At 33.2% G+C, this 45,701-nt stretch carries 41 protein-coding genes and 1 other annotated feature (1 of these 42 only partly in view); of the genes, 8 read left to right on the top strand and 33 right to left on the bottom strand.

Annotated elements, in window-relative coordinates; genetic code table 11:
- From CN946_RS12590 to CN946_RS23825, 3 genes are all read left to right on the top strand, one after another.
- On the top strand, positions 1-300 hold the 3' portion of the coding sequence (locus CN946_RS12590; RefSeq protein WP_098861421.1) for a DUF2243 domain-containing protein. Its footprint begins 171 nt before the window's first position; only the last 300 of its 471 coding nucleotides appear in the window; its start codon lies beyond the left edge, outside the window; its stop codon occupies positions 298-300.
- Positions 290-1,054 carry a cytochrome c oxidase assembly protein gene (locus CN946_RS12595; RefSeq protein WP_098861422.1) on the top strand — a complete coding sequence of 255 codons (765 nt, stop codon included), beginning with the start codon at positions 290-292 and terminating at the stop codon, positions 1,052-1,054. The genes CN946_RS12590 and CN946_RS12595 overlap by 11 nt, the downstream gene beginning before the upstream one ends.
- Before the next feature lie 72 nt (positions 1,055-1,126).
- A complete protein-coding gene (locus tag CN946_RS23825) occupies positions 1,127-1,618 on the top strand; it encodes a WGxxGxxG family protein (protein WP_098861423.1) in 492 nt (163 codons plus the stop codon).
- A 62-nt stretch (positions 1,619-1,680) separates the two neighbouring features.
- Here CN946_RS23825 and CN946_RS12605 read toward each other — a convergent pair whose 3' ends face one another.
- On the bottom strand, positions 1,681-2,055 hold the full coding sequence (locus tag CN946_RS12605; protein ID WP_098861424.1) for a MerR family transcriptional regulator: 375 nt from the start codon (positions 2,053-2,055) through the stop codon (positions 1,681-1,683).
- Between the two features lie 141 nt (positions 2,056-2,196).
- Here CN946_RS12605 and CN946_RS12610 point away from each other — a divergent pair, with 141 nt between their 5' ends.
- Complete coding sequence (locus tag CN946_RS12610) at positions 2,197-2,970, top strand: SDR family NAD(P)-dependent oxidoreductase (RefSeq protein ID WP_098861425.1); 774 nt, start codon at positions 2,197-2,199, stop codon at positions 2,968-2,970.
- A gap of 53 nt (positions 2,971-3,023) precedes the next feature.
- Here the strand turns inward: CN946_RS12610 and CN946_RS12615 are convergent, their stop codons facing one another.
- The 19 genes from CN946_RS12615 to CN946_RS12705 form a co-directional block, all read right to left on the bottom strand.
- A complete protein-coding gene (locus CN946_RS12615) occupies positions 3,024-4,235 on the bottom strand; it encodes a helix-turn-helix domain-containing protein (RefSeq protein ID WP_098861426.1) in 1,212 nt (403 codons plus the stop codon).
- Positions 4,236-4,359: 124 nt separating this feature from the next.
- A complete protein-coding gene (gene hutH / locus CN946_RS12620) occupies positions 4,360-5,919 on the bottom strand; it encodes a histidine ammonia-lyase (RefSeq protein WP_098861427.1) in 1,560 nt (519 codons plus the stop codon).
- Between the two features lie 32 nt (positions 5,920-5,951).
- Positions 5,952-7,319 carry an MFS transporter gene (locus tag CN946_RS12625; RefSeq protein WP_286133919.1) on the bottom strand — a complete coding sequence of 456 codons (1,368 nt, stop codon included), beginning with the start codon at positions 7,317-7,319 and terminating at the stop codon, positions 5,952-5,954.
- A gap of 744 nt (positions 7,320-8,063) precedes the next feature.
- Positions 8,064-9,212, bottom strand: coding sequence for an N-methyl-L-tryptophan oxidase (solA, locus tag CN946_RS12630; protein ID WP_098861428.1), 1,149 nt, complete (start codon positions 9,210-9,212; stop codon positions 8,064-8,066).
- A gap of 150 nt (positions 9,213-9,362) precedes the next feature.
- Positions 9,363-10,655 carry a UDP-N-acetylmuramate--L-alanine ligase gene (murC, locus tag CN946_RS12635; RefSeq protein WP_097979199.1) on the bottom strand — a complete coding sequence of 431 codons (1,293 nt, stop codon included), beginning with the start codon at positions 10,653-10,655 and terminating at the stop codon, positions 9,363-9,365.
- A 301-nt stretch (positions 10,656-10,956) separates the two neighbouring features.
- The gene (locus tag CN946_RS12640) at positions 10,957-12,072 is read right to left on the bottom strand and encodes a nicotinate phosphoribosyltransferase (protein ID WP_098861429.1); all 1,116 of its coding nucleotides are present in this window, start codon (positions 12,070-12,072) and stop codon (positions 10,957-10,959) included.
- A 98-nt stretch (positions 12,073-12,170) separates the two neighbouring features.
- On the bottom strand, positions 12,171-15,680 hold the full coding sequence (locus tag CN946_RS12645; protein ID WP_098861430.1) for a DNA translocase FtsK: 3,510 nt from the start codon (positions 15,678-15,680) through the stop codon (positions 12,171-12,173).
- A gap of 226 nt (positions 15,681-15,906) precedes the next feature.
- Complete coding sequence (gene ytpR, locus CN946_RS12650; RefSeq protein ID WP_098861431.1) at positions 15,907-16,512, bottom strand: YtpR family tRNA-binding protein; 606 nt, start codon at positions 16,510-16,512, stop codon at positions 15,907-15,909.
- 14 nt (positions 16,513-16,526) lie between these two features.
- The gene (locus CN946_RS12655) at positions 16,527-17,324 is read right to left on the bottom strand and encodes a DUF1444 family protein (protein WP_098861432.1); all 798 of its coding nucleotides are present in this window, start codon (positions 17,322-17,324) and stop codon (positions 16,527-16,529) included.
- Between the two features lie 17 nt (positions 17,325-17,341).
- Positions 17,342-17,659 (bottom strand): thioredoxin family protein, encoded by a 318-nt coding sequence (locus tag CN946_RS12660; protein WP_098861433.1) that lies wholly within the window; start codon positions 17,657-17,659, stop codon positions 17,342-17,344.
- 71 nt (positions 17,660-17,730) lie between these two features.
- On the bottom strand, positions 17,731-18,246 hold the full coding sequence (locus CN946_RS12665) for a DUF84 family protein (protein WP_098861434.1): 516 nt from the start codon (positions 18,244-18,246) through the stop codon (positions 17,731-17,733).
- Positions 18,247-18,427: 181 nt separating this feature from the next.
- The gene (locus CN946_RS12670; RefSeq protein ID WP_098861435.1) at positions 18,428-19,300 is read right to left on the bottom strand and encodes a Cof-type HAD-IIB family hydrolase; all 873 of its coding nucleotides are present in this window, start codon (positions 19,298-19,300) and stop codon (positions 18,428-18,430) included.
- Positions 19,301-19,463: 163 nt separating this feature from the next.
- The gene (locus CN946_RS12675) at positions 19,464-20,249 is read right to left on the bottom strand and encodes a DeoR/GlpR family DNA-binding transcription regulator (RefSeq protein WP_098861436.1); all 786 of its coding nucleotides are present in this window, start codon (positions 20,247-20,249) and stop codon (positions 19,464-19,466) included.
- Between the two features lie 26 nt (positions 20,250-20,275).
- Positions 20,276-21,289 carry an ABC transporter ATP-binding protein gene (locus tag CN946_RS12680; RefSeq protein WP_098861437.1) on the bottom strand — a complete coding sequence of 338 codons (1,014 nt, stop codon included), beginning with the start codon at positions 21,287-21,289 and terminating at the stop codon, positions 20,276-20,278.
- Positions 21,286-22,155 carry an ABC transporter permease gene (locus tag CN946_RS12685; RefSeq protein ID WP_098861438.1) on the bottom strand — a complete coding sequence of 290 codons (870 nt, stop codon included), beginning with the start codon at positions 22,153-22,155 and terminating at the stop codon, positions 21,286-21,288. The genes CN946_RS12680 and CN946_RS12685 overlap by 4 nt, the downstream gene beginning before the upstream one ends.
- Entirely contained in the window at positions 22,152-22,916 is a 765-nt protein-coding gene (locus CN946_RS12690; protein ID WP_483295391.1) for an ABC transporter permease, read from the bottom strand. The genes CN946_RS12685 and CN946_RS12690 overlap by 4 nt, the downstream gene beginning before the upstream one ends.
- A gap of 169 nt (positions 22,917-23,085) precedes the next feature.
- Positions 23,086-23,922 (bottom strand): alkaline phosphatase family protein, encoded by an 837-nt coding sequence (locus CN946_RS12695; protein ID WP_098861440.1) that lies wholly within the window; start codon positions 23,920-23,922, stop codon positions 23,086-23,088.
- Complete coding sequence (locus CN946_RS12700) at positions 23,912-25,024, bottom strand: ABC transporter substrate-binding protein (RefSeq protein WP_098861441.1); 1,113 nt, start codon at positions 25,022-25,024, stop codon at positions 23,912-23,914. Before CN946_RS12700 ends, CN946_RS12695 begins: the two co-directional genes overlap by 11 nt.
- Positions 25,025-25,271: 247 nt before the next feature.
- Positions 25,272-26,342, bottom strand: a complete 1,071-nt coding sequence (locus tag CN946_RS12705) for a M42 family metallopeptidase (RefSeq protein WP_098861442.1) — start codon at positions 26,340-26,342, stop codon at positions 25,272-25,274.
- A gap of 161 nt (positions 26,343-26,503) precedes the next feature.
- Between CN946_RS12705 and CN946_RS12710 the strand changes: the two genes are divergently transcribed.
- Complete coding sequence (locus tag CN946_RS12710) at positions 26,504-26,815, top strand: PepSY domain-containing protein (protein WP_098861443.1); 312 nt, start codon at positions 26,504-26,506, stop codon at positions 26,813-26,815.
- A gap of 14 nt (positions 26,816-26,829) precedes the next feature.
- Here CN946_RS12710 and CN946_RS12715 read toward each other — a convergent pair whose 3' ends face one another.
- Both CN946_RS12715 and trmB read right to left on the bottom strand, forming a co-directional pair.
- Entirely contained in the window at positions 26,830-27,672 is an 843-nt protein-coding gene (locus tag CN946_RS12715; protein ID WP_098861444.1) for a YtnP family quorum-quenching lactonase, read from the bottom strand.
- Between the two features lie 225 nt (positions 27,673-27,897).
- Positions 27,898-28,539 (bottom strand): tRNA (guanosine(46)-N7)-methyltransferase TrmB, encoded by a 642-nt coding sequence (trmB, locus tag CN946_RS12720; protein ID WP_098861445.1) that lies wholly within the window; start codon positions 28,537-28,539, stop codon positions 27,898-27,900.
- A 150-nt stretch (positions 28,540-28,689) separates the two neighbouring features.
- On the opposite strand from trmB, the gene CN946_RS12725 reads away from it, so the two are divergent.
- Positions 28,690-28,968 carry a YtzH-like family protein gene (locus CN946_RS12725; RefSeq protein ID WP_098861446.1) on the top strand — a complete coding sequence of 93 codons (279 nt, stop codon included), beginning with the start codon at positions 28,690-28,692 and terminating at the stop codon, positions 28,966-28,968.
- Positions 28,969-28,999: 31 nt separating this feature from the next.
- Here CN946_RS12725 and CN946_RS12730 read toward each other — a convergent pair whose 3' ends face one another.
- From CN946_RS12730 to pepV, 5 genes are all read right to left on the bottom strand, one after another.
- A complete protein-coding gene (locus CN946_RS12730; RefSeq protein ID WP_176547313.1) occupies positions 29,000-29,788 on the bottom strand; it encodes a phosphotransferase family protein in 789 nt (262 codons plus the stop codon).
- A 140-nt stretch (positions 29,789-29,928) separates the two neighbouring features.
- Positions 29,929-32,094, bottom strand: coding sequence for a type I pullulanase (gene pulA, locus CN946_RS12735; protein WP_098861447.1), 2,166 nt, complete (start codon positions 32,092-32,094; stop codon positions 29,929-29,931).
- 227 nt (positions 32,095-32,321) lie between these two features.
- Positions 32,322-32,873, bottom strand: a complete 552-nt coding sequence (thpR, locus tag CN946_RS12740) for an RNA 2',3'-cyclic phosphodiesterase (protein ID WP_176547314.1) — start codon at positions 32,871-32,873, stop codon at positions 32,322-32,324.
- A 1-nt stretch (position 32,874) separates the two neighbouring features.
- Positions 32,875-34,059 (bottom strand): MFS transporter, encoded by a 1,185-nt coding sequence (locus CN946_RS12745; RefSeq protein WP_176547315.1) that lies wholly within the window; start codon positions 34,057-34,059, stop codon positions 32,875-32,877.
- A 127-nt stretch (positions 34,060-34,186) separates the two neighbouring features.
- Positions 34,187-35,590 (bottom strand): dipeptidase PepV, encoded by a 1,404-nt coding sequence (gene pepV / locus CN946_RS12750; RefSeq protein ID WP_098861450.1) that lies wholly within the window; start codon positions 35,588-35,590, stop codon positions 34,187-34,189.
- A 307-nt stretch (positions 35,591-35,897) separates the two neighbouring features.
- On the opposite strand from pepV, the gene CN946_RS12755 reads away from it, so the two are divergent.
- On the top strand, positions 35,898-36,098 hold the full coding sequence (locus CN946_RS12755) for a DeoR family transcriptional regulator (protein WP_056473526.1): 201 nt from the start codon (positions 35,898-35,900) through the stop codon (positions 36,096-36,098).
- A gap of 147 nt (positions 36,099-36,245) precedes the next feature.
- Here CN946_RS12755 and CN946_RS12760 read toward each other — a convergent pair whose 3' ends face one another.
- Together CN946_RS12760 and CN946_RS12765 are read right to left on the bottom strand one after the other, a co-directional pair.
- Positions 36,246-36,968, bottom strand: a complete 723-nt coding sequence (locus tag CN946_RS12760) for a pseudouridine synthase (RefSeq protein ID WP_098861451.1) — start codon at positions 36,966-36,968, stop codon at positions 36,246-36,248.
- Between the two features lie 207 nt (positions 36,969-37,175).
- Positions 37,176-38,795 carry a putative polysaccharide biosynthesis protein gene (locus tag CN946_RS12765; protein ID WP_098861452.1) on the bottom strand — a complete coding sequence of 540 codons (1,620 nt, stop codon included), beginning with the start codon at positions 38,793-38,795 and terminating at the stop codon, positions 37,176-37,178.
- Between the two features lie 151 nt (positions 38,796-38,946).
- Here CN946_RS12765 and CN946_RS12770 point away from each other — a divergent pair, with 151 nt between their 5' ends.
- On the top strand, positions 38,947-40,218 hold the full coding sequence (locus CN946_RS12770) for a BaiN/RdsA family NAD(P)/FAD-dependent oxidoreductase (RefSeq protein WP_098861465.1): 1,272 nt from the start codon (positions 38,947-38,949) through the stop codon (positions 40,216-40,218).
- A gap of 234 nt (positions 40,219-40,452) precedes the next feature.
- Here CN946_RS12770 and CN946_RS12775 read toward each other — a convergent pair whose 3' ends face one another.
- The 4 genes from CN946_RS12775 to CN946_RS12790 form a co-directional block, all read right to left on the bottom strand.
- On the bottom strand, positions 40,453-40,668 hold the full coding sequence (locus tag CN946_RS12775; protein ID WP_056473333.1) for a DUF2553 family protein: 216 nt from the start codon (positions 40,666-40,668) through the stop codon (positions 40,453-40,455).
- A gap of 198 nt (positions 40,669-40,866) precedes the next feature.
- Positions 40,867-41,163 carry a rhodanese-like domain-containing protein gene (locus CN946_RS12780; protein ID WP_286133920.1) on the bottom strand — a complete coding sequence of 99 codons (297 nt, stop codon included), beginning with the start codon at positions 41,161-41,163 and terminating at the stop codon, positions 40,867-40,869.
- A gap of 260 nt (positions 41,164-41,423) precedes the next feature.
- The gene (gene leuS, locus CN946_RS12785) at positions 41,424-43,841 is read right to left on the bottom strand and encodes a leucine--tRNA ligase (protein WP_098861454.1); all 2,418 of its coding nucleotides are present in this window, start codon (positions 43,839-43,841) and stop codon (positions 41,424-41,426) included.
- 79 nt (positions 43,842-43,920) lie between these two features.
- Positions 43,921-44,137, bottom strand: a binding site (T-box leader).
- A gap of 65 nt (positions 44,138-44,202) precedes the next feature.
- Positions 44,203-45,402: an MDR family MFS transporter gene (locus CN946_RS12790; protein WP_098861455.1), complete on the bottom strand. Its 1,200-nt coding sequence runs from the start codon at positions 45,400-45,402 to the stop codon at positions 44,203-44,205.
- Positions 45,403-45,701 lie beyond the last annotated feature (299 nt).

Genomic DNA, 45,701 nt, shown 5'->3' on the forward strand with positions numbered 1-45,701 from the left:
CTTTTTCATGCCTTTAGTTGGTTCGCAACGATTGGCTCGTTATTTATGTTTGCGAATTTAAGGAGAAAAAAATCACTCTATTTTAAAAGATGGGTCGGCGGAGTTTTACTCGGAGCAGGTTTTTTTCAACTTTATGATGGAACAGTTCAGCATAAATGGATGAAGCTTCATCAAATTAGATATAACGTCGATATTATGCCTTATGATTTAACTTGGAATATTACTGCTTCTATTATGACATTAATAGGTTGCATTCTAATTCTTAAAACTCGAAATAAAAGTGGTCAATTTGAAAGATAATTACTTCAATTCGATTGATTTACTCATTATCTTATTAATTTTACTTTTTATTGTTGGATATTTGATTGCTGCGATGAAACATAAAAAAAAGCCATGGCCAAAATTACGCTCTATATTATGGGTAACTGGTTTTGTTTGTATATTAGTTTCGGTTATTGGACCAATTGCAAAACTTAGTCACCATCTTTTTGTTTTCCATATGATTATGCATTTGTTACTAGGAATGCTCGCTCCATTTTTTATCGCTTTATCTAGACCGATTACATTATTATTAACATCATTAAAAACTCAACATGCAAGGCGAGTGACACGTCTTTTAAGAAGTGCTCCTGTTCGACTATTCACTCATCCTATTACGACAATGCTTTTAAATATCGGAGGACTTTGGGTATTGTATACCTCCACAGTGTTCAATTTAATTCATGAGAGTACCTTTTGGTTAAATTTAGTACATATCCATTTGTTTTTTTCGGGATATCTGTTTACAACTTCAATCATTGCTATTGAACCGTTCTCTCATAAATTCAGCTATTTGTTTCGCTCATCAATTATGATTCTTGCATTAGCAGGTCATGATATTTTATCGAAGTTGCTTTTTTCAAATCCATTAGACAATTTCGGTTATAATGATGTTCAATATGGTGCGGTCTTAATGTATTATGGAGGGGACTTTGTTGATTTGTTATTGATTACCGCGCTTTGTTATTTCTGGTATAATTCATCAAATTCAAATAAAACAAGAGCATTGATTTAATGGTCTTTTTTGCCACATATATTCCTTCTAAAGATGCACAAAATATTAATGCATAAAGAAGGAGGGTTAAAGATGAATAAAATTTGTCTTACATTATGCACTGTTTCATTATCATTTATCATTTCAGCCAATGTTCATGCCGCTTCACCCGGTCCTGACGCTACACAATTAGAGCCAAGCTATGATCATAATGGTAAACAAATCAAAAGAGATTTTAACAATAATTTTAATGATCCAAACCATGTTGTAAATGACACGAAAAACACGGTTAAAGAAGGGTATTATGATACAAAAAACACGGTTAAAGAAGGGTATTATAATACTAAAAATAATATAAAAAATACAACAAATGACATGTTAAATAACAATAATGGAGTAAATAATCCAGTTAGTAATGACGGAAATTATTATCGACGAAATGTAAATAATGTAACGCCTACACCTGTTACTAACACATTAAATACTACTGACAATACAAATAATAATCATTTCAATTATGGCTGGCTTGGACTTCTTGGACTATTAGGATTTGCGGGTCTAAGAAAAAAGGAAAGAGTTGAATAATAATATAAGTTTTTTGGACTTTGTTTACACAATAAAACCTTATTGGGGTATCCAATAAGGTTTTATTTATTGACGATGTTTTTATTATGAATTACCTCTTTATAAAAACTGATTTTTTGCTCTAACATTTTATTTGTTTCTTCTAATGTTTTTAGCTGATGTTCAATAGACTGCTTATGCTCGACTAATAGATCTAATCTAGCCAATGATGTATGCTCACCTTCTGTATATAAATGTGCATACTCCTTAATCTTATTAACTGGCATTTGTGTTTCTTTTAGCTTTAGGACAAATCTTAACCACTGAATGTGTGATTCAGAATAAAGCCTTTCACCATTTTCATTTCGATCAGGAAGAATGATCTGTTCTTTTTCATAATAACGTAATGTATGTGTGCTGATTCCTAACATTTGAGCGACTTCACCAATTGAATACATAAGAACCTCCAGTTTAAGTCAAAAATATTCAAGTAAAAAACTGTTTGACTTAGAGTTTACTCTAACCAGTATAATGAATCCGTAACTGATACACAATTAATTTAATTTTAGTATAAACCATATTATATTGGAGGAATTTAAATGAAAAAATATACTATCATTACAGGCGCTAGTTCAGGAATTGGTTATGAATCAGCTCTTGCGTTTGCCGCACGTGGAAAAAATTTAATCATCGTTGCTCGTAGAACGGAAGAACTTGAAAAATTAAAATCAGAAATCGCCAAACTGAATGCAGATCTTGATGTAGTGATAAAAACTGCTGATTTATCTGTCGTAAAAAACGCTTTTAATTTATATGAAGGACTTAAAGAATATGATATTGAAACTTGGATTAATAATGCAGGTTTTGGTAATTTCGCTTCAGTTGGTGAACAAAATTTAGCAAAGATTGAGAGTATGCTTAATTTAAATATCGAAGCTTTAACTATTTTAACTTCACTATATGTACGCGATTATTCAACAGTTGAAGGGACACAAGTTATCAATGTTTCATCTGGTGGAGGATATACAATCATTGGTAATGCCGTCACATATTGCGCAACTAAATTCTATGTAAGTGCCTTTACAGAAGGGCTTGCTCATGAATTACAAGAGAAAGGTGCAAAGATGAAAGCAAAAGTATTAGCACCAGCAGCAACTGAAACAGAATTTGCAAAAGTATCCTATGATTTAGAAGAAAACATTAAATTTGAAGGCGTCCTACCAAAGTATCATACTGCAAAAGAAATGGCCGCTTTCATGCTGGACCTTTATGACAGTGAAAAAGTGGTAGGAAAAGTTGATGGAATTACTTATGAATTCCAATTATTAGATCCACTTTACCCTTATGCAACAAGATTAGAAAGGCAGGATTAAGGGTAATAAGAGTTTATTAAAACCTGTTCCTTACCCTTAAACACATCCACATTTTAATTTTCTAACACTAAATTTAAATGTGGATATTTAGTAGCCCTATATTCAGAAGGGCTACTTTTTATGTATTTTTTAAATATACGACTAAAGTAATTTGAATCTTGAAAACCAATTCGTGTAGCAATTTCTTGCATGGTTAAATCAGTCATTTCTAAATAAAACATTGATTTTTCAATCCTTATTCTATTTAGAAAATCGATCACACTTGTGCCAATTTCTTTTTTGAATAGGTGACTGAAATGATATTTACTTACGCAACAATATTGAGCAATTTCTTCCAGTGTTATACTAATTTGATGATTTTCTCGTATATACTTAGTTGCTTTACGAATAACAGGATTCATCTGATTAATAAATGAATTGGCTATTTGAATCGTTAGCCAGTAAGCATATTCGCAAACCTTTTTTACAAATTTATCATAGCGAATAATATGATATAATTCCTGGATCATTTGAGCATTTTTTGACATGATGAGTGTTGCATTCACGCCTGACTCTACTACAACCCTAGAGATTAACATAATTAAATCGACTACCTCAGTCTTAAATACGTCTTCATTTAATCGGCATGCATTTGCTACCTTTTCAAGGAAACATTTTAATTGATCGACTACACCTTGTTCATCACCAATTCGTACAAGTGCTAATAATTCAATACGATCCTCTGTTGATAATGCTCTTAGTGTATTTTCTTCCACTGGTTTAATACCACTATGAAATATCAGTTTGTTCCCTTGAAAAAAACGACCTGACAATGACTTTCTAGCCTCTTCAAAAGAGTGGTATAACAAATAAGGATCACTATATTTTTTACCTATTCCAATTGAAACTGTAATCTGAACCCTATCCAATGAATTTTGAATTTCTTCTGCCATTCTATAAATCTTTTTATTGAACTCGATTTCACTATCTTCATCATCTAGCTCAATTAGAAGTGCAAGTACACCTTCTTCTACCCAGTTCCACAAATAAGAAACTCCGATCGTCTGATCAATTTGATTGATTAGTTCATGGCCAATTTCTTGTTTCCACTGCTTTGGGTTTTCTTCTGCTAAATCAGGATAGCGATCAATCGAAATCACCATTACAATATTTGGATAAGTATTAATGCCACATCTTTTTTGAACTTCATCAAAAGTTCCTATATGGAAGAGCGTACCAGAAAGTAACAAATTTGAAAAAGCTGATTGAGTAGCATCTCGATTCATCTTAATTTCTCCTTTTTAGCTATGATTTTTCTTAGTTGAACGTTTGGTAGTAAGTATCAAAATGATTGAGCATAAAAAAAAGAAGCTGTCGTACTCTTAGAGTATAACTGCTCCTTTAAAAATTTCATAATTCCATGACCCCTATTTTCTCTTCAACAAGTTCAACAATATCTCCATCATGAATTTGATTACGAATTGTTTCTATATCATGATAAAAATAGCGATCCTCTTCAACTGCTGGAACTTGATTTCTAATTAACTGATATACACTTGCCGTTACCGGTGACGGTTTTAGTGAATCATGGAATTCTAGTGCTTGAGTGGCAACCATTAGTTCGATTGCTAAAATATGTTCAAGTTTTTTTGAAATCTGATAAGCTTTCCTAGCTGCGAAATAAGCAAAGCTAACAACATCCTCTTGATTTGCACATGTAGATGTATTATCAATCGTTGCGGGATGGGATAATACTCTTATTTCATTAAGCAATCCAGCTGCAGTATATTGTGGAATCATATATCCATTGTTTAATCCAGGATTTACAACTAAGAAATTAGGAAGTTCACTTACATGGAAATTCACTAATCGATCGATACGACGCTCTGCAATCTTAGCTAAATTCGCCATACCAATACAAATAGTATCCGCATAAATTCCAACAAATGAAGCATCAAAATTTCCACCCATTAATGCTGTGCCATCTTCTTCCCCTGGCCAGATAATCGGATTATCACTTGAAGACTTCATTTCATTCTTAACATTTTCCAATGCATTTTTAAATACTTTTTTTACTGCACCATGTACTTGTGGTATACATCTTAAGCTAAGTGCATCTTGTAAGCGATAGTTTTTATACTTCTCAGCTATCTCACTTCCATCTAAAATCTTGGAAACAATTCTAGCTGTATTCATTTGTTCTTCATGTTTTTTTACTGAGTGTAGACGATGATCTAAAGCTTTTATCGTGCCTTTAAGCGCTTCTAATGACATGGCACCACTGATATCTGCCGTTTTTACAGCTTGAATAGCATTATATATCGAGAGTATAGCGAATGCTGTTACTGAAGTAGTACCATTTAATAGTGCTAATCCTTCTTTACATTCAAATGTGACTGATTTTAAGCCTGCACGCTCCAATGCTTCATGCCCACTTAGAAGCTCGTCTTTGTACCAAGCTTTTCCCTCACCCATTAAAACCAGGGCCATATGCGCTTCGGGAGCTAAATATGCTACCGATCCCTCACCAGGAACAAAAGGTAAAATATCGTTGTTTAAAAGATTAGCAATTAGCTCTAACACTTCAAATCTAACTCCTGAATAGCCTTGCCCTATATTATTTAGGATCATTAATTGGATAGCTCTTACTACTTCTTTCTCAAGAGGCTCTCCTACAGAAACAGCATGAGATCGGACAATATTTCTCTGAAGAGCCTGAGCATCTTCCTTTGAAATAACTTCTGTTACATTGCTTCCAAACCCCGTGGTTACGCCATACACTGCTCTTTCTTCTTCAAGAAATTTTTCGACTAGATTTCGAGAAGTATTTATTCTTAGAAAGTAGTTTTCTGAAAACGATACTTTTGCACCATAACATGCAACAGCAATCACTTCATAAATCGACAACTCGCGATCTCCAAGAATAACCTCTTTAATATTTTTAGGATGAATAACAACGTTCTTGATCATCAAAAACACCTCTTACTTATAAATATATTAGTTTAGTGACTTGAAACTGATTTCTTGTTTGACTCAGGCTGATCCTCTTCTAGTAATGGATTGCTAGCTTCATTTAATGAAAGTGATTTTGTTTCCGGAGCCCAAGCGATCGAAACGATTGTACCAATGAATAGAATAATAGACATTCCTATCATAGAAGGTGCCATCCCCATTGAACTAACACTTATCGGTAAAAGGAATGTACCAACAGCTGAACCAATTCGACTAACTGCTGTTGTCAAGCCAACTCCAGTTCCACGTACCTCGGTAGGAAATAGTTCAGCAGGATACACTAATGTTAAATTAGAAGCTGCTGACATTACAAACGTAAAGATTGCAAACACTATAATTGCGATTGTATGTAGACCTGGTGGTAAAACTGTTAATGCGAATAATGAAATCGTTAAAATAATAAATGTATTAATTGTAAAGCCTCTACGAGTTAATTTTTCTGTACACCATACACCAGCTAACGCTCCTACTAGAAGGAACAGGTTTAGAACCATGTCTACACCAAATGTTTCTTCAAATCCCAATTTACTTAAAATAGTTGGTAGGAATGTATAAATTGCGAAATATGGAACTACCTGGCACATATAAAAAAGTGATCCGAATGTTGTACGTTTCCAAAGCTGCTTATTGAATAAATCTGTCATTTTATATGCATGTTTAGAATGAGTGTCAACTGTTTCATCCATTACAGCATTTTCACCAATATACTTTCTTACAATAGCACGTGCTTCTTCAACACGACCCATCTTTAATAACCAACGTGGAGACTCTGGTGTTCCAAAACGTAAAAGTAAGACAATTAAACCAGGAAGTGCAGCACTCACTAACATCCAACGCCAAGCGTCTGGCCCTGTTTTTTCTAAATAATAACCAACTAGATTTGAAGCTACATATCCAACTGTCCATAAAACATTTAGTGAAGATAATAACATACCTCTATACTTTCTAGGTGCAAACTCCGCAAGTAAAGTAGATCCTACTGCATAATCTCCTCCAAGTGCAACACCTATTAAAATCCTTAATGCAAAAAGCGTATATGGATCGTGAACAAAAAACTGTAAAGCAGATGCGATTGTAATAATAACAAAGTTTGCTAAATAGATTTTCTGCCTACCAATGCGATCTGATAAACCACCAAGAAACAAACTACCGAAAAAAAGTCCAATTAATGCGGAACTACCGATTAATCCTTCCCATACAGAATTTAATTTCATTTGAGGACCAAGTAGCGAAAGCGCCATGCCTATAATTCCTAAAGCATAGCCATCCGAAAAATTCGATCCAAAAGTAAGTGTCGTAATCCTAATATGGAATTTATTAAGCGGTGCATCGTCCATCATAAATTTTTTTTCCTTCAAAAGAATACCCCCTTTTTTTCTTTTCAGATAAAAAATTGTAAAAAATAGTAAGTAATAAAATAACTACTTACTTAACCGTTTCTAAAGCGCTTCCAAAATTTTCAGTATTTTTAATAAATTATAATTATTACTCCTTAAATTATCTCTAGATAAAGTTTCGGATTACTAGCACAATATTGCTAAAATATTAAGTGTAGGGGATGAAGGAATTATGAGTATGATTAAGGTAACTTGAAAAGTAAAAAAAGAGATAGCATATTGGCTATCTCTCAGAAATCGATCATAATCAATCTAACAAAATCAACATAGAGAAGGACGAACACAAAGTGAACTTCATTTTAACGTTGAACTTTGGTGATAGATTTGCGAACCATTTTTTGAAGATTAATTTAGAAGTTTTAATCAATTTTCATTAGATTTGACTGTAACTCAATCTATTTTCTGTTATTCCTTTTATTTTTTGATCCATTCACACCGTTTCTACATGATTCGGTCGACTTATTTGCAGTTTTCATAATTTTATTTGTAGATTTGCCTGATTTATTTTCAGTTTGAGCTTTTTTATTTGCACCTACTCTGATTTATTTGAAGTTTGAACATTTTTATTCGCACTTACTCAAATTTATTTGAAGTTTGAACATTTTTATTTGCACTTACTCAAATTTATTTGAAGTTTAAACATTTTTATTTGCACTTACTCAAATTTATTTGAAGTTTGAACATTTTTATTTGCACTTCCTAAAATTACAATCTCTTGTTTAAAAATCGGTTTAATGAAAACATACTCAAATCAAAAGTAGATTTCTGATTTGTTACTAGGTCAGCAATAATCTCACCTACAACGCTTGCAAACTTAAAGCCATGGCCTGAGAAACCTGTGGCAATGATTACATTTTTGTATTCTGGATGCTGGTCAATTATGAAGTTCTCGTCGGGAGTCATTGTATATAAGCATGTTTTCCCTTTTACTAATCGACCATTTGCAAGTGGCATATATTTACTTAAGAAATTTCTCAGATCCGTTTCATCTTCAATGAACTCTCCAAATTCTCGATTAAATTGATCAGGGTCTACAATTTGCCCTCCATCATGTCGTCCAATTTTTAGTCCGCTATTATGAATACTTGGAAAGCCGTAATAATGACGATCAATTAGATCGATTGTAAATGCTGGTAGTGAACTAGAATCATATAGTTGATGATCACATTCAAACCAACCAACTGTTTTACGGGTAGGTTTTACAGGTATATGAATACCTGTCTTTTCAAGAATTTTGCCAGACCATGCGCCTGCACATACTATAAGTTTATCTGCTGTGTAAATAGCATTCTCTGTACGTACCTTTGTCTTATGAGTACCTACTTCAATGTCTATAACAGGCGAGTTTGATTGGAGACTATTTCCTTTCTCAATATATAGTTCTTTATACGCTCGAATACATTCTTCGCTAAAAAGAATTCCGGAAGACGTTTCTAAACAACCTATAAAACCTTCCGGTAAACATAAGCCGGGCCATCTTGCATTGATCTCATTACTATCCATTATTTCAAGCGGCAATGAAAATTCTTTTGCACTATTTATTACTTCATTCGTAAAAGTCGAGCCAGGTGCACCAGCACATAAAACGCCTGTTCTCGAGAATAATTGTTTTCCAGACAATTGTTCTAACTCTTCCCATAATTTTTGTGCCCGTAATGCTAAAGGTACGTATTCTCTACTTTCTCCATATGCATGACGGATGATTCTAGTATCGCCGTGATGGCTACCAAATCTATGTGGTGGATCAAAAGAATCTATTAATAATATTTTCTGATTACCTTTTGATAAATAGTATCCTGCTGCCATTCCCATAGCGCCTGCTCCAACAATAATTACATCATAATGATTATTCAATCATTTCACTCCTTACCCTGTTCATTCGTATGACATATTCTTTTTGTTATTACAATTTACCTTCTTAAATAAGCAATTTTTGTAACTCAAGCATTTTCTATAACAACAAAAAAACCGTCTATGATCACTCATAAACGGGTTTTATAGTTATTATAGTTTTTCGTATGCTGCTTGGTATTTTTGAATATCACCAGCACCCATAAAAATTAATACGCTATTTTTATGATTTTGTAAATTGCTGATATTGTCATCAGTCAATAGTTCAGCACCTGCAATTTTACAAGAAAGGTCTTCAATTGTTAAAGTACCTTTATCTTCTCGTGCAGAACCAAAAATATCACATAAGTAAACTTTATCTGCTTTTTCTAATGTACCAGCAAATTCATCTAAAAATTTACTTGTGCGTGTAAATGTGTGCGGTTGGAACACTGCTACGATTTCACGGTCAGGATATTTTTGACGTGCTGCTTGAATCGTCGCTTGGATCTCAGTTGGATGATGAGCATAATCATCAATTAACATTTGATCTCCGAAGCGTTTTTCACTGAAACGACGCTTTACGCCACCGTATGTTAATAATCTAGCTTTAATAATATTAACATCAATTTCTTCATAATGGCAAAGCGCAATTACTGCTAAAGCATTTAAAATACTATGATCACCATATCCAGTAATATCAAAAGTAGCGTAATACGTATTACGGACGAATACATCAAATGTCGTACCATTTGTATGTTTTTCAATATTACGAGCTTGGAAATCATTATCCTCGTTAAAACCATAATACATTACAGGTACTTTTGCATAAATACGTTGAAGATGTTCGTCATCTCCACATGCAATAATACCTTTCTTTACTTGATCAGCCATTTGTTGGAAAGCATCGAATACATCATCTACACTCTTATAATAATCCGGATGATCAAAATCAATATTAGTCATGATGCAATAGTCTGGAAAGTATGAAAGAAAATGACGACGGTATTCACATGCTTCAAACACGAAATACTCGCTGTCTTTTTCACCTTTACCAGTACCATCTCCAATTAGAAAAGAAGTTGGACGCGCACCAGAGACTACATGGGCTAATAAACCTGTCGTAGAGGTTTTACCATGTGCTCCAGTAATTGCAACGCTAGTAAATTTATTCATATATTCCCCTAGGAATTTATGATAGCGTGCCATCGGAATTCCTTTTTCAATAGCAGCTGCAATTTCTTCATGAGTATCAGGAAATGCATTACCTGCTATAACGAATTGGCCTTCTTTAATATTTGCTTTATCAAATGGTAAAATCGTAATATTTTTTTTTCGTAATTCATTTTCAGTGAAAAAGTGCTTTTCATAATCTGATCCCTGAACGGTCAAACCAGAATCATGTAAAATTTGTGCCAAAGCACTCATTCCAGTACCTTTAATCCCTACAAAATGGTAAACTGTCATATTAAAAGAACCTCCAAAATCGATCACTAATACAACGGCCTATCTCTTAGACAGTATATGTGTGAATAAAAGAAATGGCATCAATATTTTATAAATTTGATGCATTGTTACTTTGCCGAGTCTAGTTATTTTTTAAATGATAACTAACTTAAATTTTTACGCAATTAGTATTATATCACTTTAACTCCCATAGGACTATTTATTTTAAGTCGCACTATGAGGTAATAGATGGAAAAGTAAATACTTTAAGTCATCTGCTTATTTTAAAATACTATCAATCTCAAATTGATTTTTTGTCCCTTTATAGTCTAGGGCTCATTTCTACTCTTTCTAATCGAGGATTTTCACGAAGCTTTCTTCCAGCTTTCGCTTGTTGCACACCATTTAACTCGACATTATCACCTGTAAAACCTACATTAACTTTTAATAAACTTCCGCCTACACCATATAAATCTACTGGTACACCTTGTTTCTCAAAAGCTAAGATTCTTTCTACAGTAAATCCACCGCTTACTACAATTTGCACATGCTGATACCCTTCTTGATCTAGTGCATTTCGTAAAGCAAAAACTAATGGAGGATTTACACCCCTTGGGTCAAAACTTCCTAATAATTCTGGATTACCAATAAAATACTGATCAATCATTGTTTTCGATGTATCTACACGTACGGCCTTTAATTTACTACCATATTCTCGTGCAACCTTTAAAGCGTCATTTATGACATCATTATTATAATCTACTAAGACAATTAAATCATCTTGTGGATAAACTTCTGTGTATGCACGCGCAGCTTCCACAACATCACCATTATACATTTGAATTAGTGCATGAGGCATCGTCCCCATACCTTCATTGCCCCACCACTCATTCATTGCATGAGTTGCTTGTGCAGTTGCACCACCAATAAATGCAGCATAACCATCACCTGCTTGAGTCGTGAAATGATCATCACGATCTCCCATGAAAATAACAGGCTTTTTAATGCCTGCGGATTTTGCAGAATGTTTTACATTGTATACATTTGTAGCAACAGAAGTACGTCTAGCTAAAATCCCATCAATAATTCCCTCTAAATAGCCAAAATCAGCATATTTACCTCTAATTGTTAAGACAGTTTCAAATGGTTCAATCATATCTCCATCCTTTAATGAATGAACAATAAGATTTTCTGGATGATCTGCAAAAGTTTGTAAAACCGCAATTGCTTCATCCGTGCCACATAATACTGCACTTTCTCTTTGGAAAAATTGCATTGTTACTTCAGTATCTGGCTTCTTTTTTCGAATGATTTCTCTAGTTTTTAAAAAATATACAGCTGAAAACCAGCCTTCTCCGATTCTCTCATCAAATTTAAATGTTTGGTTCGTTAATCGGCTTATTTTACCTTGTAATTTTAAATCTAATTCTTTTTCCATGAATCTTCACCTGCTGAAAAGTATCGTTCTTTTTTTTCTAGTATGGGTTAAAAAAACTTTAACATTCGTTACTTAATTTTTATCGAATTTTTAATTTATCACTCAGAACGAAACTCCTCTAATGATGTAATCAGTACATCACGAGGTTTGCTTCCATTTTGATTTGATACAATCCCATGATCAAACATTAGGTCAATTAATCTAGCTGCACGATTGTATCCAATTCGAAAACGTCTTTGTAACATTGAAACAGAAGCACCTTTTTGATGAATGACAAACTCCACTGCTTCTTCAAAAAGCTCATCATCAACATCCTGTGCATCCGCTTTTGCTACAAGTTCCTCTTGGTTAAATAAGTAATTCGGTTTTTGTTGGTCTTTAACAATCTCTACAACATGTTCGATTTCATCATCTGAAACATAAACGCCTTGTAATCGAATTGCTTGAGATTTTCCATTATCTAAGAATAACATATCTCCTCGTCCAAGTAACTTTTCAGCTCCGCCAATATCAATAATTGTTCTAGAATCTACTTGTGAAGATACTGTAAACGCAATACGTGTCGGTATATTTGATTTAATAATACCGGTAATGACATCAACTGAAGGTCTTTGAGTTGCAACTAATAAATGGATTCCGCATGCTCTCGCTTTTTGGGCAATACGACAAATATAAGTTTCAACATCCCCTGGAGATACCATCATTAAATCCGCTAATTCATCAATAATAATGACTAAGTATGGTAACTCATCATTATAAGCACCTTTTTTCTTCGCTAAATCATTGAATCGCTTAATATCTCTTGCCCCAGCATGAGCAAATAAATCATAACGGCGATCCATCTCATCACATGCCCACTTTAAAGCAGCAGTCGCGGCTCTAGCGTCAGTAATGACTGGCGAAATAAGATGTGGAATGTGATTGTACGGTGCAAGCTCAACCATCTTAGGATCGATTAAAATTAATTTCACTTCATGAGGTTTCGCTTTATATAAAATACTAACTAAAATTGAATTAATACATACACTCTTTCCAGATCCTGTTGCCCCGGCAATTAACCCGTGTGGCATTTTTGAAATATCTGCATAGACAGGCTCTCCACCTATATCCAGTCCAAGAGCAACTGTTAAAGGTGACTCGCTTTGCAAAAATTTATCCTGATTAACTAATTCTCTTAAGTAAACAGGCTTACTTTCTTTATTTGGTACTTCTATACCAATGGCACTTCGACCAGGAATCGGAGCTTCAATTCGAATATCTCTAGCTGCTAAGCTCAATTTAATATCATCTTGTAAGTTCGTTATTTTATTTACTTTCACACCAGGCTCGGGCTGAACTTCGAAACGAGTTACTGTTGGACCTTGAGTTGCAGCAATTACTCTAGCTCCTACATTAAAATTATGTAATGTTTCTTGTAGTAATTGCTTTTGATCTTCAACCCAATCCCCATCATTAAATTGTTCAATAGGTGGTTCAACCAATAAATCTAATTCTGGTAATTCATAAAGTACTGGTAGTTGTTCATCTAAACTTTGAGGTTCCTCAATCTGAACAATCTGATTTTTAGTCTCTATAGTTAAATTCGTTTCTGTTTTACTTTCTTCGGTTTCAAGGACTGGTTGATCTTGAATTCCTTCAGGAGTAAATTCATGAGTGATTGCTTCACTAACACTTGGTTGAACTTTCTCTAAAGATAAATTTTCACTTTGTTCAGATAAACTAGCATTCTCAATCATCTTTTCATTTTGTTTTGTCTCTACTTCTTCAGTTTCAAGAACTGGTTGATTTTGAATTTCTTTAGTAGTAAATTCATGAGTGATTGCTTCACTTGCACTTGGTTGAACTTTCTCTGAAGATAAAATTTCACTTTGTTCAGATAAACTAGCACTCTCAATCAACTGTTCATTTTGCTTTATCTCAACTTCTTCATTTACCTTTTCTACTGTTGCAGCAGATTCATTTTGTAATTCACGAAGTTGTCTCATTATATTTGCTTTTCTTGACGCCTCTACATCACTTCTAAGCATCATTACATTAAAAGGAAAATGGCGTTTTTTCTGACGTTTCTCGATTGGTTTAGGTTCGGATTCCTCGTTATTAGCTTCAATTTCCGTCTTTATCTGTTCATTAGAATTGGTAACAGAATGTTGATTAATTTCAACGGATTCTTCCACTTTAGATTCTACAGTTGAATTTTCATGCTGTACCGCTTCTTCCTTAATCTCTTTTAGATTCACATCTGACTCGTCTGTTAATTTTGACTCAACATCATTCTCTTCATTATTTTGAACGAGATCAAAACCTTTGTCTTCGTTTTCATCAAAATGGACCAAATTCTCAACTTTGTGTTCGTTCGAAGCATTTTGTTCAATGATTTCTTCCAAATTTAGATTAACAAGGGTATGGTCATCGTTTTTTCTGTCTTCTTTAATGGAGGCAGTATCCGACTCATGAATATTTACTTCATGCTTTGCTTCTTCAATCTCAGCTTCAGCTTCAGCTTCTGCTTCGATTTTAAGCGTTTCGAGCTGTACTTCTTCATCTTTCAATTCTACTGCTGTTTCAATTTGAAGGGCTTCATGCTGTGCAACTTCATTCGTCTTGTCATCTTCAGCTTCTAAATCTTCATAATTCTCTACAGCTCCAATTTCATGAGTTTCAAGTTGTACTTCTTCATCTTTTAATTCTACTGCTGTTTCAATTTGAACGGCAACATGCTGTACAACTTCATTCTTCTCTTCAACCTCAGCTTCTATATATTCATACTTCTCTTCAGCTTCAATTTTATGAGAATCAATGTCTACTTCTTCAACTTTCAACGCAAAATCTATTTCATTTACTTCAGCTTGTAAATCCTCATTTTCAACTTGATCAGCTGCAGTTTGAATTTCTTCTTTTTCTAGTAAATTTAACACTTCAATTTTTTCTTGATTTTGATTGCCGATACTTCCTTTTTCGAACGTGTTGCTTTCAACTTTTTCAAACGAATTTTCAAGTACATTATTAATTTGAGAAGCTTCAACTCTCATTTCTTCTTTAGTTGAAGAATTGTCAGAATCAGTAGCATTTTCTACCTTTATCGAAGGCTTTTGATAACCATAAATTGGTGAAATATATTCAGTTGGTCGAAATGGTGTTTTTCTTTTTGGACGAAATACAATATCGACCTTTTCTTCTTTTTCTACTTTTACTAGTTCTTCTTCACTTTTTGAGACTTGATTTTTTTCAATTCGACTAGATAAATTACTTTTATCGAATTGATTAATTTGAAAAGTATTTCTTACAAAGTTATTACTCTGGTTATATGTAGGTTTATATTCTTTATTTAAATTGTTTGGTGACTTATCCCAACTATCATTATTTTTTTCTTGTTTAAAAACTGGTTCGATTTTTGTTTCCTTTATCGGCTTTGGTGATGGTAATTCTTCATCTAATTCAATTGGAAATCTAAATTTTGGACGCTCATGTAAAACGTTTCTCTTTTTTTCGATAGAGTGTGATTGATATACTTTCTCCTCAACAGGCTTTTCTTCAAAACCTTCTTCAAACTCTTCTTCAATCTCATTAAGGCTATTCGCCTTAAAAAGGCTTTTTAACCATTTTTTCATTTTTCTCACTCTCTCTATTTCTTTTCATACCTTTTATTTTACCATGTGACATAATGACAAAAAACACATTATTATTACAAATTGCGCTAGTTCAATCATATTTCGATATCAAATATATAATTTAATCAAATTAATATTAAAATAATAATTCTTTTATTGAAAAACAAAAAAAATACTAGACCAATTAATGGCCTAGCATTTATACGAAATATATATTATTTATTATTTAGTTAAAAAAAGCTTTTCCCACTTCAGCATCAGCTTCTAGAACTAAGATTCCTTTTTCTTGTGGAGCGTCAGGTAGATCAAGTTCACGTGCAGAGCAAATCATACCGAATGAATCCACTCCACGTAGATTAGCATCCTTAATGACTAATCCTGATGGCATTACTGCACCAACTTTTGCAACAACAACCTTTTGTCCTTGTTCAACATTCGGTGCACCACAAACAATTTGTAATGTCTCTGTTCCAACGTCAACTTTGCAAATATTTAATTTATCAGCATTTGGATGTTTTTCTTTTTCGATTACATATCCAATAACGAATTTAGGTGAAAGGTCTAATACTAATGTATCTTTAAATCCTTCTTTTGCTAGTAATTCATTTACCGTATTAACAATGTGTTCAGTAATCGTAACGATACCATTTTCTTGAACATCTACATAAGTAGATGCCTCAAACACATTAATAGCAACTGTTTCATTCGTAACTGCACTATATACGCGTGCAATATTCCCTTTTCGTTCAGCTTTACGATCTTCTGATGGAATTTGTTTTAATGTAATTAATAGCGTATCGCCGATTCCTTCTTTGTTATAAAAAATATTCACTGATTTCTTCCTCTCTATTGCTTCTTTTGTTTCCCTAAAATAAAAACTGGCATTAGCTTCTCATTTTTGAAAGCAAATGACAATGATGTAATTGGTATTTTCCCACTTGCAAAGAAACTCATATTCATTTGCGCCATTATATCATAACCTATGTTATTTCGAATGTCAGCAAGGATTAGTACATCTCCATGAGGAATTCCTACTAATAATTCACCTATTACATTTGATTGAATTTCTTTTATAAAAGTACTGTTTAGTACTCTACTAGCATCGTATCCATCATTTGTACGTACAAAATAAAAAGTATTATCTGCAACAATATCTTCTTTTACTTGAACAGGCATTTTTCTTAGATTAAATACAGCAATAGAATGGAGTTGCTCTTTTGTATAACCTGACTTTGCTAATAATTTTTCATCGATAAGTTGATACGTTTTTTCTGAATCAATAGCATAGTAAATTCTAGTTTCTGCAGTATGCTCATCAGTTACAAATAAATTTCCTTCTTCTTTTTCTGTCGGAAACGATGTAGCTCGAATAACTGGTCGAATTTGTTCTTCAAGAAATACAGTTTCAGAGTGCATAGCAGAAAGTGCTTCTTTTATATAATAAATTAATTCATTAAATGCCTCTTCACCTTCAGCCTCATACTTTGCTACTGCACTATTTAAAGAGACACTCATCCCTTTATTACTTTCAATCCCTTCAATTCGAAGGTCTTCTTTTTCACGATCATAGATAAAACGCCAATCTTCATTCCCAAGGCGGTTTTCTATCATTTTTTTTAAGTCTAGTGTTGTTTTTTTAGCCAATTGTTTTACCTACCTTATTAGCCTCTTAATCCCTCAAGAAACTCTTCTACTTGTTCTTTTGTTTTACGATCCTTATTTACATAACGACCAATTTCATCACCATTATTAAACGCTACAAAGCTTGGTATGCCAAAGATATCTAGATTTTGGCATACCTCAATAAATTGGTCACGATCTACATAATAAAACGTAAAATCTTTATTTTCATCAATTATTTCTTGAAAAAACATATCTAAAAATCTGCAATCTGGGCACCAATCTGCTGAAAATTGGAAAACCACTTTTTCTCCTTGTTTCGCTTGTTCAAATTGTTCAACTGATGTAATTTTTTCCATTCTTTTTCCCTCGCTTAATTCATTTTCTTTTATTTTATCTTATTTTTATCGATATGCAAAAAGGATGCCTCTCAATTGTTTTCTTGTTTTCGTTTCTTGAATTCATATTGTCCAAATAGTAATTCACAAATATGTTCAAAGATTTCAGTCCTAGTAATTCGGCCATTTGTAAATACCCCTACTGCCCCTTCTTTACTACGTATATCTTTTTCATTTGTATATCGTTCCATTAATACTGAAAGCTCAGTTCCATTTCTTAGCTCATGTATAAATTCGCTAGGTAATAAAATTTTTGCTCCGCTTGCTAGTATTACTTCATTTTCATATACAAGTGCTCCCCAGTTACAGAGGAAGAGTCGATCACCCTCAATAATGACACCGCCTTCCAAACCAATGCCAATATCAGATTTCCCCTCATTTTTCGCATTAAGTGCTCGATTAATCGCACCTTCCATCGTTTCATGATCTGTCATCGGTTGGTTTGAAACATTTGATGGAACTTTTAGTCCCTCAACTTTAAACTCATTAAATACTTTTTGTACCGCTCCTACTTTTGTCGGGTTTAAAGAACCTATTGTTATTTTCATTGCTGTAACACCAATCCCTAGTCTAATGTTTTATTAAGATATTTAAATATATTTTTAATATACAATAAAAAAGATACTTTCAAAATGAAAGCATCTTCCTATACATAAATTAACGACATTATTCTATTTACTCGATCAATCATTGCCTCATTAAATACGTAAAATCCTCTTTTTAAAACATTTATCTTTGAACTACAAAAGTATCTATATATCGATAAATAGCATGAGCAACACCATTTTTATCATTTTTTAGAGTTGTCTCTTTACAAATTGCTTTGATATCTTCTTTTGCATTACCCATTGCAACACTATATCCTACTTTTTCGAACATCGATATATCATTATTACTATCTCCAATAGCCATAGCCTGATCTAGTGAACCATTCAATAAAAATACTAATTTTTCTAATGCCAATCCTTTTGATGCAAAACGACTCGTAATTTCGATATTATGCTCTGCTGAAGACACAACCATTAACTCTTTACATTTATTAAATCGATTTCTAGCTTCAGCTAATTTTTTTGTATCAAACGTACAAACTAAAATATTATTCACTTCTTCATTTCGTTGTAATATTTCATGATAATGATCAACTAAAACATACCCAAACTGATCGAATTGTCTTTCAGCAACATTAACTAGTTCTTTCATTTCTGTATCTAAATCGGCTCTTTTAAGGCTATTAATCTCATTTTGAAACCTCTCTCTTCTTTCTTTAAGAGCATAAATGCTTTTATCTGTAAAAATTTCAAAATAATAGTTACGTTCATCAAGCCACTTTAAAATCTGCTCAACATTAGTTTTTGAAATTGTTATTGATGAGATACATTCTCCGTTTTTAGAATGGATTGTTGCTCCGTTTGTTCCGATTACATATGGTGATAGCATAGATTCTTCACAAATTTTTTGAACGTCAAAATACGCTCGACCCGTTGAAATGACTATTTCAATTCCATTTTCTTCGGCGATTTTAATTGCATTAATATTTTCTTCACTAATTCCATTCTCATTATTTAATAATGTTCCATCTAAATCTATTGCAATGAAGCTCATTGATTATATCCCCTTTAATCCATTATGCTTTTCATTTAGTTTAATAGTGTTCAAAAATTGGATATTACTTAAAATTGCATGCTTAAGAAGGACAATAACAGTTCATTCATTACGTTGTTGTCCATTTAACATAAAAGAATAATCATTATATGGCCCGTCGTATTTAATTTGCTTGAATCCATTTGATTTCTTCTAATTTTGCATGCTCCTTCCATTCTTCTGGAAATGAATGATCACACACGATTACATCAACTTTTACAAGAGAACAAACTTTACAAAATGTATCTACACCAATTTTTGAGTAATCTGTTAATAAAATCACTTGCTTGGATACTTCCACCATTTTTCGAGATACTAAAGTTTCGTGTAAATGATAATTGCTAACACCATTTTGAGATGAAACACCACCCGCTGAAATAAATGCCTTATCAATATTAAATTGACTTAGTAATTGTTCTGTAATACTTCCACTTATTGACTGTTGCTTTGGATCAACAATCCCACCAAGTAATAATATTTGTCCGGTAAACTTATTTTGATTTAATGACTCTGTTAACAAGGAAGATACCGGTAAAGAATTAGTCAATATCGTAATGTCTTTTTTATTTTCAATACATTGAGCAAATTCAAGCATTGTTGTGCCAACATCAATTGCAATTACATCCCCATTTGAAATTAGATCTATAGCTTTTTTACCAATTTTTACTTTTGCTTCCTTATTGACAGTCGTTCGCTGCGTAAAAGGGGGTTCTTCATTTTGATAAACTGTTTTTATTGCTCCACCATACACCTTTTTTAACAGACCCTTTTCCTCTAATATCATTAAATCTCGACGAATCGTTTCTTCTGACACATTAAATTGTTCAACTAATTCGACAACTTTAACTTTTCCTTTTTTATTAAGTTCTTTTAAAATCTCGTTTTTTCTTTCCTCAGGTAAAACAGACATTTTAATCCTCCAGAAACTTTAGTAATTTATAAAATAACGCATTCTTCCTTTGGTACGATAATGTTAACATGTGCACCTTGCTGGAACATTTCTCCTCGGTGGTTAAGATTATCTACTAGAAATGAAGATTCTTCGGTTTCAACTTCGTATCTTAATACATTACCAGTCATAGTAACATCTGTAATAATCCCTTTAATTCCCCAGTTTCGTTGTAAATCCATACTGTCACCATCTAATGCTACTAACTTTAATACTTCAGGTCGTATAGCTACATCATTACCAACTAATTCATTACTACGAACAAGTTTATTGAAAACGTCCATCTCATAAACATTATAATTTCCGATGAATTTTGCTACGAACTTATTCACTGGTGTTGTATAGATTTCTGAAGGCGTACCTGCTTGTACTACATCTCCATTATTCATCACAAAAATCCGATCGGACATTGTCATTGCTTCTTCTTGATCATGTGTAACAAAAATAGTTGTAATGTCTAATTCTTGCTGTATTCTTTTTAGTTCTTTTTGTAAGCTTTTTCTTATTTTTGCATCTAAGGCACTTAACGGTTCATCCAATAGTAGTACTTTTGGTTCCATGACTAGTGCTCGAGCTAAAGCAACTCTTTGTTGTTGTCCTCCTGATAATTGGTGAGGGTATGATTCTTCTTTACCAATTAAATCAACTAGTTCAATCATCTTTTTTACTTTCGCATGAATATTTTTAGCTTTTTTCATTTTTAGACCATAGGCAATATTTTCAAATACTGTCATATTTGGAAAAAGTGCGTAAGACTGAAATACCATACCTACTTCACGTTGGCGTGGAGGTAAATTAGTTATGTTTTTTCCATCAATTAATATATTTCCTACCTCGACGTCTTCAAGTCCAGCAATAGAACGTAATAAAGTACTTTTCCCGCATCCGCTTTGACCTAGAAGCGTTACGAATTCACCTTTATTAAATTTTAAGGAAATATTATTTAAAACGACTTGATTTTGATATTTTTTAGTCACTTGATCAATATTTACATAACTCATTTAACTTCACCTTCTATTGCTGTATTTTTTAAATGACTTTGTTTTTTTAAAATAGACCACCTTTTATTTAACACAACAGGAGTTTTTTTAGTTCTAAACGAGAGTTTTAAGACAGTTCCGGTTAAGAGCATAATCACCAAATAATAAGTAATAACGATGGCACTTGTTAAATGTCCACTGCTATTTAATTTATCGACAAGATATATTTGCAGTGTCTCAAATCTTCCTCCTACTAGTAAATTAGCAAAAGCAAATTCACTAAATAAAAGAGCCACAGATAATAAACTTGAAACTAATATTCCAGATAATATATTAGGAAGTACAACAGTTCGAAATGCTTGAAATTTAGTTGCACCAAGTAATTCTGCTGCATCTACAAGTTGAATGGCATTTAATGTTCTAAGACTATTACGGATACCTTGATACATAAATGGCAGAATCGTTACAAAGTAAGCTCCGACTAATATCCATGGAGTACCTGCAATTTGGAATGGGCCATCAGAATATAGCTTGATTAACCCAACAGCTCCTACAATAGGTGGAATTCCATATGGAAGCATCGCAATCGCTTGGAGAATTCCTTCGAATTTACTAAAATATACCGTTATGATAAAGATTGTTGGGAGCATGATTGAAACACTAAGAAAGACAGTTATGACAATTAAAAATAATGTTCGTTGAAAAGCATCAAAAAATCGTCCATCTTGAAATAATTCAATATACCAATTTAATGTATAACTTTCAGGTAAGATTGTATGATCCCATTTATGTGCAATTGAAAATAAAAATGTACCGACTAATGGAATTAATAAATAGATTACAAGTAATCCTACAATCACTTTAAAAAACGTCGATGAAAATTTCATCGTAAATCCCTCCTAATGCGACGCATCATTCTTTCATTAACCCACATCGCTCCAATCATAGTTGCTGCTAGGAGGACTCCTAGTGCACTACCTAATTGTGGTTTTAATGTAACATCACTTGCGACAAGTGAGGCAATTTGCAATGACAATAAATTATAATTGCTACCAACTAATGCGTAGGCCGTTGCATAAGCCCCCATAGCGTTCGCAAATAAAATACTAAAAGTCCCTACTATACTTGGTAAAAGCACTGGAATTCCGATTCTTAGCCAAAATGATCTAGTTGATCCTCCTAATAAAGCAGACGCTTCTTTCCATTGTTGTTTTATTCCTTGAAACGAAGGATAAATCAACAATATCGCTAGAGGAATTTGGAAATAAATATAGACAAGGATCAGTCCGGTCCATGAATATAAATTAAAATTAGAAAATAAATCCCAGCCGAGTTTTGCAAAAAGCAAAGTAAACAATCCGTTGTTTCCAAGTAAAATAATATAAGAGAAAGAAAGAGGGACTCCTTCAAAATTTGAAGTCATATTAGCAATCATTAATAGACGATTTTGTATTTTGCGTGAAAACTTTGTAAAAGAATAAGCCATGACAACAGCTATTAGGATCGAAAAAACTGCCGAAATAATAGAAATGACGATACTATTTTTAATAGCTTGTAAGTAAAACTTACTTTTAAATATCGTTATATATTGATTAATAGTAAGATGCTTTCCATCATCAGCATAAAAGCCATTCTTAATCATTGCCATCAATGGCCCTATTTCAAAACCAATTACAAACAATACAAATGGCAATAAAAGAGCTAATAAGTAAATCTTATGTTTTTTTATTTTTTGCAAAAATTCTCGCTCCCTTAAATTCTTTAAACATTAGAGAATCGGTGACTAAACCAATTCTCTTTCCCTTAAAATCTTCATTTCAATAAACTTCATGTATTTCCTTATATCCGGGTAATCGATAAGAAATCATCTTATTTGATGGCTCGATATTTAAGAGTTCACAAACAAGAGGTGCAAAAGCCAACTGAGGAATTACTTGATCGTAAACACCAGGCTCAACTTTTGGACTGATGATAAACAATGGTACATCACGTTCACCTGCTGTTATTCCACCATGATTTCCAGTTTCACTCATTCCATGATCAGATGTTATTATTATGTGATAACCTTCTGACATCCAAATTGGAAGAAGTTGCGCTAACAAGCTACCTATTTTTAAAATTTGTTCACGATATTCTTTCGATTCCGAACCATATTTTTCTCCTTTAACATCTACACCTAAAGGGTGTATGTACAAAAAGTTGGGATCATATTTTCTACGTAAAGTTTCTGCATCCGCAAAAACGTGACAATCTGGATAGTCATCATCCCAATAGAATTTCCCATATTGAATCGCTTTAGAGATATCATCTTGTTCTCGATCTTCAATAAAATTAAATGGTGCTCGATTATATAACTCACTTACCCAGTAATAAGATACCGCTCCGTTTCTCAATCCATTTTCCTTTGTAAGTTGAAAAATACTTTTTTCATTAGATAAACGTACTGCTTGATTCGATGTAATTCCATTTACAGATGATGGTGTTCCAGTCAATAACACTTCATATAAAGGACGAGAAAGACTAGGAAGCTCCGATTTCATTTTATATAGTGATGCTTGATTTAATTCAACTAAATGTTGAAGATATCCAAGAGCTTCACAAGCTTTGTCATATCTCATACCATCAACAACAATAGCGATAACTTTATTTGACATTTACTAACACCTCTTCTTGCCAGATTTGTGGTAAAGTTTTTGCAGTATTTTCCCAAGCTTTAAAATCTCTAATCGGTTTTGCATTTTTGTACTGCTCTTTTGGAATCATTTTTTCAGCTACATCTTTTGGAAGTACTACGTCACGAATAGGACGAGCAAATCCTTTTGCTAAATTTATTTGTCCTTCATCGCTTAAAATATATTCTCTTGTAGCCATAGCTGCATAAGGATGTTTAGCATATTTATTAATAATAGTTGAGTATCCACTAACCACTGATCCATCACTAGGTATAGATACGTCAAATTGTTTGCGGTTTATAGCTTCAGCATACCCAAGCCCGTTAAAGTCCCAAACAAGCGCTACTTCAACCTCTCCTTTTTCAATGTTTGCTGGCTTAGCATCTGTTAAGCTTAAACGACCTTGCTTTGCTAGCTTTTTAAAAAAGTCGATTCCTGGTTGGATATTTTTTTCATCCCCGCCATATGCAATAGCTGCAGCAAGTACAGCCATTTGGTTCTGAGTGCCACGTTGAACATCTCCAACTGTTACTTTATATTTTCCCTTTAAAATATCGTCCCAAGATTTAGGAGGTGTTTTTACTAATTCCTTATTTGTCATAAAAGAAATAGTTCCTTGATATCCAACTACCCAGTCTCCATTATCATCCTTTGCCCAATCAGGAATCTCGTCCCAGTAAGATGTTTTGTAAGGAATTGTTAAATTCTTTTGTTCTGCGATTGGACCAAAAGACATTCCAACATCCCCAATATCCGCTGTAGCATTTTCTTTTTCAGATTCCATTTTTGCAATCTCTTCTGCACTAGATAAATCCGTATCAATATGTTTTAAATTATAATTTTCATTAACTTCATTCCAAGTTTCACCCCAGTTAGCCCATGAATCAGGCATACCAACACTATTAATTTCACCTTCTTTTTTTGCTTTTGCTTCAATTTCATTAAGAGTTAATGAATTTGGATTTAATACTGCTTTACTTTTCGAATCCACAGCTTTTCCGCATGCTGTTAGTCCTAGAACTGTCATACCTATAACGACAACTTGCACTGCCTTGTAACTTTTCTTCTTAAATTCAGTTTTCATTTTAAATCTCCTCACATCAATGTGGTTTATTTAACGTTTATTACTGTTTATTACGTTTTTATCATAAAACAACATCGTAAAACCCACATTAACTGCATGTTAAGAATTTATTAATAACATTAATGTAAAGAAGAGTTAAGGTTCTAGGGGATTGATAAGAAAAGATGTGAGTGTAGGGGTTGGGAAAGGCAGGTAAGATTTTTCAAAAAAAAAAGAAGCCTCTTTTTAAGGCTTCTTTCTTACTTTCTTAATAATTACGTAATGTTTCAACAGTCGTTTTATCAGTCGCTTTAACTAGCTTAACAAGTAATTCCTTTGCAGCTAAATAATCATCAACATGAATAATTGACGCCGCAGTGTGAATATAACGAGAGCATATACCAATTACAGCAGATGGTACGCCATCGTTTGAAACATGTACTCGTCCAGCATCTGTTCCACCTTGTGAAACAAAATATTGGTAAGGAATTTTATTCGTTTCTGCAGTATCTAAAATAAATTCACGGATTCCTTTATGAGTAACCATCGTGCGGTCTAAAATTCGTAATAAAACACCTTTACCTAATTGACCGAACTCGGATTTCGATCCTGACATATCATTAGCTGGGCTTGCATCTAATGCGTAAAAGATATCCGGTTTAATCATATTTGCAGCTGTTTGTGCCCCTCTTAGTCCAACTTCTTCTTGTACAGTAGCACCTGAATATAAAATATTTGGTAATGTTTCGTTTTGAACTTCTTTTAATAATTCAATCGCAAGTCCACAACCGTAACGGTTATCCCAAGCTTTTGCCATGATTTTTTTCTCATTAGCCATAGGAGTGAACGGACATACCGGTACAATTTGTTGACCAGGACGAATGCCAATTTTTAGTGCATCTTCTTTGTTATCTGCACCAATATCGATTAGCATATTTTTCATATCCATTGGTCTAGCTCTTAACTCATCGCTTAATAAATGCGGTGGAATTGAACCAATAACTCCAATAACAGGTCCTTGATCTGTCATTACTTGAACTCTTTGAGCAAGTAATACTTGGTTCCACCAGCCACCTAGTGGTTGAAATCTTAGCATTCCGTTTTCTGTAATTTGAGTAACCATGAAACCAACTTCATCCATATGACCTGCCACCATTACAGTAGGTCCATCTTCAGTTCCACGTTTAACTCCAAAAATACTTCCTAAACGATCTTGCACAATCTCATTTGTATATTTTTCAAGTTCTTTTCTCATGAAGTGACGAACTTCATGCTCAAATCCTGGTGCACCTTGTAATTCTGTTAAAAATTTAAAAAGCTGTAGAGTGTCTTGATTCATAATTAAAGTTCCTCTCTGTACAAATCGTATCTTCTTTTTTTATTTTATCTAAAAATAACACATAATACCAATGCTAACCGTTGAAATGTTGCCCCGGTTTGACTAAGATAAGTAGTAGAATATTTTTTCAAGCGCATAATACATAAATAGAGGTGGTACAAATGAAACTTAAACGCGTCTTAATTGGCTTAGGTCTAGGTGTTGCTGGTGGACTATATTTACAAAAAAAATTATCTTCACAATATATTCCAGCAGAAAAAGCATTAAAAACAATTAAACCGGTATTTCTTTCATATGGTAATGTAACTGGAACTTGGATTCATTCAGAACCAAAGTGGGCAGATTTACCTGATTATGAAGGTGATGTTTATGAAGGTGGTTTCACAGTAGTAGAATCAGATAATGATACTACAAGCTATTCATTCATTATTAATGCTGTAAATGGTGAGCTAATTTCTGCTCAAATTGTTTAACAACAATAGCCAAATTATTTGGAGCGTTCGATCGACTGTAATACTTGTCCTTCTGCGCTCCATTTTATTGCTCTAAATACATCGTCATGATAGAACGTAAACCAAGATTTTTTTTGCAAACCAAAATTAACCCATTTTTCTTTTGCATAAATAGATGTCATTGGGTAATCATCATATGCCATAACCCATAATGGTGACTGATGTGCATGAGTAGGCATTAAATCCCCCATATGCAATAATAGCTCATCTTCCGTTTCTATTTTTATAATACTGTGCCCATCGCTATGTCCACCTGTATGAATAATTGTTATTTCATCTGTTAAAGAATATTCTTTTTCAAATGCAATTACTTGGTCCTGAATTGCTTCCCAATTTTCTTTCCAATATGTATTACTTGAACGAATATTCGGATTTCTCATTTCATCCCATTCAATTTGAGATGTAATAATTTTTGCATTCGAAAATACAGATTTGAATTCACCATTTTCTAATTTAGTTAATCCACTTGCATGATCAAAATGCAAATGTGTCATAATGACATAATCAATATCGTCTAGTTTTAATCCGTGCTTCGCTAATGATTCTTCTAACGCTGAATCCTCGGTAACGCCAAAATTTCTTTTCTGCTTCTCATTTAATTTATTAACACCGATGCCACTATCAATGATCATGTTTAAACCATTTGTTTGAATAAATACCGGGTCAGTACGTAAAGGAATTTGGTTTTTCTCATTAACAATATATTTTTTTGACCAAAGCGCCTTTGGAACAACTCCAAACATTGCTCCACCATCTAAATGGGTATTTCCTCCAGTAAGCCACTGAATTGTACAAGTTCCAATTTTCAACTGTTCCATACTTATCCCCCTTCTTTTTTACTCGACTTAAATATTATACCACTTTTACGAATTTACTGAATATTTAAGAGCAGGAATAGGCAAAAGAAAGGGAACAGTAGTGAATATGAAATGAAAATTCGTTTTAGATTGCCTAAAAATAAACAATCATATTAAATTTCCGTGTGTTGTAGCAAAATAAAAAAGACTACCCTGGAAATATATCACGATAGTCTTTTGATTAAATTAGTTTCTATAAGCAGCTTCAACTCGGTAAATACGGTTACCTTTTGAAGAAAACTTTTCTTCATATTCAGTCATAATATTTCCTTCAAAATCACTATTATGAAGATCTAAACTTAAGAAATGCATTGTCATTCCGTAGTTTGCCATACTCATGATTGAAAACTCGAATAAATCTTGATTATCTGTTTTAAAATGAATTTCCCCATCATTTTTCAAGATTTGTTGATACATATTTAAAAATGTTTTATATGTTAATCGACGTTTTTCATGTCGAACCTTTGGCCATGGATCAGAAAAGTTTAAATATACTCGATCTATTTCTCCGTCTTCAAAGAAATCCGTTAATTTTTGAGCATCTACATTTAAAAGCTTTAAGTTTGGAACTTCAGCTTCAATTAATTTATCTAATGCATCAGAAATTACACTTGTATATTTCTCAATGCCGATATAGTTAATATGAGGATTGGCTTGAGCCATACCGACCATAAAACGACCTCTACCCGTACCGACTTCGATATGAATTGGTTGATCATTTTGGAAAACTTCTTTCCATTTCCCTTTTTGCTCTGACGGATTTGGAATTACATATTGAACATTTTGTTTAACTTGATCTGCCGCACCTGGCTTATGTCTTAATCTCATAAGATTTTACTCCCTCTCGATTTTGCAATTTATATTTACTCAAAGAAAAAACCAAGCACGATGGCACTCGGTTATTCACGTATAGTATAAAATCATTTCTTGTAACACAAACTATTTCAAGTGTACTTAATAAAAAAAGGATGTGAATTTATGCCTTTAAATCATGAACATCAATTAACAATTTTACGAGATATACTAATGAATCACCAATCTGACTGTTGTGGAACTGTATCAGAATGTGAGCAATTAGAAAGACTTGTTCAATCCTTATTAACAAACGACCAAATAACAGATGATGTAAAAAGCATGTTAAATGACGTTTATTATTATAGTCAGTCTGGAAAGTATTCTGCGGATTTAGATCAGCACATTACAAGCCACCAAAATCAACTCTCTCAATGGGTGACTGATTTCAATACTTATTCTTAATCTATATGACAATTTCCGAGGAAATTTTTATTTAAGCTAATATCTTCTCTAGCAGGCTCTTCATTTTTTGAGTCTGCTTTTCATTTTCACGAAGAGTATACCATTTAATCCAAATGATTGTTTGAGCGACTACATACCAAGTCATTCGGTTTAATAGGTCTTCAGTAAATTTTATTCCATAATTTCGAAGCCATTTGTCCCAATCGTTCTGTTCTACATAAGTGAATAAAAACATGCCCAAATCAAATGCTTTATCAGCAATGATTGCCTCATCCCAATCGATTAAATATAAATTATTCGACTCTGTAAGCAACCAATTATGATGATTTAAATCACTATGACAAACGACTAAATCCTCTGGATCAAAAGATGGCATATTTTCCTCTAAATATTCGATGCCTTTTACAATTATCTGGCTTTGGGTAAATTCTTCAGTAAGATTGCCTACAATTGTTTGCAGTAATTCCTGAGGTTCTAATGGATTAATCCCTAGCTTCGTTAACATATACAACAATTCTTTGGAAGAATGGAGACGATATAAAAATTGCGCAACCCCTTTCGCAGAGAGCTCATAGGGTTCTAAACTACGTGCTATCACCCACTCTTGTGCAGTAAGTACATCACCATTTTCTAGTCTTCTAGTCCAAACTAATTTTGGAACAAAGCCAGCTGCTGATAAAACTGCCAAAAAAGGAGAAGAATTTCGTTTTAGAAATAATCTCTTATCATTATTTTCTGCTATATACGCTTCACCAGTAAATCCACCGGCTGGCGAGATTGTCCATTCTTTTCCGAGTATTTCTTGTATATGATTATCCATTGTTCTTCCGTTCCTTGTTGTTATATATGTTTGTATTTAAAATTATTTTATTACAAAAAGAAAGATAGCCTATTACAATCAGCTGTAATAAGCCATCTTTTACAAGTTTACATTGTTTAATTAGAATCTGCAAGTAGTTGCTAGTATTTTACTAATACAACAGTCGAAAGTGATGGCATTGGTAATTTATTACAATCCACTTTCATCCCTTTATTAACATAATGATTATGACCATCCCATATAAATTCCCAATTGTCTTCTTCATTTCCTAAATCAATATAAATATCAGTTAGACCATTATGAAATAACACCATTATTTCTTTAACTTGGTCGATTTCTTCTAATCCGCTAATTCGGTACCCAATCAGATCTCGATGAATATTGACTGGCGTTACATACTTTTCTATTTCTTCTTTTAAAGAAAAACGGAAACTATTAAAGCGCTTTCGAATTGCTATAAATTCTTTAACAATTTCAATCGATGAAGCTTCACGTTCTGCTCTTGCCCAATCAATGCTATTTATTGTGTCGCCTGAATTATAACTGTTTTCGATCCCCTTTTTTGTTCGAAAAAACTCCTGGCCACTATGCAGAAACGGTACACCAAACGAAAATAATACAATACTTGTTCCAAGTAAATGCCTTTTCTTTAGAATTTCTTCATTTTCTTTCTGATTGGAAAGCTTTAATCTGTCCCACATAGTGTGATTATCATGTGATTCAACATAATTTATCGATTGATATGGCTCTTTAAATAAATTTACTTGTTTATTAATCCCAACGCTACCTAAAAGTAAATCGGACAAGTAATCATTATGAATATTATTGCCTTGTATAAACCCTATTTCTTGAAATGAAAAAGTACTTCCTTTTATTCCATCGCGAAATTTGTCATTAAAAAACCCAACCATTGATAGTTGATGACTTTGGTTTATTGTTGCTTTTCGAGAAGATGGATTTAATGATGTATTTAAATCCCAACCTTCTCCAAAAATGATTATTTCTGGTTTTAAGATTGTCAGTTCTGTTACAATTTCATTCATTGTATCCGTATCCAATATTCCCATTAAATCAAACCTAAACCCATCGATGTCATATTCTTTAGTCCAATATTTTATTGATTGCAGAATAAATCGTCTAGCCATCAATCTTTCAGATGCAAAGTCATTCCCTACTCCTGTTCCATTCGATGGTAAACCACGTTCATCTTGTCTGAAATAATATCCTGGTACAATTTTTTCGAATTGGCTAGTTTGTAATTCAAAAACATGATTGTAAACAACATCCATAATAATCCGTAAACCATGTTCATGATAAACTGAAATAAGTTTCTTTAATTCATTTATTCTTTCAATTGGTTCATTTGGTTTTAAACTATAACTACCTTCTGGTGCATTGAAATTCAATGGATTGTAGCCCCAATTATAGCTCTGGAAAGGGTTATTTTCATCTATTCCTTCAAAATCAAAAAATGGTAATAATTCAATATGTGTAACTCCTAGCTTGCATATATAATCCAAACCTGTTGAAAAATCATTGTACATCGTATCTTTTTCATGAAATCCTTGAAATGATCCCTTTTTTTGAATCCCGCTTAGTGGATGTGAAGTAAAATCTCGAATACTGACTTCATAAATAATACAATCCGTATACTTACTTGGTGGTGTACTATTTACCTTACTAACTTTGCTACTCTTCGATAAATCAATTACTACACTATGTTTACCATTTATAGTAACTGCTTTTGCATAAGGATCGACTGCTTCTCGCCAAATCAGATTCACACATACTAAAAAATTATAAACTAAACCGTCACAATCACGGTCGATTACTGCTTTCCATGTCCCTTTTTCTTCTCGTTCCATAGATATTTCAGTAAACTTTTCTTCTTCACCGTATTCTTGATAAATTCTTAACTTAACCTTAGAAGCAGTAGGTGCCCATATTTTAAATTGTGTAGATTTACTTGTGTAAACCGCACCTAAATCCTCTCCATCATAGGCATATTTTTCATCAAAGTCCTTCGAACGAATAACTCCACCTACTTGTAAATCTGTGCGAATACCAAATTCATCTTCAATCTCATACTTTTTTTCTAACAACAGGACTTCAGTAGTCAAAACAGTATATTTAAAAAATCTATCAAACTCTATTCGAGATACGACAGGAAGCCTAGTTTTCCGACCATCCTCTTCAATTAGTTCAAAATATGACTGCACTGTATGTTTGTTCGATTTGGGAATAATCATTGTTATTTCTTGAAATCCATCTATATAAGCTTCAAAAGCCCTTTTAATATGAAACAACGCTATTCACCATCCAGACTATAAATTTAAAACTTTTACATAAAAACTACGCATTTTCGTAATTTATTAAAACGATATGATTAGTATATTCACAAAGAGTTAAAATGGATTCAAAACAAAAAGGTTGTTACCATTCCGCTTTCATGCTTCTTTTTGAAAATATTCGTTAGTTTCTTCAAATATTTCTTATATTTCATTAATTTGTTCAAGATTTTAAATAATATTTTTTACTTTAATGTAATGGATTCAGCAATATGGTAACTTGGTTTTTGAGAAGGTTGAATCTTATATAAAATAACTTCATTCACTTTGAAATTTAAAGGCTCTTCTTCCCAGTTAAGTGGGATTTCAAATTCTTTATCGAACCTATCATTATATTTTTTTGCGATTGTAATATGCGGATTATATGGTCGTTTATCAATTGAAAAACCGCTTTCTTCACATATCTTACAAATTCTATTTTGTAACTCCAATAATTCAACACTATTCTCTAAACCAAACCACCATACACGTGGCTGTACTGTACTCCCAAAAATACCTAACTGATGAATCGACAAATCAAAACTTTTAAAATCGTTAAGCTCTTTTTGTAGTTGATCCATAAGCTCTACACTTTTTGTATATGTAACTGGACCTAAAAATGATAAAGTAATATGAAAATCATCTTTAAAAGTCCATTTCTTTAAAGGCAATTTTGTATACCATCTTTTTGAATAATCATCTAATATTTCTTTTATTTGTATTGGCAAAGGAACAGCAAGAAAATAATGTTCACTCAAATTACGCAATCTCCTTTTTATCTTTTATGTTAGAATCCTTTTTTAAGTATTGCATGATTCCAACTGCAACTATACTAAGAGAACCAAATAAAATATAAATTGCTTTAATTGAAAATGCCTCTGATATAAATCCACTTATGAAAGTACAGAACCATTCTCCCATCCCTAAGCCTAGACCTGAATAAATTGTAACAGCCGTTGCTTTTAAAGAATCCGGTGCTTGATCTCTTACAAACTGGAGAGCTGCTGGAATAAATAATCCAACCGATAGTCCTTGTGTAAGACAAGATAAAAAAAGAATCGAAATCGGAGGATTTGTAAAATAAAAATACCATCTTAAAGCCGATACTAAAGCGGTTGCAATTAATATATTATATATCCCAAAACGATTAATTAATCTCTTAGCTACTTGCAAAAATGGTGCTTCACTACCTGCAGAAATTAGAAACGCAATACCAACACCTGTTAATGTTCCACCTAAAGATTGAATATATAAACCGAAGTAAGTATTATTTGCACTAATTGGTCCAAAAACTAAAAAGGCACAAATTAAAAATAATAAAAATCTTTTATTAGATAGCAAAATCGGGATTCCTTTTAGTATTGGCTCCCTTTTGCTTATTGTCGTAGCGTTAGGAACAAAAATTGATATACCTAAGCCGACTAGAATACAAAAAGCAAATACGAAAAATATAATGACTAAACCGAAAACTTCAGCTAATCTTCCCGAAACTAATACAGCAAATGCAAAACCAATTGAGCCATATAATCGAATAGCTCCGTAATTCCCACCGATTTTTTGGACATAATTCAGTGCAATACTATCTGAAAGAGGAATTAAAGCACTTTGTGTCATCGATAACATGATGACAACAAATAAAAGCATGCCATACGAAGTGATTGTAGAATAGAAAAGTGCAATTACAATTGTGGAGATTTGCGCTATAAGCAACATTTTTTTAGGATTAAGCGTCATGTCGCTAACCATTCCCCATAGAGGCTGCGAAAAAATAGCAACGATTGGCGTTAAAGACATTAATATTCCAATTTGTGAAGTTGATAAATCCAACACATTTTTAAAGTAAGAAGAAAGTAAAGGTCCTAGCGATCCTATTGCAAAAAATAAACAAAAATAATAGCTAAAAATAAGTAAGATGCTATTTTTACGTGCTTGTAATGTGTTCAAAATTATTCTCAACTCCTAAAAAATACATAAAAAAGGGGAGGAAATTCTCTCCCCTTACTGACGAAAAACGCTCGCTTTAACCTTATTGTCTCAAAAAATCGAGTCGTTTAATCAGTCTAAAACTATATTACTTAACTAATTCAGCAATCGACTGTGCATAAATTGCAATTGCCTTTAATAAATCATCAATTTCAGCATATTCGTCTTTTTGGTGAGCTACTTCTGGTTTTCCTAAGAATAATGGTCCAAAAGCTACACCTGCACTTAATGAACGAGCGTATGTGCCACCACCGATTGTTAACAATGTTGCTTCCTCACCCGTTTGCTCTTCATATACTTTTTGTAAAGTTTGAATTAATGGGTGATCTTGTGGAACATGGTGAGGCTTAGAATTTTTAATTTCATTATATTCAAAGCTATATTTACTTCCACGTTCAGTAAGTGTTGAAATAACAAAGTCAATATCAGTTGTCACTGGATAACGTAAAGTTAAGCCGAATGAACCACCATTATTTTCTTCGTATTGCATAATTCCTAAATTAATTGTTAAATCTCCAGTAATATCATCATTAAACGCAACGCCCAAGTTTTTACCACGAGAGTCACCTTTGAAGTTTTCAACGATAAATTTTAAGAATCTATCTGCATTAACATTAAATTCAAATTGATTTAAGAAGCTTGCTAATGCAATACCTGCATTCTTACCTTTATCAGGTTCCATTCCATGTACAGAAACGCCTTCTACTTCTAAAACTTGGTGTCCATTTTCTTCAGTAACTTGAGCTTTACAACCTAATTCACTAATATGTTTTGTAAATGCTTCTTGATCAAATTTTGGTCCTGTAACGATCGCTTTTGCATAATCAGGTACCATATTTACTCTTCTACCTGAAGAGAATGAAACTAATTTACATTCACTCTCGTTATCTTCATTTAACTGCATTTGTTTGAAATTAATATCTAATATTCCCTTTTCAGCGTAAATAATCGGGAAATCTGCATCAGGTGCAAAGCCCATTGTTGGCATTTCTTCTTTTTCAAAGTAGTGATCAACACAACGCCATTGGCTTTCTTCATCTGTTCCAAGAATCATGCGTACACGTTTATTAATTGGTAAACCTAACTCTTTAACAATCTTCATTGCATAATAAGCTGCCATTGTAGGACCCTTATCATCAATTGCACCTCGTGCATAAATATTTCCATCTTTAATAATTGCATCAAATGGATCATGAGACCAGCCATCGCCAGCAGGTACAACATCTAAGTGACAAAGAATTCCTACTAGTTCTTCGCCGCTTCCCATTTCTAAGTGGCCAGCATATCCATCAACATTTTTTGGAATAAACCCGTCTTTTTCACCTAAATTTAACATGTATGTAAGTGCTTCATTAATACCTTTACCCATTGGTGCTTCTTTTGAAATTGACGCTTCATCATAAACGCTTTCAATATTAAGAAGTTCAATCGTTTGCTTTAAATAATCTTCCTTACGTTTTAAAACTTCTTCCATCCAATTAATTTGTGTCATAGAAATACCTCCTTTAATATAAATAGTTTATCACCTTTTAAAATTTAAACATAATTTATTCATAAATGGAACGAAAAAAGAAGGAATATGACACTCTTTGTAGAATATATTACCTTAAACTTGCAAAACGATTACGTTTGCGCAAATTTTCATTAAATTTTTGTATTATTTTCATAAATTTCGTTATGAAACTACTGAAAAAGAGTAAAATGAAAATATAAGCTTAACTAGTAAAATACTTAACTAACCTGTTATGAAACAATGCGGTAGGTAAAGGAGTGGTTTTTTGAATTCTGGAACTTCTCGAATGCTGACTCGAATTAAAGCCATTTACATGTATATTAGTGAAAATGGCACCGTTTCTACAAAAGACCTAGTGGAGGAGTTTGGTATTACACCTAGAACAATCCAACGAGATTTAAACATTTTAGAGTTTAATAATCTAGTTTATAGTCCAAGTAGGGGAAAATGGGCCGTAACAGGGAAAAAAGTAAAAGCTTCTTCGTAAAAAAAGAAAAACAAAAACCTATGATTGTCTTGTCTGACGTCTAATCTAGGGTTTTTGTTTTTCTTTTGGCTCTCTATTAAGAATATATTAGTGATATCCGATTAAACTTTATGTTTACATTCATCTTAACCTATTTATAAGTACACTTTATTTCTCTTCGTTAACCGACTTTAAAAGGTCAATCTCTTCATCAGTCAATTCTCGATATTCACCTAGCTCTAAATCTTCATCTAACTTTAAAGGACCCATCTCAAGTCTTTTTAAGTAAGTAACTTTCTTTCCTACTGCTTCAAACATTCTTTTAACTTGATGGAATTTACCTTCCATAATAACTAATTCGATCTCAGATTCTTCTCCGGATTTAAGAATTGTTAAATAACCAGGTTTTGTTAAATAACCATCCTCTAGTGTTACACCTTTTTCAAATGCTTTAATGTCAGCTTCAGTTACTACTCCATCAATCGTTGCATAATACTTCTTTGGTACGTGTTTTTTAGGAGAAAGTAATTGATGTGCTAAATGACCATCATTCGTTATTAATAACAATCCTTCAGTATCTTTATCTAAACGTCCAACTGGAAATGGCTCGAAAATGATTTCTTCATATTCTAATAATCCGATGACAGTTTCATGCTCAGAATCTTCTGTAGCAGATATAACACCTGGTGGTTTGTTCATCATTAAATAAACAAACTCTTTATACTCTACTACTTCACCATTTACCGTTACAACTTGCTGTTCAATATCAACATGCTCTTTTGGGCTTTTTACAATATTATCTCCAACTTTTACAACACCTTGTTTTAGTAGAGACTTTACTTCTTTCCTACTGCCATATCCCATATTGGCTAAAATTTTATCAATTCTCATTAATTTGCACCTTTTCTTTCTAAATAAAAGTTTAAGAAAACTCGCCGATTAGCGAGCTTTTTTAGCGAAGTCAGAGGCGTAGTTGCATTTATACTTAATATTCTTGATAATGGATTCTACGTCGTTTTTCTTCTCCGCTGTCAATTTATACACTCTTAATGTGTAAAAAAAGGTGAACCACTACAAAAGAAGGTTCACCATATATTTTTATCCTCTTTTTCCAAACTTAAAACGATTCTTTAAACGAGCTCCTAAAATAATTTCAAATAAGTTTAATTTGTATGCAACACCTAAATAAACAATAGCCCCTACAATTGCTCCAATGATGACCAGTAACATTGAAATCATTCGACCATCTTTATAAGTCCACCAGAATCCTAGTAAGTATTCTACAGCATAAACCGCGCCAGCCATTAAGCCAGATAAGATAATCATAAAGATGATCCTTCTAAACACTTTATTGAAAGAGAACTGCGCATTTTTACGAATATAATAGAAATTGTATACGATCGAAAATAAATAGCCTAATGCGGTTGCTGATACCGCGCCATATGTTTTAAATAAATGAATTAGTGGTACATTTAATACAATTTTTAATATTACTCCGCCTATTAAACCAATAATCGCATATTTTTGTTTATCTAAACCTTGTAAAATAGCTACATTTACTGTGAAAAGTGAATACAATAAAGCTACTGGAGCATAAAAACCTAGTATACTTCCACCAAGTGTACTTTTTTGATAAAAAGCACTGTAAATCGGTTCTGCCAAAACTGATATACCTACTACAGCAGGAAGTGTTAGGAAAAATACAACCTGGTAGGTTTGGGTAATTTGACTTTGTAGCTTTTTATGATTTTTATTTACGAATGCTTCAGTTATAGCGGGAACAAGTGTTAAACCAAATGCCGTTGCTAATGAAACTGGAATCATTACTAGCTTGTGACTTGTGTATGAAAACATTACATAAGTATTCTCTGCCATATCTTTTAGTCCAATTGCTTCCATTGCTCTATTGTAAGTAAACTGATCCACTAATTGATATAACGGGATCGCAAGTCCAACAAATACATATGGAATTGAATAAGAAAATAATTCTTTGAACATTTCTAATTTAGTAGGATAGATTAGTCCTTTTGATTTTGGAAGAAGTTCATCTAAATGAACTTTTCGCTTTCTCCAATACCATAGTAAGTTTAAAATACCACCTACAGCACCAATTGTAGCTGCAAACGTCGATAACCCTACCGCTTGAGTAATTGTTCCACCCATAACTTTTAGAATGATATAACTTCCAACTAATGTAAATACAATACGTACAATTTGTTCAATTAGCTGAGAAACTGTAGTTGGGCCTGTTGATTGATGCCCCTGAAAAAAACCTCTATACAAACTTTGAGAAGGTACTAATATTAATGCAGTACTTACTATTCGCATAACTGAAACTACATCTTCTACACTATTACCTTTTGTATCCTTTGGAATCATAAGAGGTGCGATATAAGGTGCAATGATATATAACGTTAAAAACGAAAAAATACCTGTACATATTAGGAGTAGCTGACTTGCATGAAAAAGCCTCCTACTTGTTTCATATTCTTCAATCGCATTGTACTTCGAAACGAACTTTGCTACTGCTAACGGAACACCTGCGGTAGCTATACTGATAAACAAAGTATATGGAACATAACCATAATTATATAATGCAGACCCTTTTGAACCAACTAACGCATAAAAAGGGAATGTATAAATCATTCCTAGAAATTTTATTAAAAACGTACCAGCAGTTAATATGAAGGTACCTCGTAGCAATTTTGAATCTGACATAAACTGCCTCCTACCAATTCTCGATCAAACTAACTAATCTATCTTACCATATCATCTAAAAAGAAAAAATTAAAAAATGATAAGAAGTTGGAGCTTACTTGAAATAATGGTAAACTTACTAAAAGAAATTTGTAACGAAAGTAGTGAAATAATGGTTTATGACGTGATTGTAATTGGTGGCGGAACTTCTGGTCTGATGGCTGCAATTAGCGCTGCTGAAAACAAAGCTAAAGTACTTTTACTTGAAAAAGGAACTAAATTAGGACAAAAACTCCTTATATCAGGTGGTGGTCGTTGTAACGTAACAAATCGCTTACCTATAGAGGAAGTTATTAAACATATACCTGGAAATGGCAGGTTTTTATATAGCGCATTCTCTCTATATAATAACGAGGATATCATACAGTTTTTCGAAAACATGGGAGTCGCATTAAAAGAAGAGGATCACGGGAGAATGTTTCCTGTTTCAAATGATTCAAAATCAGTATTAAATGCATTAATGCAAAAACTAAAAAAACATCATGTAGATATTCACACCAATAGAACCGTTAAAGACGTATTATATGAAGATGGTAAAGTAGTAGGAATCTTGTTGGATGATCGAACAGTCATTCACTCAAAAAGTGTTGTCCTTGCGGTAGGTGGTAAATCAGTTCCACACACAGGTTCGACAGGTGACGGATATGCTTGGGCAAAAAAAGCTGGTCATACAATAACTGAACTCTTTCCTACAGAAGTACCTATTACTTCAAGTGAAGATTTTATTCAAAGTAAATCATTACAAGGCCTTGCTTTAAGAGACATAGAATTAAGTGTATTAAATCCAAAAGGCAAAAAAGTGATAGCCCATAAAATGGACATGCTCTTTACTCATTTTGGAATTTCGGGCCCTGCCGCACTACGTTGTAGCCAATTTGTATATAAAGTACAACAAAAGTTTAAAACCAAAAATGTATCAATGGCGATTGATTGTTTCCCAGAGCAAAACGAGGAATCACTATTTCAAGACGTAAACAGTATTCTAAAAGAAGATCCTAAAAAAGCGATTAAGAACGTTCTTAAAGGTTATGTACCTGAAAGATATTTACTATTTCTGCTTTCAAAATGTGGAATTGACGAGGCAACTCCTTGTAATGAAATTGCTACCATGAAATTAAGAGAGCTTGTCCAATTATTTAAGGGCTTTTCATTTGTAGTAAACGGAACTCTTTCAATTGAAAAAGCATTCGTGACAGGTGGTGGCGTCTCAACAAAGGAAGTTCATCCAAAAGAAATGTCATCTAAAATCATGAATGGTCTTTATTTTTGTGGAGAAATATTAGATATTCACGGTTACACTGGTGGCTATAACATAACCGCTGCTTTGGTAACTGGTAGATTAGCAGGTGCATCAGCTGCGGAATACTCTCAAACGAATTTTTAAGAAATAAACAAAGGACCGAACGAATACATTTTTTCGCTAGGTCCTATAATCTTTACATATAGAAAAGCATAAGGATTGATTCTTAAGAAACTTTATAAAAGTTAAACTGTTATTCCCCAAGCTTTTTGCCATAGTTGTATTCGAAAAACAATCAAACTGATTTTCTAGTTTTAACTTATGCTTTTCAATTATTATATTTTTCTTTGGCACAAATCCACCGTCCCTAATTTAAGGTCAAAGGCGAGCGTTCGATTGTTCGTGTTGCAAGTTCACTAATAAATAGAATCGTCCATCCTCTTCAACATAACCATCTGCCAATTCGAAAGATTGTTTTAAGTCTTTAAAGTAAAACTTTCCAATTAAATACTTTGAAGAATACAACTCCATATGCCCATCTTTAAATTTACCAATTATTTTATCGGTAATATCAATTTTTAATGTTTTAGGCAAATCAACCCCCTCCTTTCTAACAAGCAAAGACCTCAATGAAAAAATATATGAGGTTCTACTTTAATATATGTCACAACTCACGTGCTTAATATTCCTTATACCAAAAAACATTAGCCTAATTTAAACTAAATAAATAAAAAATCCAACAAAAACCTTGGATTTCAGTCGTTAGACAAAGTATAGACAGACAAATTTTTTTTATTCGATCTCGCCTTCCCAGGCCATCATTCCGCCTTCCATGTTGATCGCCTTATAGCCTAGATCATTTAAATACTCACAAACATTCTCACTACGAACGCCTGCCTTACAAATAAAAATATATTCAAATTCTTTATTAAAAACATCTAATTTGCTAGGAATTTGCCCCATTGGAATATGAACTGCTTCCGGAATTTTCCCATACTCAACCTCATAATCCTCTCGTACATCTACTAAAAATAGTGTTTCTCCTGATTCTAAACGCTCTTTAACTTCATTTGCAGAAATCGTATTCATCATTGCTCATCCTTTCTTTATAGCAACATCTTAACAACTAATTATTTTCTATGCAAAAAGTAAGTTTAATTCTTTCCACCATAAGGGGGAGAATGAGTTAGTAAATAAGCAAATTGATGAAATATACTAACTCAGGAAAGGTTCATGAGTTAGTTAAAAAGCAAAATCTTGAAATTTACTTACCCATAAAAGGGACTTGGGTTGTAAAAAAGCAATAAACAAAGAAAAAACCTCAAAAGAGGTTTTTTCGAATTAACTATTTAGTTAGCAACGATATTTACTAATTTACCTGGTACAGCAATGATTTTTCGAACAGTTTTACCTTCAACTTGTTCTTTAACTGCATCGTCTGATAATGCAATTTGCTCCATTTGCTCACGAGAAGCATCTTTTGCAACAAATAATTTCGCTTTTACTTTACCATTAATTTGTACTACGATTTCAATTTCGTCTTCTACAAGTTTAGCTTCATCGTATGCTGGCCATGTAGCATATGCAATTGAATCACTAGCCCCTAGTTTACTCCAAAGTTCTTCACCGATATGTGGAGCTACTGGTGCTAATAGTTTTGCAAAACCTTCAACCATTTCTTTTGGTAATTTGTCAGCTTTATATGCTTCATTAATAAACACCATCATTTGAGAAATCGCAGTGTTAAAGCGTAAACCTTCAAAGTCCTCTGTTACTTTCTTTACTGTTTGGTGATATGTTTTTTCAAGACTGCTAGAAGTAAGACCTTCAACAATTTTATCTGAAAGTTCTTCGTTATCAGTGATAAATAAACGCCATACTCGGTCTAAGAAGCGACGGGAACCATCTAATCCATTTTCTGACCAAGCGATTGATGCATCTAATGGACCCATGAACATTTCATATAAACGTAATGTATCAGCACCATGGCTAGCAACGATATCATCAGGATTTACAACGTTTCCTTTAGACTTAGACATTTTTTCATTATTTTCCCCTAAAATCATTCCTTGGTTGAATAGCTTTTGGAATGGCTCTTTTGTAGGAACTACACCTAAATCATAAAGGAATTTATGCCAGAAACGAGCGTATAGTAAGTGAAGAACTGCATGCTCTGCTCCTCCAATGTATACATCAACTGGTAACCAATGCTTTAGTAATTCAGAATCTGCGATTGCTTCGCTATTATTTGGATCAATATAACGTAAGTAATACCAACAGCTTCCGCCCCATTGTGGCATTGTATTTGTTTCACGTCTTCCTTTTTTACCTGTTACTGGATCAACTACATTAACCCAATCAGCAATATTCGCTAATGGTGACTCTCCAGTTCCACTTGGGCGAATATCTTCTGCTTTTGGAAGAATTAATGGTAATTCCTCATCAGGAACAACTGTCATCGTACCATCTTCCCAGAAAATTACTGGAATTGGTTCTCCCCAATATCTTTGACGAGAGAATAACCAATCGCGTAGACGATACGTAACTTTTTTCTCACCAGCTTTTGAAGATTCTAACCATTCGATCATTTTTCCAAGTGCTTCTTCTTTATTTAAACCGTTTAAGAAATCAGAGTTAACATGTTTGCCATCACCGGCGTAAGCCTCTTTTTGAACGTCTCCACCTTCAACAACTTCAACGATCGGTAATTTAAATTTAACTGCAAATTCGTGATCGCGCTCATCATGTGCAGGTACTGCCATAACTGCACCCGTTCCATAGCTTGCAAGTACATAATCAGCAATCCAAATTGGAAGCTTTTCGTTATTTACAGGATTTATTGCATATGCACCTGTGAATACACCAGATTTATCCTTCGCTAAATCAGTTCGCTCTAGATCACTTTTCGATTTAACTGAATCGATGTATGCTTCGACAGCAGCTTTTTGATTAGCTGTTGTAATTTTATTAACTAAATCATGTTCTGGAGCTAATACAACATAAGTTGCACCGAATAATGTATCTGGACGTGTTGTAAATACCGTTACTTTTTCATCAAATCCACCAACATTAAAGTAAACTTCTGCACCTTCCGAACGGCCAATCCAGTTACGTTGCATTTCTTTTAAACTTTCAGGCCAATCTAATTCTTCTAGATCTTCTAATAATCGATCAGCATAAGCTGTGATTTTTAAGATCCATTGCTTCATTGGACGACGTTCAACCGGATGTCCTCCGCGCTCACTTTTCCCATCGATTACTTCTTCATTAGCTAAAACTGTACCAAGAGCTGGACACCAGTTAACTGGAACTTCATCTACATAAGCTAATCCTTTTTCAACCATTCTTAGGAAAATCCATTGAGTCCATTTGTAATAATTAGGATCAGTTGTATTTACTTCACGATCCCAATCATAAGAGAATCCTAGTGCCTGAATTTGATTACGGAAAGTATTAATATTCTTTTCAGTAAACTCGGCTGGATCATTACCTGTATCTAATGCATATTGTTCTGCTGGTAGACCAAATGCATCCCAACCCATTGGATGAAGTACATTATAACCTTGCATTCTTTTCATTCTTGAAAGGATATCAGTAGCTGTGTACCCTTCTGGATGACCTACATGTAATCCCGCTCCAGAAGGATAAGGGAACATATCAAGTGCATAAAATTTCGGCTTGCTTGTATCGTCAGTTGTTTTAAACGTTTTATTTTCTAACCAATACTTCTGCCATTTCTGTTCAATAGTACGATGATTAAAACTCATATTATTGCCTCCTTTTTTCATGATTAAATGGCTCGGCTGTGGTACTAGCGGTCTACAAATAAAAAAATCCTCCCATCCCAAAAGGGACGAGAGGATTTCCCGCGGTACCACCCAAATTAATGTAAAAATACATTCACTTGTTTCCGTAACGTGGAACACGACATTTATTACTTGGTAAAAACCGTTCACAAATGTGGCTTATGGGCGAGTTCATGAATAGAATGGATTGACTTTCACCAACCGTCAACTCTCTAAACCTCTTCATATTCACTACTATTCCCAATCATTGCCGATCATTTAGATTTAATTTATACCATTTTATTATAACCAAAGAAAAAGGTCAATTATACATCGCCTATTTTTAAGAAGCAAAAGTTTGATTTTCAGCTTTTACTACTTTTTTTGCTAATCTTTCATAAAGCACAGAGAAGACCATGCTTATTACTAAAAAGACAACTAATATGATAAATAATATCCTCATATTAAAAGTATCAACAAGAGCTCCCCCAATAACAGGTCCAAGCATTCTTCCAACCGTCGCTGCACTGTTGACAATCCCTTGATACATTCCTATACGATCTTTTGGAGCAAGCATATTTGCAATAGTTGGTACTGCGGGCCATACGAACATTTCTCCAATCGTTAAAATGATCATACCCGTCATAAACATTGAGAAATGATCGGCAGTGCTCACAAGTATAGTCGAAGCGATAAAGAATCCAATTCCAAACAACATTTGCTTTCTCATACTTAACTCAAATTTACGAATTGCAGTTGATACGATTGGTTGAGCTAAGACAATAAGCGCACCATTTACAGTCCATAACAGACTATATTTTTTTAATCCAATGTGTAGATTTTGCATTTCTGAAGCAATCGTAGTTTGCCATTGAACATAAACTAACCAACATAAAACATATGCAACACAAACAATCATCAGAGCCTTCAATGAAGGAGTAAATGAAAATTTTTGTTTCTCTGCTTTATCAACATGAGTCTCTTTTAATTGCTTAGGTTCACCAATATCTCTAAATCCAAATAAAGCTACTAAGAAGAAAATAATATATAATAGCAAATTAGCTGAGAAAATATAATTAATATTAGCGGCCGCAACAACTCCACCTAAAGCCGTACCAATCGCAACACCAAGATTTTGAGCTACATAAATTGCATTAAAAGCTTTACGTCCACCCTCTGGCCATGCCGCTCCAACCATCGCATACATTGAAGGAAATACAATACCAACACCAAATCCTAATATTACGAAGAAACAACTGTAATATGTCCAAGAATGATTAATAACCAAACCTAATATCGACAAAAACGTAATACTAATACCAGTAAGGATTGACCTATATCCCCCAAATTTATCAAAAAGCCAGCCCCCTAGCATATTACCAAATACACCAGCCAATGAATTAAACATTAAAATAAGCCCCGCAACAGACAAGGACTTTCCTAAATAAATATGGATGTATACTGTATTGAATGGCCATAAAAAAGAATTACCTGTTACATTTAAAATCATACCGATTAACAAAAACCATAGTTTTTTTGGCATCCCGTACTCCCCTCAAAGCTGTCCCTTTTTATCTATTTTTATCTCTATAACTCATTAATTGTAGAGGAGAATCGACCTACTTTCAAGAGGCACGCTTTGAGTGAGGAAAGCTAAGAAGGACAAAAAACCTAGATTGAGTTAGAAAAACATCATAAAAACCCTAAAATTACCAAATAACAAAGAAAAAAGAAGGCGTTATTGCCTTCTTTTAACACGCTGTTGAAATAAATCTTGTCAATTAATAACCAAATTTTCGTACAAGGAGTAGTGTGAGGTTGATTTCCATTACAGGATGCTCG

It is taken from the genome of Bacillus sp. AFS053548, from assembly GCF_002575105.1.
In the GTDB taxonomy this organism is placed as follows: domain Bacteria; phylum Bacillota; class Bacilli; order Bacillales; family Bacillaceae_G; genus Gottfriedia.

Excerpts from the sequence above, each read along its gene's own strand:
- CN946_RS12765 (WP_098861452.1), bottom strand. The coding sequence starts at position 38,795 with ATGTCAGATTCAAAATTGCTACGAGGTACCTTCATATTAACTGCTGGT.
- CN946_RS12715 (WP_098861444.1), bottom strand. The coding sequence starts at position 27,672 with ATGGAACAGTTGAAAATTGGAACTTGTACAATTCAGTGGCTTACTGGA.
- CN946_RS12770 (WP_098861465.1), top strand. The coding sequence starts at position 38,947 with ATGGTTTATGACGTGATTGTAATTGGTGGCGGAACTTCTGGTCTGATG.
- CN946_RS12790 (WP_098861455.1), bottom strand. The coding sequence starts at position 45,402 with ATGCCAAAAAAACTATGGTTTTTGTTAATCGGTATGATTTTAAATGTA.
- CN946_RS12685 (WP_098861438.1), bottom strand. The coding sequence starts at position 22,155 with ATGAAATTTTCATCGACGTTTTTTAAAGTGATTGTAGGATTACTTGTA.
- CN946_RS12780 (WP_286133920.1), bottom strand. The coding sequence starts at position 41,163 with ATGAATACGATTTCTGCAAATGAAGTTAAAGAGCGTTTAGAATCAGGA.
- CN946_RS12605 (WP_098861424.1), bottom strand. The coding sequence starts at position 2,055 with ATGTATTCAATTGGTGAAGTCGCTCAAATGTTAGGAATCAGCACACAT.
- CN946_RS12760 (WP_098861451.1), bottom strand. The coding sequence starts at position 36,968 with ATGAGAATTGATAAAATTTTAGCCAATATGGGATATGGCAGTAGGAAA.
- CN946_RS12680 (WP_098861437.1), bottom strand. The coding sequence starts at position 21,289 with ATGAGTTATGTAAATATTGATCAAGTGACTAAAAAATATCAAAATCAA.
- CN946_RS12700 (WP_098861441.1), bottom strand. The coding sequence starts at position 25,024 with ATGAAAACTGAATTTAAGAAGAAAAGTTACAAGGCAGTGCAAGTTGTC.
- CN946_RS12615 (WP_098861426.1), bottom strand. The coding sequence starts at position 4,235 with ATGAATCGAGATGCTACTCAATCAGCTTTTTCAAATTTGTTACTTTCT.
- hutH (WP_098861427.1), bottom strand. The coding sequence starts at position 5,919 with ATGATCAAGAACGTTGTTATTCATCCTAAAAATATTAAAGAGGTTATT.
- CN946_RS12660 (WP_098861433.1), bottom strand. The coding sequence starts at position 17,659 with ATGGAAAAAATTACATCAGTTGAACAATTTGAACAAGCGAAACAAGGA.
- CN946_RS12670 (WP_098861435.1), bottom strand. The coding sequence starts at position 19,300 with ATGAGCTTCATTGCAATAGATTTAGATGGAACATTATTAAATAATGAG.
- CN946_RS12755 (WP_056473526.1), top strand. The coding sequence starts at position 35,898 with ATGCTGACTCGAATTAAAGCCATTTACATGTATATTAGTGAAAATGGC.
- CN946_RS12725 (WP_098861446.1), top strand. The coding sequence starts at position 28,690 with ATGCCTTTAAATCATGAACATCAATTAACAATTTTACGAGATATACTA.
- trmB (WP_098861445.1), bottom strand. The coding sequence starts at position 28,539 with ATGAGATTAAGACATAAGCCAGGTGCGGCAGATCAAGTTAAACAAAAT.
- CN946_RS12645 (WP_098861430.1), bottom strand. The coding sequence starts at position 15,680 with ATGAAAAAATGGTTAAAAAGCCTTTTTAAGGCGAATAGCCTTAATGAG.
- leuS (WP_098861454.1), bottom strand. The coding sequence starts at position 43,841 with ATGAGTTTTAATCATCGTACTATTGAACAGAAATGGCAGAAGTATTGG.
- CN946_RS12640 (WP_098861429.1), bottom strand. The coding sequence starts at position 12,072 with ATGGAAAAAGAATTAGATTTAAAATTACAAGGTAAAATAAGCCGATTA.
- CN946_RS23825 (WP_098861423.1), top strand. The coding sequence starts at position 1,127 with ATGAATAAAATTTGTCTTACATTATGCACTGTTTCATTATCATTTATC.
- pepV (WP_098861450.1), bottom strand. The coding sequence starts at position 35,590 with ATGACACAAATTAATTGGATGGAAGAAGTTTTAAAACGTAAGGAAGAT.
- CN946_RS12695 (WP_098861440.1), bottom strand. The coding sequence starts at position 23,922 with ATGTCAAATAAAGTTATCGCTATTGTTGTTGATGGTATGAGATATGAC.
- CN946_RS12705 (WP_098861442.1), bottom strand. The coding sequence starts at position 26,342 with ATGAATCAAGACACTCTACAGCTTTTTAAATTTTTAACAGAATTACAA.
- CN946_RS12730 (WP_176547313.1), bottom strand. The coding sequence starts at position 29,788 with ATGGATAATCATATACAAGAAATACTCGGAAAAGAATGGACAATCTCG.
- CN946_RS12610 (WP_098861425.1), top strand. The coding sequence starts at position 2,197 with ATGAAAAAATATACTATCATTACAGGCGCTAGTTCAGGAATTGGTTAT.
- CN946_RS12665 (WP_098861434.1), bottom strand. The coding sequence starts at position 18,246 with ATGAAAATAACAATAGGTTCTTTAAACCCGACAAAAGTAGGAGCGGTA.
- CN946_RS12690 (WP_483295391.1), bottom strand. The coding sequence starts at position 22,916 with ATGGCAATGATTAAGAATGGCTTTTATGCTGATGATGGAAAGCATCTT.
- murC (WP_097979199.1), bottom strand. The coding sequence starts at position 10,655 with ATGACAGTTTACCATTTTGTAGGGATTAAAGGTACTGGAATGAGTGCT.
- CN946_RS12675 (WP_098861436.1), bottom strand. The coding sequence starts at position 20,249 with ATGTCTGTTTTACCTGAGGAAAGAAAAAACGAGATTTTAAAAGAACTT.
- CN946_RS12710 (WP_098861443.1), top strand. The coding sequence starts at position 26,504 with ATGAAACTTAAACGCGTCTTAATTGGCTTAGGTCTAGGTGTTGCTGGT.